This is a genomic window from Meridianimarinicoccus zhengii, from assembly GCF_003254465.1.
In the GTDB taxonomy this organism is placed as follows: domain Bacteria; phylum Pseudomonadota; class Alphaproteobacteria; order Rhodobacterales; family Rhodobacteraceae; genus Meridianimarinicoccus; species Meridianimarinicoccus zhengii.
Map to the genome: position 1 here is coordinate 1 of NZ_QDFI01000031.1, position 47,623 is coordinate 47,623.

Annotated in this window: 54 protein-coding genes and 1 tRNA gene; 21 read left to right on the plus strand and 34 right to left on the minus strand. The window is 67.5% G+C overall.

Annotated features, from left to right (window positions below; genetic code table 11):
* Positions 1–957 (minus strand): L-threonylcarbamoyladenylate synthase (locus DDE13_RS11360; RefSeq protein WP_111404324.1); only part of this gene is annotated, 957 nt, incomplete at its 3' end.
* 87 nt (positions 958–1,044) lie between these two features.
* Between DDE13_RS11360 and DDE13_RS11365 the strand changes: the two genes are divergently transcribed.
* The 4 genes from DDE13_RS11365 to DDE13_RS11380 all read left to right on the plus strand — a co-directional run bounded on the left by DDE13_RS11365 (position 1,045) and on the right by DDE13_RS11380 (position 4,696).
* Complete coding sequence (locus DDE13_RS11365) at positions 1,045–2,751, plus strand: acyl-CoA dehydrogenase (RefSeq protein WP_111404227.1); 1,707 nt, start codon at positions 1,045–1,047, stop codon at positions 2,749–2,751.
* A gap of 59 nt (positions 2,752–2,810) precedes the next feature.
* Positions 2,811–3,842 (plus strand): MBL fold metallo-hydrolase, encoded by a 1,032-nt coding sequence (locus DDE13_RS11370; RefSeq protein WP_111404229.1) that lies wholly within the window; start codon positions 2,811–2,813, stop codon positions 3,840–3,842.
* Between the two features lie 82 nt (positions 3,843–3,924).
* Complete coding sequence (locus DDE13_RS11375; RefSeq protein WP_111404231.1) at positions 3,925–4,059, plus strand: aa3-type cytochrome c oxidase subunit IV; 135 nt, start codon at positions 3,925–3,927, stop codon at positions 4,057–4,059.
* Between the two features lie 4 nt (positions 4,060–4,063).
* Complete coding sequence (locus DDE13_RS11380; RefSeq protein ID WP_111404233.1) at positions 4,064–4,696, plus strand: hypothetical protein; 633 nt, start codon at positions 4,064–4,066, stop codon at positions 4,694–4,696.
* Between the two features lie 51 nt (positions 4,697–4,747).
* Here DDE13_RS11380 and DDE13_RS11385 read toward each other — a convergent pair whose 3' ends face one another.
* Together DDE13_RS11385 and DDE13_RS11390 are read right to left on the minus strand one after the other, a co-directional pair.
* Positions 4,748–5,077, minus strand: coding sequence for an AzlD domain-containing protein (locus DDE13_RS11385; RefSeq protein WP_111404235.1), 330 nt, complete (start codon positions 5,075–5,077; stop codon positions 4,748–4,750).
* Positions 5,074–5,805 (minus strand): AzlC family ABC transporter permease, encoded by a 732-nt coding sequence (locus tag DDE13_RS11390; protein WP_235868677.1) that lies wholly within the window; start codon positions 5,803–5,805, stop codon positions 5,074–5,076. The genes DDE13_RS11385 and DDE13_RS11390 overlap by 4 nt, the downstream gene beginning before the upstream one ends.
* 291 nt (positions 5,806–6,096) lie before the next feature.
* Between DDE13_RS11390 and DDE13_RS11395 the strand changes: the two genes are divergently transcribed.
* Positions 6,097–7,782, plus strand: coding sequence for a chloride channel protein (locus tag DDE13_RS11395; protein ID WP_111404237.1), 1,686 nt, complete (start codon positions 6,097–6,099; stop codon positions 7,780–7,782).
* Between the two features lie 19 nt (positions 7,783–7,801).
* Here DDE13_RS11395 and DDE13_RS11400 read toward each other — a convergent pair whose 3' ends face one another.
* The 4 genes from DDE13_RS11400 to DDE13_RS11415 form a co-directional block, all read right to left on the minus strand.
* The gene (locus DDE13_RS11400) at positions 7,802–8,140 is read right to left on the minus strand and encodes a DUF427 domain-containing protein (protein WP_111404239.1); all 339 of its coding nucleotides are present in this window, start codon (positions 8,138–8,140) and stop codon (positions 7,802–7,804) included.
* A gap of 43 nt (positions 8,141–8,183) precedes the next feature.
* The gene (locus DDE13_RS11405; protein ID WP_111404241.1) at positions 8,184–10,004 is read right to left on the minus strand and encodes an aminopeptidase P family protein; all 1,821 of its coding nucleotides are present in this window, start codon (positions 10,002–10,004) and stop codon (positions 8,184–8,186) included.
* Positions 10,004–11,872, minus strand: a complete 1,869-nt coding sequence (cobT, locus tag DDE13_RS11410) for a cobaltochelatase subunit CobT (RefSeq protein ID WP_111404243.1) — start codon at positions 11,870–11,872, stop codon at positions 10,004–10,006. The genes DDE13_RS11405 and cobT overlap by 1 nt, the downstream gene beginning before the upstream one ends.
* 104 nt (positions 11,873–11,976) lie before the next feature.
* Positions 11,977–13,533, minus strand: coding sequence for a CYTH and CHAD domain-containing protein (locus tag DDE13_RS11415; RefSeq protein WP_111404245.1), 1,557 nt, complete (start codon positions 13,531–13,533; stop codon positions 11,977–11,979).
* A gap of 119 nt (positions 13,534–13,652) precedes the next feature.
* Here DDE13_RS11415 and DDE13_RS11420 point away from each other — a divergent pair, with 119 nt between their 5' ends.
* Positions 13,653–14,012: a DUF1428 domain-containing protein gene (locus DDE13_RS11420; RefSeq protein WP_111404247.1), complete on the plus strand. Its 360-nt coding sequence runs from the start codon at positions 13,653–13,655 to the stop codon at positions 14,010–14,012.
* Positions 14,013–14,037: 25 nt separating this feature from the next.
* On the opposite strand, the gene cobS is transcribed toward DDE13_RS11420, so the two are convergent.
* From cobS to DDE13_RS11440, 4 genes are all read right to left on the minus strand, one after another.
* The gene (gene cobS / locus DDE13_RS11425) at positions 14,038–15,024 is read right to left on the minus strand and encodes a cobaltochelatase subunit CobS (RefSeq protein WP_111404329.1); all 987 of its coding nucleotides are present in this window, start codon (positions 15,022–15,024) and stop codon (positions 14,038–14,040) included.
* A gap of 71 nt (positions 15,025–15,095) precedes the next feature.
* Entirely contained in the window at positions 15,096–16,292 is a 1,197-nt protein-coding gene (locus DDE13_RS11430; protein WP_111404249.1) for a BaiN/RdsA family NAD(P)/FAD-dependent oxidoreductase, read from the minus strand.
* Positions 16,289–16,696, minus strand: coding sequence for a hypothetical protein (locus DDE13_RS11435; protein ID WP_162630961.1), 408 nt, complete (start codon positions 16,694–16,696; stop codon positions 16,289–16,291). Before DDE13_RS11435 ends, DDE13_RS11430 begins: the two co-directional genes overlap by 4 nt.
* Positions 16,697–16,755: 59 nt before the next feature.
* Positions 16,756–17,388 (minus strand): DnaJ domain-containing protein, encoded by a 633-nt coding sequence (locus DDE13_RS11440; RefSeq protein WP_111404253.1) that lies wholly within the window; start codon positions 17,386–17,388, stop codon positions 16,756–16,758.
* 95 nt (positions 17,389–17,483) lie between these two features.
* On the opposite strand from DDE13_RS11440, the gene DDE13_RS11445 reads away from it, so the two are divergent.
* Positions 17,484–17,741, plus strand: coding sequence for a BolA family protein (locus tag DDE13_RS11445; protein WP_111404255.1), 258 nt, complete (start codon positions 17,484–17,486; stop codon positions 17,739–17,741).
* Positions 17,742–17,748: 7 nt separating this feature from the next.
* Here DDE13_RS11445 and DDE13_RS11450 read toward each other — a convergent pair whose 3' ends face one another.
* Positions 17,749–18,042, minus strand: a complete 294-nt coding sequence (locus DDE13_RS11450; protein ID WP_111404257.1) for a DUF4177 domain-containing protein — start codon at positions 18,040–18,042, stop codon at positions 17,749–17,751.
* A gap of 257 nt (positions 18,043–18,299) precedes the next feature.
* Between DDE13_RS11450 and DDE13_RS11455 the strand changes: the two genes are divergently transcribed.
* Positions 18,300–18,635, plus strand: a complete 336-nt coding sequence (locus DDE13_RS11455; RefSeq protein ID WP_162630962.1) for a hypothetical protein — start codon at positions 18,300–18,302, stop codon at positions 18,633–18,635.
* A 104-nt stretch (positions 18,636–18,739) separates the two neighbouring features.
* Here DDE13_RS11455 and DDE13_RS23575 read toward each other — a convergent pair whose 3' ends face one another.
* The 3 genes from DDE13_RS23575 to gatB are packed head-to-tail and all read right to left on the minus strand — an operon-like array spanning position 18,740 to position 20,611.
* On the minus strand, positions 18,740–18,865 hold the full coding sequence (locus tag DDE13_RS23575; protein ID WP_268951239.1) for a hypothetical protein: 126 nt from the start codon (positions 18,863–18,865) through the stop codon (positions 18,740–18,742).
* Positions 18,862–19,092 (minus strand): hypothetical protein, encoded by a 231-nt coding sequence (locus DDE13_RS11460; RefSeq protein WP_111404261.1) that lies wholly within the window; start codon positions 19,090–19,092, stop codon positions 18,862–18,864. The genes DDE13_RS23575 and DDE13_RS11460 overlap by 4 nt, the downstream gene beginning before the upstream one ends.
* 4 nt (positions 19,093–19,096) lie before the next feature.
* Entirely contained in the window at positions 19,097–20,611 is a 1,515-nt protein-coding gene (gatB, locus tag DDE13_RS11465) for an Asp-tRNA(Asn)/Glu-tRNA(Gln) amidotransferase subunit GatB (RefSeq protein ID WP_111404263.1), read from the minus strand.
* 157 nt (positions 20,612–20,768) lie between these two features.
* On the opposite strand from gatB, the gene DDE13_RS11470 reads away from it, so the two are divergent.
* Entirely contained in the window at positions 20,769–21,269 is a 501-nt protein-coding gene (locus DDE13_RS11470) for a YHS domain-containing (seleno)protein (RefSeq protein ID WP_111404265.1), read from the plus strand.
* Between the two features lie 67 nt (positions 21,270–21,336).
* On the opposite strand, the gene rplI is transcribed toward DDE13_RS11470, so the two are convergent.
* Genes rplI through rpsF form a run of 3 tightly spaced genes read right to left on the minus strand, consistent with a single transcriptional unit; the run spans position 21,337 to position 22,660 of the window.
* Positions 21,337–21,951 (minus strand): 50S ribosomal protein L9, encoded by a 615-nt coding sequence (gene rplI, locus DDE13_RS11475; protein ID WP_111404267.1) that lies wholly within the window; start codon positions 21,949–21,951, stop codon positions 21,337–21,339.
* An 11-nt stretch (positions 21,952–21,962) separates the two neighbouring features.
* Positions 21,963–22,190 carry a 30S ribosomal protein S18 gene (gene rpsR / locus DDE13_RS11480; RefSeq protein WP_068292848.1) on the minus strand — a complete coding sequence of 76 codons (228 nt, stop codon included), beginning with the start codon at positions 22,188–22,190 and terminating at the stop codon, positions 21,963–21,965.
* Positions 22,191–22,216: 26 nt separating this feature from the next.
* Complete coding sequence (gene rpsF / locus DDE13_RS11485; RefSeq protein WP_111404269.1) at positions 22,217–22,660, minus strand: 30S ribosomal protein S6; 444 nt, start codon at positions 22,658–22,660, stop codon at positions 22,217–22,219.
* 298 nt (positions 22,661–22,958) lie between these two features.
* Between rpsF and DDE13_RS11490 the strand changes: the two genes are divergently transcribed.
* A complete protein-coding gene (locus tag DDE13_RS11490) occupies positions 22,959–23,549 on the plus strand; it encodes a YceI family protein (RefSeq protein WP_111404271.1) in 591 nt (196 codons plus the stop codon).
* Positions 23,550–23,588: 39 nt separating this feature from the next.
* Here DDE13_RS11490 and DDE13_RS11495 read toward each other — a convergent pair whose 3' ends face one another.
* Positions 23,589–24,188 carry a LysE family translocator gene (locus tag DDE13_RS11495; RefSeq protein ID WP_111404273.1) on the minus strand — a complete coding sequence of 200 codons (600 nt, stop codon included), beginning with the start codon at positions 24,186–24,188 and terminating at the stop codon, positions 23,589–23,591.
* 134 nt (positions 24,189–24,322) lie between these two features.
* Here DDE13_RS11495 and DDE13_RS11500 point away from each other — a divergent pair, with 134 nt between their 5' ends.
* The gene (locus tag DDE13_RS11500; protein WP_111404275.1) at positions 24,323–24,775 is read left to right on the plus strand and encodes an Lrp/AsnC family transcriptional regulator; all 453 of its coding nucleotides are present in this window, start codon (positions 24,323–24,325) and stop codon (positions 24,773–24,775) included.
* A gap of 109 nt (positions 24,776–24,884) precedes the next feature.
* Positions 24,885–25,451, plus strand: coding sequence for a VPLPA-CTERM sorting domain-containing protein (locus DDE13_RS11505; RefSeq protein WP_162630963.1), 567 nt, complete (start codon positions 24,885–24,887; stop codon positions 25,449–25,451).
* A 71-nt stretch (positions 25,452–25,522) separates the two neighbouring features.
* Here DDE13_RS11505 and DDE13_RS11510 read toward each other — a convergent pair whose 3' ends face one another.
* On the minus strand, positions 25,523–26,746 hold the full coding sequence (locus DDE13_RS11510; RefSeq protein ID WP_111404279.1) for a cytochrome b/b6 domain-containing protein: 1,224 nt from the start codon (positions 26,744–26,746) through the stop codon (positions 25,523–25,525).
* 236 nt (positions 26,747–26,982) lie between these two features.
* Between DDE13_RS11510 and fabD the strand changes: the two genes are divergently transcribed.
* The 4 genes from fabD (at position 26,983) to DDE13_RS11530 (ending at position 29,832) form a co-directional block, all read left to right on the plus strand.
* The gene (gene fabD, locus DDE13_RS11515; protein WP_111404281.1) at positions 26,983–27,924 is read left to right on the plus strand and encodes an ACP S-malonyltransferase; all 942 of its coding nucleotides are present in this window, start codon (positions 26,983–26,985) and stop codon (positions 27,922–27,924) included.
* A 6-nt stretch (positions 27,925–27,930) separates the two neighbouring features.
* Positions 27,931–28,668 (plus strand): 3-oxoacyl-[acyl-carrier-protein] reductase, encoded by a 738-nt coding sequence (gene fabG, locus DDE13_RS11520; RefSeq protein WP_111404283.1) that lies wholly within the window; start codon positions 27,931–27,933, stop codon positions 28,666–28,668.
* Positions 28,669–28,864: 196 nt separating this feature from the next.
* Complete coding sequence (locus tag DDE13_RS11525) at positions 28,865–29,098, plus strand: acyl carrier protein (RefSeq protein WP_111404284.1); 234 nt, start codon at positions 28,865–28,867, stop codon at positions 29,096–29,098.
* 131 nt (positions 29,099–29,229) lie between these two features.
* The gene (locus tag DDE13_RS11530) at positions 29,230–29,832 is read left to right on the plus strand and encodes an MSMEG_1061 family FMN-dependent PPOX-type flavoprotein (RefSeq protein ID WP_111404286.1); all 603 of its coding nucleotides are present in this window, start codon (positions 29,230–29,232) and stop codon (positions 29,830–29,832) included.
* Between the two features lie 9 nt (positions 29,833–29,841).
* Here the strand turns inward: DDE13_RS11530 and DDE13_RS11535 are convergent, their stop codons facing one another.
* The 8 genes from DDE13_RS11535 to DDE13_RS11570 form a co-directional block, all read right to left on the minus strand.
* On the minus strand, positions 29,842–30,948 hold the full coding sequence (locus DDE13_RS11535; protein ID WP_111404288.1) for a 2'-deoxycytidine 5'-triphosphate deaminase: 1,107 nt from the start codon (positions 30,946–30,948) through the stop codon (positions 29,842–29,844).
* Between the two features lie 144 nt (positions 30,949–31,092).
* Positions 31,093–31,169, minus strand: a tRNA-Pro gene (locus DDE13_RS11540).
* An 89-nt stretch (positions 31,170–31,258) separates the two neighbouring features.
* Complete coding sequence (locus tag DDE13_RS11545; RefSeq protein ID WP_111404290.1) at positions 31,259–32,014, minus strand: MerR family transcriptional regulator; 756 nt, start codon at positions 32,012–32,014, stop codon at positions 31,259–31,261.
* A gap of 16 nt (positions 32,015–32,030) precedes the next feature.
* On the minus strand, positions 32,031–32,333 hold the full coding sequence (gene ihfA, locus DDE13_RS11550; protein WP_111404292.1) for an integration host factor subunit alpha: 303 nt from the start codon (positions 32,331–32,333) through the stop codon (positions 32,031–32,033).
* Between the two features lie 95 nt (positions 32,334–32,428).
* Positions 32,429–33,400, minus strand: a complete 972-nt coding sequence (locus DDE13_RS11555) for a beta-ketoacyl-ACP synthase III (protein ID WP_111404294.1) — start codon at positions 33,398–33,400, stop codon at positions 32,429–32,431.
* Positions 33,397–34,515: a phosphate acyltransferase PlsX gene (plsX, locus tag DDE13_RS11560; RefSeq protein WP_111404296.1), complete on the minus strand. Its 1,119-nt coding sequence runs from the start codon at positions 34,513–34,515 to the stop codon at positions 33,397–33,399. Before plsX ends, DDE13_RS11555 begins: the two co-directional genes overlap by 4 nt.
* Positions 34,516–34,537: 22 nt before the next feature.
* Entirely contained in the window at positions 34,538–34,744 is a 207-nt protein-coding gene (gene rpmF / locus DDE13_RS11565; RefSeq protein ID WP_111404299.1) for a 50S ribosomal protein L32, read from the minus strand.
* A 122-nt stretch (positions 34,745–34,866) separates the two neighbouring features.
* On the minus strand, positions 34,867–35,532 hold the full coding sequence (locus DDE13_RS11570; protein ID WP_222626082.1) for a YceD family protein: 666 nt from the start codon (positions 35,530–35,532) through the stop codon (positions 34,867–34,869).
* Between the two features lie 81 nt (positions 35,533–35,613).
* Here DDE13_RS11570 and DDE13_RS11575 point away from each other — a divergent pair, with 81 nt between their 5' ends.
* Complete coding sequence (locus DDE13_RS11575) at positions 35,614–36,102, plus strand: outer membrane protein assembly factor BamE (RefSeq protein WP_162630964.1); 489 nt, start codon at positions 35,614–35,616, stop codon at positions 36,100–36,102.
* Positions 36,103–36,107: 5 nt separating this feature from the next.
* Here DDE13_RS11575 and msrB read toward each other — a convergent pair whose 3' ends face one another.
* Positions 36,108–36,512, minus strand: a complete 405-nt coding sequence (gene msrB / locus DDE13_RS11580) for a peptide-methionine (R)-S-oxide reductase MsrB (protein WP_111404303.1) — start codon at positions 36,510–36,512, stop codon at positions 36,108–36,110.
* A 106-nt stretch (positions 36,513–36,618) separates the two neighbouring features.
* Here msrB and DDE13_RS11585 point away from each other — a divergent pair, with 106 nt between their 5' ends.
* Entirely contained in the window at positions 36,619–38,466 is a 1,848-nt protein-coding gene (locus tag DDE13_RS11585) for an ABC-F family ATP-binding cassette domain-containing protein (RefSeq protein ID WP_111404306.1), read from the plus strand.
* Between the two features lie 103 nt (positions 38,467–38,569).
* On the opposite strand, the gene DDE13_RS11590 is transcribed toward DDE13_RS11585, so the two are convergent.
* Entirely contained in the window at positions 38,570–39,556 is a 987-nt protein-coding gene (locus tag DDE13_RS11590; protein ID WP_111404308.1) for a quinone oxidoreductase family protein, read from the minus strand.
* Between the two features lie 78 nt (positions 39,557–39,634).
* On the minus strand, positions 39,635–39,871 hold the full coding sequence (locus tag DDE13_RS11595) for an Lrp/AsnC ligand binding domain-containing protein (protein ID WP_111404310.1): 237 nt from the start codon (positions 39,869–39,871) through the stop codon (positions 39,635–39,637).
* A 231-nt stretch (positions 39,872–40,102) separates the two neighbouring features.
* Here DDE13_RS11595 and DDE13_RS11600 point away from each other — a divergent pair, with 231 nt between their 5' ends.
* Entirely contained in the window at positions 40,103–41,497 is a 1,395-nt protein-coding gene (locus DDE13_RS11600) for an aspartate aminotransferase family protein (RefSeq protein ID WP_111404312.1), read from the plus strand.
* 4 nt (positions 41,498–41,501) lie between these two features.
* Here DDE13_RS11600 and DDE13_RS11605 read toward each other — a convergent pair whose 3' ends face one another.
* From DDE13_RS11605 to DDE13_RS11620, 3 genes are all read right to left on the minus strand, one after another.
* Entirely contained in the window at positions 41,502–42,761 is a 1,260-nt protein-coding gene (locus DDE13_RS11605) for a multidrug effflux MFS transporter (protein ID WP_111404314.1), read from the minus strand.
* Between the two features lie 28 nt (positions 42,762–42,789).
* Positions 42,790–43,431 (minus strand): DsbA family oxidoreductase, encoded by a 642-nt coding sequence (locus tag DDE13_RS11610; RefSeq protein ID WP_111404316.1) that lies wholly within the window; start codon positions 43,429–43,431, stop codon positions 42,790–42,792.
* 191 nt (positions 43,432–43,622) lie between these two features.
* A complete protein-coding gene (locus tag DDE13_RS11620; protein ID WP_111404320.1) occupies positions 43,623–45,452 on the minus strand; it encodes an extracellular solute-binding protein in 1,830 nt (609 codons plus the stop codon).
* Between the two features lie 283 nt (positions 45,453–45,735).
* On the opposite strand from DDE13_RS11620, the gene DDE13_RS11625 reads away from it, so the two are divergent.
* On the plus strand, positions 45,736–46,509 hold the full coding sequence (locus DDE13_RS11625) for a 3-hydroxybutyrate dehydrogenase (protein ID WP_111404333.1): 774 nt from the start codon (positions 45,736–45,738) through the stop codon (positions 46,507–46,509).
* Between the two features lie 3 nt (positions 46,510–46,512).
* Positions 46,513–47,565, plus strand: a complete 1,053-nt coding sequence (locus DDE13_RS11630) for a patatin-like phospholipase family protein (protein ID WP_111404322.1) — start codon at positions 46,513–46,515, stop codon at positions 47,563–47,565.
* The last annotated feature ends 58 nt before the right edge of the window (positions 47,566–47,623 follow it).

Consider the following 47,623-nt stretch of genomic DNA (forward strand, 5'->3'; position numbering starts at 1 on the left):
CGGCCCGTCGGGGCGCGGGGCCGCGGCGCGGCGCAGCCGGTCGTTGATCGCGCGGCCCAGCCCCGTATCCGGGATCGGCGACACCGCGATGGCCGTGGCGCCGCCCGTGTCCAGCCGGTGCAGCGCGGCAAAGAGCCCCGCCGCGGCCTCGGCCAGATCGCCCGTCTCGGACAGGTTCAGCGCCGCCCCCTGCACCGGGCCGAAGCCCAGAAGCACCTCGTCGGTGCCGGGCGTTTCCGCATTCAGCCGGACCCGCGCGCGCGGCGCGTAATGGGAGGCCATCAATCCCGGGGCCGCCGGGGCCGTGTCGTCGGTGACCCTGCGCAGATCGAGCGGCATGTCCAGCACGCGGGCCAGCGCTTCGGCCGGGATGCCGCCGGGACGCAGCAGGCGCGGACTGCCGGTCAGATCGAGGATCGTCGATTCCAGCCCGACCGCACAGGGGCCGCCATCGACCACCGCCGCGATGCGCCCCGCCAACCCGGCGAGGACATGGTCCGCCGTGGTCGGGCTGATCCGCCCCGACGGGTTGGCCGAAGGTGCGGCCAGCGGAAGGCCGGATCGCGCCAGCAGCCGACGCGCCACGGGTGCGGCGGGCACCCGCAGCGCCACGCTGTCCAGCCCCGCCGTGACCAGGCGCGACAGGCCCGCCCCGCGTTTCAGCGGCAGCACCAGCGTCAGCGGCCCGGGCCAGAACGCGGCCGCCAGAACGCGCGCGGCGTCGGGCAACTCGGCAAGGTCCGCCGCGGCGGCAAGATCGGGCAGATGGACGATCAACGGGTTGTGCGCCGGCCGCCCCTTGGCGGCATAGATCCCCGCCACGGCGTCGTCGTGCCGCGCGTCGGCACCCAGCCCATACACCGTTTCGGTCGGGAAGGCGACGCAGGTCCCCTTTCCAAGAAGCTCCGCCGCACGCGCGAGCCCGGCATCGTCCGGGGCCAGCCGTTCCGTCTTCATGTCCATCGGGCACATCCGTGACGCGGCGTTCAGGTTGTCCGGCGCGGTGCCTCGGCTAGTGTCCCGCCACCTGCCGGAGGAGTCGCCATGACCTACACCGCCCCTGTCTCGGAGTTCAAGTTCCTGCTCGCCCATGTGGTGGAGCTTGCACGCGTGGCCGCGACCGACCGCTTCGCGGACGCGACGCCCGATACGGTCGATGCGATCCTGACCGAGACGGGCCGGATCTGCGATGATGTGCTCGCCCCGCTGCAACGCGCGGGCGACCTGCACCCCGCCACGCTGGAGAACGGCGTCGTGCGCACGTCGCCCGGCTTCGCGGATGCCTACCGCGCCCTTGCAGAAGGCGGTTGGATCGGGCTTGCGGCCGACCCGGCCCGCGGCGGGATGGGCCTTCCCGGCACGCTGAACACGGCGATCAACGACATGATGTCGGGGGCTTGCCTGTCGCTGCAGCTTTGTCCGCTTCTGAGCCAGGGCCAGATCGACGCGCTGGAGGCTCATGCCGATCCCGCGCTTGCCGACCTGTATCTGCCGCGGCTCGTGTCGGGCGACTGGTCCGGCACCATGAACCTGACCGAACCGCAGGCCGGGTCCGACGTGGGCGCCGTGCAGACGCGCGCCGTGCCGCAGGGCGACGGGCGTTACGCGGTCACCGGGCAGAAGATCTACATCACTTATGGCGACCACGACATGGCCGCGAATGTCTGCCATCTCGTGCTGGCGCGGCTTCCCGATGCACCGGCGGGCACCAGGGGGCTGAGCCTGTTTCTGGTGCCCAAGTTCCTGCCCGACGCGGATGGGACCCCAGGCCAGCGCAACGCGGTGAGCGTGGTTTCGCTGGAACACAAGGTCGGCCTGCATGGAAGCCCGACCTGTGTCATGCAGTATGACGGCGCGACGGGCTGGATCGTGGGTGCGCCCGGCGGCGGCATGGCGGCGATGTTCACCATGATGAACAACGCGCGCCTCGGTGTGGGCACGCAGGGTATCGGCGTGGCCGAGGCGGCGTATCAGCACGCAAGCGCCTTCGCCCATGACCGGGTGCAGGGCCGCACGGCCCGCGGGCAGGGTTCGATCCTCGGGCATGCCGATGTGCGCCGGATGCTGGCCGCGATGCGGGCCGACATCATGGCCGCGCGGTCCATCGCTCTGGATTGCGGCGTATCGATCGACATGGCCCGCGCCACGGGCGGTGCCGACTGGACGGCGCGCGCCGCGTTCCTGACGCCCATTGCCAAGGCTTTCGGGACCGACACGGGCATCGCGGTGGCCGATCTCGGCATCCAGGTCCATGGCGGCATGGGCGTGATCGAGGAAACCGGGGCGGCGCAGTTCTGGCGCGACGTGCGCGTGACCGCGATCTACGAAGGGACCAACGGGATCCAGGCGCTCGATCTTGTCGGGCGCAAGCTGGCCGATGGCGGGGACGCCGCGTTCCGCCTGCTGAAGGAGGTGGAAGACAGCGCGGCCGCCGCGCGCGACCGCTTCGCCCCGCAGGCAGAGGCCGTGTGGGACGCCGCGCAGGCCCTGCGCGATGCGACCGAATGGATGCTCGCGGAGCCGGACATGTCCGAACGCGGGGCCGGGGCCGCGGCCTATCTGCGGGCCTTCGCGCTGGTGCTGGGCGGCATGTATCACCTGCGCGCCGCACTGGCGGGTGACGCGGACCGCGCGGCCATGATGCGGGTCTTCGCGGCGCGGCAATTGCCGCAGGTCGCCGCCCTTCTGGCCGAGGCGCGCGCGGGTGCGGCGGATCTCTATGCCGTCGATCTGGGGGATGACGCGGCCTGAGCGGCGCGGGGCGGCATGCGTGCCTTGACACTGCCCGGCCCGGCTGCTGTCACCCCGCCATGACAGCGCCGATCCGCTACCCGTTCGACTCGGCCCCAGCCGCCGGAACCGCGACCGAGGTGGCGGAGGGTATCCTGTGGATGCGCGTGCCGCTGCCCATGGTGCTCGATCATGTGAACATTTACGCTATCGACGGGGCGGACGGCTGGACGCTGATCGATACGGGACTCGGCACGCGGCGCGGGCAGGCAGAGATGCAAAGGCTGCTCGACGGGCCGCTGGCGGGCAAGCCCGTGGCGCGGGTGCTGGTGACCCATCACCACCCGGACCACGTGGGGCTGGCGGGCTGGTTCCAGGCCGACCACGGCGCCCAACTGATCGCCACGCGCACTGCGTGGCTGTTCGCCCGGATGCTGCGGCTGGACGAACAGGACCGCCCGACACCCGAGACGGTCGCGTTCTGGCGCGCGGCGGGGATGGACCCCGATGTCCTGGCCGACCGCATGGACAGCCGCCCGTTCAACTACGCCGATTGTGTGGCGGCCATGCCGCTCGGGTTCCGGGGCATCAGGGACGGGCAGGGGATCACGCTGGGGCACCGGCCTTTCACCGTGCGGCTGGGCCAAGGACATGCGCCCGACCATGTCACGCTCTGGTCCGACGACGATGCGCTGGTGATCGGCGGGGACCAGTTCCTGCCCACGATCTCGTCCAATATCGGGGTCTATGCGACGGAGCCCGAGGCCGACCCGCTGAGCGACTGGCTGGACAGCATCGCGCGCTTCGCACCGCTGGCCCATGACGACCTGCTTGTGCTGCCGGGCCATACGCGGCCGTTTACCGGTCTGCCGCGGCGGCTGTCGGAACTGGCGGACGAACATGCCGCGGCGCTGGACCGGTTGCGCGCACATCTGGCGGTTCCGCATGTCGCTTGCGCCTGTTTCGTGCCGATCTTCGGGCGCGAGATCACCGGTGGAGCCTATGGTCACGCACTGGTGGAGGCGATGGCCCATCTCAACCACCTGCACGCGCGGGGGCAGGTGCGGCGCTGGCGGCGTGACGACGGGGCATGGCTGTGGCAGTCAATTTGACGCCCCGCCACGATGCGCGAGGGTCGTGACAGGCCCGCCGATTTGTCTTAGGTCCGGAACAGACACATCAAGGGAGCGCCCGATGGCCAAGCATGAACACGGCAAGATGGATATCGAAGTACAGGAAAAGACCTTCGCGGGCTTCGTCAGGGCATCCGCCTATGTCGCGGGCGCGGCCATCCTGCTGATCGTCTTCATCGGTCTCGTGAACGGCTGACGGCGTGATCGGTCCCATCCGGCAGGGCGCGCGGCGTGGGCTGTGCGCCCTTCTCGTCTGCGCGGGCCTGTCCGGCTGCGCGGTCCTGTTCGAGGACAAGACACCACAAGCAACCGACGCCGACATGGCGGCGCTGTCCTTTGTCAGCACCGATCCGCCATCGCTGACGCTGGTCACCAGCATATCCAACCGCGACAACAGCGGGGCGCATTCCGCGCTTATCATCAACGGGCCGGAACGCGTGGTGTTCAACCCCGCGGGGTCATGGCGGCATCCGCTGGCGCCCGAGCAGGGCGATTTTCACCGGAATTTCTCGCCCGCGATGGAAAAGTGGTTCTTCGACTATCACGCGCGCTCGACCTATCGTATCCGCGCGCAGACGGTAGAGGTGCCGATGGCGGTGGCCGCGCAAGCGCTGGAGGCGGCCCGCAACAGCGGGTCGGTGCCGCCCGCGCAATGCACCCGCGCGATCACGGAAATCCTGGACGATCTGCCGGGCTTCGAAGGGTTCGGCGTGACGTGGTGGCCGCTGCGCGCCTCGGCGCGGTTCGCGGACCTGCCCGGGGTGACGACGGTGCTTTACACCGATGACAGTCCGGACGACTGGTCGGATCTCGATCTCGAATTCAACGACTGAACTGGCGCGGCGAGAGCCGAACAGGTTCGGGCCGTGCACCGTCGGCAAGCCTTAGCCGAGCCACCAGAGCACCGTGTAGAGCGTCACCAGCCCGGCGCCGATGGCTGCCAGCACGTTGCGTGTTGCCAGCCCTGCCGCAAGCGTCGCGAAGGCCGCGGCAAGCCGGGCCGGATCGGGGTCGCCGCCGGTCGCCGCGGGCCACAGCACGAGCGGCGCCACCAGCCCCGGCAGCACCGCCACGGGCGTGTAGCGCAGGAAGCGCAGCAGCCATTCCGGCAAGGGACGGTCGCCCACGAGCCCGAGGAACGAGAACCGGATCAGGAAAGTCCCGATCCCGAGGGCCGCGATGATCGGCCAGACAGGTGCGGTTTCGGGGATCATGTGCGGCGCGCCATCATGCTTTCGACCCCGGCACCGGTCGCCATGGCCAGCACCGCAGCCACCAGCAGCCCCGTGCCATAAGGCATGCCCGCAAGCAGCAGCGTCGCCGAGATAGACACCACCGCTGCCGCGACATGGGCCAGTGTGCGCAGCGCAGGTGCAATCATGGCGAGGAACGTAATCGGGATGGCGAAATCCAGTGCGAAGGCGGGCGGGATCGCTGTGCCCACAAGTGCCCCCGCCAGTGTCGCGCCGTACCAGAAGGGCGACACGATCAGGAAGCAGCCCGCGAAATAGGCCATGCGCGCAGGCACGGACAGGCTTGGGTCGCGGTCGTATTCGAGGATGCTGGCGGCATAGGTCTGGTCCACCAGCCCGTAGGCCGCAAAGGCCCGCTGCCACAGCGGTGCCGCCCCGAGATGCGGCACGAGTGACGCGGAATACATCGCCATGCGCAGGTTGACCGCAAGCGCCGTGGCGAGAACGATGACCGTGGGGGCGTTATCGGCCATCAGCTGCACGGCGGTGAATTGCGCCGCCCCGGCGATCACCAGAACGGTGAATCCCATCACCTCCGCCAGGTTCAGCCCCGCCTCGGTCCCCACGACACCGAAGAGAAGCCCGAAGGGCGCGATCACGAGGATGAAGGGCGCCCCCGCCCGGACCCCGCGCAGGAAGGCGCGGCGCGGCGTGGCCGTGGTGGGGAAATCGGGTGTGGAGCTTGGCACGGCTTCGTCCTATCGTTCGTGCGCCGGTGCTAGTCCATGCCCTTGCGAGGTTCAATTGTCTTTCCCGATGATCCGTCCGCCGTCCTGCCCGCCATGGTGCGGCAAGACAGCGGATGAGGCGGTCATGCCGTCCCGGTGCCGCCTCGTGCCACCTGCCGTGTTGGCGCGGGGCGGGGGGCGACCCCGGCACAAGGCCGGGGCATGGCGTCGCAGGACGGCCGCAGCGGGGCGTCCGGCGCTGGCGGAACGTGCGGATGATGCAGCGCGGTCGTGCCGCCAAGGGCGCCGGGCATGAGCGACGCATCCACCGGCTGGCTTCGGGGACAGATCGCCGACCTGCAGGCGATCCTGCGCGGCGCGCTGCAGGCGGTACGCCGCAACGGTCCCGGCAACGTGCAGTTCTGGTTCCTCGCCCTCGTGATCGGGACCGGGGCGGGGGCAGCGGCATTGTTCTTCCGCAAGGGGATCGAGGCGCTCCAAACCGCGCTTTACGGCACGTCGGACGTGTCGCTGGCCACGGTGGCGGGCGAGCTTCCCTGGTGGTGGGTCCTGCTCCTGCCCATCGCGGGCGGGCTCGTGGTCGGCGCGATCCTGCACCATTTCACGCCCGACGGGCGCGTGCGCGCGGTGGCGGACGTGATCGAGGGAGCGGCAATGCATGACGGGCGCGTGGAAATGCGCGCCGGTCTTGCCTCCGCCTTCGCATCGCTGGTGACGCTGTCGAGCGGCGGATCGAGCGGGCGCGAGGGACCGGTGGTGCACCTTGCCGGCGTGATTTCCACATGGATCAGCGCGCGGCTCTATGCCGACGGGATCACTGGGCGGGACCTTCTGGGCTGTGCCGTGGCGGGGGCGGTGTCGGCGTCGTTCAACGCGCCCATCGCCGGGGCGCTTTTCGCGCTGGAGGTCGTGCTGCGGCATTTCGCGGTGCACGCCTTTGCGCCCATCGCCATCGCCGCCGTGGCGGGCACGGTCATCAACCGGCTCGAATACGGCGGCGTGACCGAATTCATCCTGCCCGAACCCGGATCGCTCGACTTCTTCGTGGAACTGCCGGCCTTCCTGCTGCTGGGGCTGATCTGCGGGCTGGTGGCGGCGGCGCTGATGCGCCTGACCTTCTGGTCCGAGGACGTGGCGGGGCTGGTCGCGGCGCGCACGCGGATGCCGCGATGGCTGCGTCCGGCGGTGTCGGGCGCGATGCTGGGCGTGATCGCCATCTGGTTCCCGCACATCATCGGCGTCGGCTACGAAACGACGGCCGCGGCGCTGACCGGGCAGCTCGCCTTCGGGGCGGCCGTCATGTTCGCCGTTGTCAAATGCGTGGCGGTCGCCATCACCTTTGCCGGGCGCATGGGGGGCGGCATCTTCTCGCCCGCGCTGATGATGGGGGCGCTGACGGGGCTTGCCTTCGGTTTGGTTGCGACGGCGATCTTCCCGACCGTGTCGGGGTCCGAGACGCTTTACGCGCTCGCAGGGATGGGTGCGGTCGCGGCGGCCGTGCTCGGGGCACCGATATCCACCACGATGATCGTGTTCGAGCTGACCGGCGACTGGCAGACCGGGATCGCTGTGATGACCGCGGTGTCGCTGTCCACGGCCCTGGGCAGCCGGCTCGTGGACCGGTCGTTCTTCCTGACGCAGCTGGAACGGAGGGGCGTGCACCTGGCCAAGGGGCCGCAGCAATACCTTCTTGCGCTGCACCGGGTCGGCAGCGTGATGGCGCAGCCCGGCCACCCGGACTATCCCGACGAAGACGCCATAGCCGACGCGCTGGAGGACGGGCTTGCAGTGGGGCGCAAGGCCACGCTGGCCGAGGCGATGCCGATGTTCGACCGCGCCGCGGACCATTTCCTGGTGATCACGGACTGGCCCGAAGAGAGCGGCCCGCCCGTAGTCGTGGGCGTGCTTTTCGAACTGGAAGCTCTGCGTGCCTATACCCGTGCCATGGCGGCGACCGCGGCCGAGGAGCACTCCTGACCGCCGTGCCGCGCAGGGATCAGATCTGTTCGACCGTGACCGCGTCGCCTTCGAAGGCAAGGTGCCCGGCGATGCTCTCCAGCCCGTCATACGGCGTCTCGTAAGACCACGCGACGTTTTCGAGCACGGTGGATTTCGTGTCGATGGAATAGAAGGTCGCGGTGCCCAAGGCCGTGTCTGCGGTCTTTTCGGTGCGGTCGAAGAAGGCCATCGCCACGTCGGCGCGCGGGATGTAGATTACCGGTGCGCGGTTTCCTTCTGTCATCTCCATCGCGTTCTCGGTTTCGCCGTAGACCGCCCCACGGGCATAGACCACCCATTTGCCGGGCAGCTTGCGCAAGGTGATGTCGTTGGTCATGGGAACGTCCTCGTGTTGCCGCGGTCCGGAGGTGGCCCGCATGTCAGGATTGAAGGGCCCGCGTCGCGGTCGTCAGCCAGTCGCGCGCGGCAGTGCTGACCAGCGGCGCAAGCCTGCGGCGCGTTTCCGCGTGATAGGCATCGAGCCAGGCAATCTCCTCGGGCGACAGCATGGCAGGGTCGAGCGCGCTGCGGTCGATTGGGACATGGGTCAGCGTGCGGAGGGCCAGCCAGTCGCGGTCCGCGTCGCCGCCGGGCAGGGCGCGCGCAGGTTCCACGACGACCAAGTTCTCGATCCGGATGCCGAACGCGCCTTCGCGGTAGTAGCCGGGTTCGTTCGACAGGATCATGCCGGGTAAAAGCGGTTCGGCCCCGGACCGGGCCAGCCGCTGCGGCCCTTCGTGAACCGACAGGTAGCTGCCCACGCCGTGCCCGGTGCCATGGTCGTAATCCTGCCCGGCCAGCCACAGCGGAAAGCGCGCCAGCGCATCGATATCGCGGCCCGCCACGCCACGGGGAAACCGCGCGCGGCTGATGGCGATCATGCCCTGCACCACGCGGGTAAAGGCCGCCCGAGCGTCCGAGGCCACGTCGCCCATGGCGATCGTGCGGGTGATGTCGGTCGTGCCGTCGTCGTACTGCCCGCCGCTGTCGATCAGGAGCAGGTCGCCCGGTACGACGGCTCGGTTCGTCGCGCGCGTGACGCGGTAATGCACGATGGCGCCGTGCGGCCCGGTGCCCGCGATCGTGTCGAAGCTGATGTCGCGCAGCGCGCCGGTGGCGGCACGGCAGCGTTCCAGTTCCGTCACGCAGTCGATCTCGGTCAGCGGGTCGCTGGACAGCGCCGCCTTGCGCCCGTCGAGCCAGCACAGGAATTCGACCATCGCCGCGCCGTCGCGCAGATGCGCGGCCTCGGCCCCCGCCAGTTCGGCTTCGGTCTTTGTCGCCTTGGGCAGCAGGCACGGGTCAGCGCCCGCAATGGCTGTTCCCGGTGCGGAGTCGAGTGCCAGTTGCACAGCCAGCGGTGCACTGTCGCGGTCGATGCGCACCTGACCGGACAGATCCCGCAGGGACGCGGCGAAATCTCCAGCGGGGTGGACGGCGACGGCTGGCCCAAGGTGCTCGTCCAGCCCTGAGAGCTTTGCCGCATCGGTGAACAGATCGACGCGGCCATCGGCATGGAGGATCGCGAAGCCCTGCATGATCGGGATGCGCGGGATGTCGCTGCCGCGGATGTTCAGCAGCCAGCAGATGCTGTCGGGCTGGGTGAGCACGGCACAGTCATGGCCTGCCGCGGTGAGGTCGGCGGCGAGGGCCGCACGCTTGTCGGCAGCGCTGCGCCCGGCCAGTTCGTCGGGATGCGCGCGCGTCGGTGCCGCAGGCGGCGCGGGGCGGTCAAGCCAGACCGCATCCACGAGGTTGTCGTGTTCGAACAGTTCGATCCCGCTGCCGTCGAGACCCCGCCGCAAGGCTTCGATGTCCCGCACAGTGTGCAGCCACGGATCGAACCCGATCCGGGCCCCTTCGGGTGCGCTGTCCCGCAGCCATGCTGCCAGCTTCGTGTCGGGCCATGGCACGACCGTGAAGGCCGCGCCATCGGTCTGCGCGCGTGCCTGCACCCGGTAGCGGCCATCGACGAACAGGCCCGCGCGGTCGGGCAGCACGGCGCAGAACCCGGCCGAGCCGGTGAAACCCGTCAGCCAGACCAGCCGCGCATCGCAATCGGCCACGTATTCGCCCTGATGGGCGTCGGCGCGGGGCACAAGGAACCCGTGCAGCCCGGCATCAGCCATGGCGGCGCGCAGGGCGGCAAGCCGGGGCGGCCCGGCTTCGGGCCGGGTCGTGGCGTCGAAATCCTGGAACATCACCCGGCCTTTCGCATCCCAAGCACCCGCGCGCGTTTGCGCGGATCGCTGTCGAACAGCCCGGCCAGTTGTTCTGTCATGGCCCCCGCAAGCTGCTCGACATCTGTGATCGTGACGGCCCGTTCGTAATAGCGCGTCACGTCATGGCCGATGCCGATGGCGATCAGTTCCACCTGCCGCCGCCGCTGGACCATGGCGATCACGTCGCGCAGGTGCTTTTCCAGATAGTTTGCCGGGTTCACCGACAGGGTGCTGTCATCCACCGGGGCACCGTCGGAAATCACCATCAGGATCTTGCGCGCCTCGGGGCGGCCCAGCATCCGCCGATGCGCCCATTCCAGCGCCTCCCCGTCGATGTTTTCCTTCAGAAGCCCTTCCTTCATCATCAGGCCAAGGTTGGGCCGGGTCCGCCGCCACGGCGCATCGGCGGACTTGTAGACGATGTGGCGCAGGTCGTTCAGCCGCCCCGGTTGTTGCGGGCGGCCCGCGTTCAGCCATGCCTCGCGCGCTTGCCCGCCCTTCCACGCGCGGGTGGTGAAGCCGAGGATTTCGACCTTCACGTCGCAGCGTTCCAGCGTGCGGGCCAGCACATCGGCGCAGATCGCCGCGATGGAGATGGGCCGCCCGCGCATGGAGCCCGAATTGTCCAGTAGCAGCGTGACCACCGTGTCGCGGAATTCCATGTCCTTCTCGACCTTGAAGCTCAGCGGCGTGGTGGGGTTGGCCACCACGCGCGCCAGCCGCCCGGCATCGAGGATGCCTTCCTCCCGGTCGAATTCCCAGCTGCGGTTCTGCTTGGCCTGCAACCGCCGCTGCAACTTGTTCGCCAGCCGGGACACCGCGCCCTTCAGCGGTTCGAGTTGCTGGTCGAGATAGGCGCGCAGGCGTTCCAGTTCGATCGGCTCGGCCAGATCCTCCGCCCCGATCTCCTCGTCATGGGTGTTGTCGTAGACGGTGTAGTTGACATCGGCCTCGGACACTGGCGGGGGCGGCGGCGGGTCGAGCGGCGCATCCCCGTCGGGCATGTCCTGCTCGTCGCCGTCGGCGTCCTCGGCCATCTCGTCCATGCTGACCTGCGCGTCGGCGGCCTCCTGCGTGTCCTCCTGCGAGCGTTCGGGGGCGGCCTCGTCGTTCTGGTCGCTGTCCTCGGGCGGCGAGGTGTCGGCGGTCTCGTCATCCTCGGCCGAGGATGCCTCGTCGTCCGGGTCCTCGTCCTCGGCATCCGGGTCGTCGCCCAACTGGTCGCCATACCCGAGATCCTCGATCACGCGGCGGGCGAGCTTGGCAAAGGCCGTCTGGTCGCCGAGCGCGTCGTTCAGGCCCGACAGCGTGCCGCCCGCCTCGCGCTCGATATGCTCGCGCCACAACCGCATGACGTTGTCGGCCCCTTCGGGAAGCGTGCGGCCGGTGGCGAGATGGCGAATGAGATAGCCTGCGGCGATGGCCAGCGGGGCGCCCGACGCCTCCTCAATCTCGGCATAGCCGCGCCGGTTGGCCTCGACGCCGATCTTGGCGTCGATATTTCCTGCCGTGCCCGGCATGGCGCGGGCGCCCACGGCTTCGCACCGGGCGGTTTCCAGCGCGTCGTAGATGTCGCGCGCCATCTGCCCCTGCGGGACATAGCGCGCATGGGTGCCTTCGTTGTGAAACCGCCGCCGCAGCGCATAGGCATCGGCGGTGCCCCGGGCCAGCAGCACCTCCGCGGCGGTCATGCGGCGGCTGATCTGGGGCAGGCGCATCTGGTCGCCGGTCATGCCCGGCGGGTCCACGGAATAGCTGACGCCCAGTTCCGGGTCGTTGGCGAGCACGCGGGTCGCTTCTGCCAACGCCTTCTTGAACGGTTCCGACGGGTTGTCCGGCTTTGCCATGGGGCCTCTTCGTGACGATAACGGGGGCGCGCGGGCGGCAACGCCTCGGTCTTGGGGAGGTTATGGAGCCTTTTGGCCCGCCTGACCAGTCCTCAGCCCGGTCTTCAACCCATGTCCCAGGGGCGCGGCGCGTCGCGCAGATCGTGCCAGAGAGCGCGGGCATGGCTCCAGGCCGCTTCGGCGCGCACGGTGCGGGCACCGAGGATCCAGCCCACCGCGCGCTGCACCTGCGGGTCGTCCGCGCCCGGTGCCTGCGGGCCGCTCAGCAGGGTTTGTGCCATCGCAAGGTCGTTGAGATCGCCGAACACGTCCTGTAGTGTCCGAAGGCGCTTCACGAAAGCGCGCGTGGGCTTTTCGTCCAGCACGGGGCCAAGGAACTCCACCGCGTAGCGCAGGGATTTCAGCGTCTTGCGCAGGTCGTGGCGCGCCTCGATCGACAGGGTGTCGATGCCCCGCGCGCGCTTGGTCGCCCGTGACCAGTGCCGCGCCAGCGCATCCTTTGCCAGCCCCGACAGGGGCTGCGCTAGCCGTGCTGACTGGTCGATATCGCCCGGATCGAGCCAGCCGCGGGCCTCGATGAACTGTGCGAGATCGAGCAGGAAACCTTGCGCCCGCGTGCCCGCCAGTGTCGTGCGCATGCCGCTGCGCTGCGCCGTTGCCGCGTCGGCCAGCAGATCGGCCAGCCGCGCGAAGCCGGGTTCTGTCGGGTGCGACTCGGCCTCCGGGCGCAAAAGATCATGCACCGCCACGTCGAGATCGCGGAGATGCCCGGTTTCGCGCCCCAGCCAGCGTGCCTCGGCCTTCAGGTGGTCGAGCGCGGGGCCGGCCAGCACGGGGCCGAAGATGTCGAGCGCGGCGCGCATTCGGCGCAGCCCGATACGCAACTGGTGCGGGCCTTCGACCGCGTCGCTGTTGCGCACGGCGTCCGCATTCGCCGCGATCTGGTCAAGACATTCGCGCAGCACGTCGCGCGCCGCGGTCTCGGCGGTCTGGTCGGCTGTCAGCGCCACGGTACGGGCCTTGCGCGGCGCCGGGTTCGGGATCGCATCACCACCGTCGGCCAGCGCGAAGGCGCGCGCCGCCTTGGACATCCGCGACAGGCGCAGCCCGCCTTCGGGCATCAACTCGCGTGCAAGGTCGAAGAGTGCCGTGACATGCCCGGATTTCAGCTCCAGCTCCAGCTCGTGCAGATCGGCCGTGCGGTCGCCGCCTCGCAGGGTACCGGTATCCAGCGCGACTTCGGCCCGGGTCCAGCCGCCCATGGCGACGGTCGCTGCGTGGCGCGTGATCGCCGTTTCGACGCGCGGGACCAGCGGAGTGTCGCCCACCAGCGAGATCACCCGGTCGCGCATGGCTTCGTCAGGGATGGCCGCAAGGTCGATCTCGCCGCCGGCCAAAGGGGCTTCGCTTTCCTGCGTGGTCTGCAGACCGGCATGGTTGCTCAGCCGTCCCTTGCAGGTCTGTACCCAGCCCGCCCCGTCATGACGCACCCTGAGCGCGAAGCCTGACTGCCGCAGCGCATCGTCTTCCGTGTCGTGGTAGACGCTGCGCAGATCGAGCGTCTGCACCGGCCCCGTCAGTCCGCGCAAGGTGCGCAGCCGCGCCAGTACGGATGAAACCTGTCCGCCGGTCAGAAGAAACTTGAGTTCGATTTCGGTCATGGCTGTGCTCTAGTCATTTTGGTGGAAATCGCAACCGACGACGTGGCGCCGCTTTGTCCTGCGCATTGATGTTGTCCGGCATCGGCGTAGGCTGTCCACAGGCGATTCGGGGGGGCGGCGTGGCGTATGTGGATGGTTTCGTCGCGGCGGTGCCGGTGGCCAACAAGGCCGCCTACATCGCCCATGCGAAGGCCGCGGCAGAAGTGTTCATCGCGCATGGGGCGCTGTCGGTCAACGAGTGCTGGGCGGATGACGTGCCGCCGGGCAAGGTGACATCCTTCCCGATGGCGGTTCAGTGCGGCGAGGACGAGGCCGTCGTCTTTTCCTGGGTGTCCTGGGCGGATCGTGCGGCCCGCGATACGGGGTGGGCCGCCGTTATGGCCGACCCGCGCATGAGTCCGGAGGCCAACCCGATGCCCTTTGACGGCAAACGCCTCATCTATGGTGGGTTCGAACAGATCTTGCAGGCCGAGGGCTAAGCCCCTCGCGTGCCGATCGCGCAAGTCAGCCCAGCGACAGGCTGACCGCGCTTTCCGGCAGTTCCTCGGCAAAGCAGCGCTGGTAGAACTCGGCCACCGTCTGGCGTTCCAGCTCGTCGCATTTGTTGAGGAAGGACAGCCGGAAGGCGTAGCCCACATCCTTGAAGATGAACGCGTTCTGCGCCCAGGCGATGACTGTCCGCGGGCTCATGACCGTGCTCAGCTCGCCGTTCATGAAGGCCGTGCGCGTCAGGTCGGCAACCGTCACCATCTGGCTGACGGTCTGGCGCCCGTCCTTGTTGTTGTAGTGCGGGCACTTCGACAGCACGATCGCGGCTTCCGCGTCATGGGAGAGATAGTTGAGCGTCGCCACGAGGCTCCAGCGGTCCATCTGGCCCTGGTTGATCTGCTGTGTGCCATGATACAGCCCCGTCGTGTCGCCCAGACCCACGGTGTTCGCGGTGGCGAAGATGCGGAAATAGGGATTCGGCGTCAGCACCTTGTTCTGGTCAAGAAGCGTCAGCTTGCCGTCCGCTTCCAGCACCCGCTGGATCACGAACATCACGTCGGCGCGCCCCGCGTCGTATTCGTCGAAGACGATCGCGGTGTTCGTCCGCAGCGCCCAAGGCAGGATGCCTTCCTGGAACTCGGTATACTGCTTGCCGTCCTTCAGCTTGATCGCGTCCTTGCCGATCAGGTCGATCCGGCTGATATGGCTGTCGAGATTGACGCGCACGAGCGGCCAGTTCAACCGGGCCGCGACCTGTTCGATATGGGTGGACTTGCCGGTGCCGTGGTACCCTTGGATCATCACGCGGCGGTTGAAGGCAAAACCCGCAAGGATCGCCAGCGTCGTGTCGCGGTCGAACTTGTAGGTCGGATCGATGTCGGGCACGCGATCCGAGCGGTCCGCGAACCCCTTCACCGTCATGTCGCTGTCGATGCCGAACACCTCGCGGACCGAGATGTCCTCGGTGGGTTTCGTGTTCACGTCCATGCTGCCGTCCGCCATGTGATCTGCCCTTTTCGCCGCGTCGGTGGTGCAACATATCACGCGGGGGTGCAAGGGGAAGGGCCGGGCGTTCAGCCACGCCGCGCCGCGGCGATGGCCTGTCCCGCGGCCCAGCCCGACGCCCATGCCCATTGAAAATTGTAGCCGCCCAGCCAGCCTGTCACGTCCACGACCTCGCCCACGAAATGGAGACCCGGCACGCGGCTTTCCATGCTGCGGGCGTTCAGTGCATCCGTCCCGACGCCGCCCGCCGTGACCTCGGCCTTGCGATAGCCCTCGGTGCCGGTGGGGCGCAGCCGCCACGCGGTCAGCAGATCCGCAAGCGGCGCAAGCCGCGTGTCGGACAGATCCGCCAGCCGCCCTCTGACATCGGCCATGTTGCACAGATGATCGGCCAGCCGCTTCGGGATCAGCCCGCCCAGCACCCCGCCCACGTCGCGCCGCCCCGCGCGGGCCCGTTCTGCCCGCAGCCGCCCCGGAAGATCGTCGCCGGGGCAAAGGGCCACGGCGATGTCGTCCCCCTCCTGCCAGTAGCTTGACGCTTGCAGCACCGCCGGGCCGGACAGGCCGCGATGGGTGAACAGAAGCGCCTCTTCGAAGGACGCCGCGCCCGCGGTCAGCCGTGCGGGTACTGCCACACCGGACAGGGCGGCGAATTCGTCCCCGAAGGTCAGCGGCACCAGCGCGGGGCGCGTGGGCACAAGCGGCAGGCCGAACTGGTCCGCGATGCGGTAGCCGAGCCCGCTCGCCCCGATCTTGGGGATCGACTTGCCGCCCGTGGCCACCACCAGCCGCGGCGTGCGCAGCGTGCAGGGGCTTCCGTCGCGGATCAGGTCAACCGTGAAGCGGCCTTCGGCATGGGAGATTTCGCCCACCTGCGTGTTGAGCCACAACGCCGCGCCCGCCTGCGCGATCTCGGCCACCAGCAGGTCGATGATCTGGCGCGCGCTGTCGTCGCAGAAAAGCTGCCCCAGCGTCTTTTCGTGCCATCCGATACCGTGGCGGTCCACGAGGTCGATGAAATCCCACTGGGTATACCGGCTTAGCGCGGATTTGGCGAAATGGGGGTTCTCGGACAGGAAATTGTCCGGGCCGGTGTGCAGGTTGGTGAAGTTGCAGCGCCCGCCGCCCGAAATGCGGATCTTCTCCCCCGGCACCGGCATGTGGTCCACCACGACGGCACCGGGACCGGCATGGGCGGCGCACATCATGCCGGCGGCTCCGGCCCCGAGGATCAAAGCCGGGCAATCGATGACGCGGCCGGTCATCGCCGGGGCACGCGCCGGTAGCCGAGCACGGCGCCGTCCTCGGGGCGGAACACGACGCGCAGGGTGGACAGCGCGCCGCCGCGGGCGGGATCGGCGGCGGCGAAGGTCACGATCACGGGGCTTGGGCCGCGTGCGGGCCACAGGATCTCGTCGCGGCGCGGGTCGAACCGGGGCGGTGCCAGACCCAGCGCCTGCGTCGTGGCTTCAAGCGCTGGTTGCCCGCTGATGCCGCCGTCGAAGACAGGCCAACTGCCCGATACCCCGCGCACGACCCGCACCGGATCGCCCGGACCGCGGGGTGTGCAGACCTGCGTATCGCGCCCCGACGCGTCGCGCGGCCCGTCGCGGCATATGCCCGGCACAAGGTCAGGGCTGCTCCCGCAGCCCGCGAGTAGAAAGGTCACGCCAATGCCGCCACACAGCCGGACCAGTCCGTTTCCACCACCGGGGGCCATTCCCCCGGTCAGTCCTTGAAGCTGCGGCTGTCCTTGATCTGGTCCCAGGCCCAGACGACCTCCTGCAACCGCTCCTCGTCGCTGCGGTCGCCGCCATTCATGTCGGGGTGCAGGATCTTGATGAGGCTGCGATACTGCTTGCGGATTTCCACCTTGGTCCAGTGGTCCCTCGCCTCGAGGATTTCCAGCGCGCGGCGTTCGGTCGGCGGCAGGCGGCGCGTGCCGGTGATCGATTTGCCGGGATTCTGCGTCGCCTTCTCGCCCAGCACCTGGTGCGGGTCGTCGATGCCCAAGCGCCGCCAGGCGCGCTGTTCGTCGCTCTGCTTGCCGAAGGGCTTGGTGCCGCGCCCCCAGACGCGGTCCTTTTCGATCTGCTCTTCCATCTCTGCCTCGGTGGCGCCCGAGAAGAAGTTCCACTTAAGATTGTACTCGCGCACGTGGTCCTTGCAGAACCACAGGTAGTCATCGAGGCTGTCTGGCGAGCGCGGTGCGCGATACTGCCCGATCAGGTCGCAGCCGGGATGTTCGCAGACCCGGTTGGAAGTTTCGAACGCGCCGGACATGCCACGCTTGCCGCGGGTCTTCTTCTTCTTGGCGGAGGATACCGACAGGTCAAATCCGAAGGGATCGTTCTTCGACATGCAAAAACCTTTCCGACTCGCACGGGCGGCATTCCAACCGCGGGCGCCAGAGTCTAACCTTTCCCCACCGAAGCGAAAGGGGGCATGACGTAAAAATGGGGATTGCACAGGAGATCGAGGCCCGGCTCGAATCGGCGTTGAAGCCGGAGCGGCTTGTCGTCACCGATGACAGCGAGGCCCATCGCGGCCATGGCGGGTGGCGCGAGGGCGGCGAAACCCATTTCCGTATCGACATCGCGGCCGAGGCGTTGCGGCCCATGTCCCGGATCGCGCGGCACCGGGCGATCCACGATGCGTTGGGCAAGGATCTCGTGGGGCGCATCCACGCGCTGGAAATCCACATCGCTGCCTGAATTCAGGTCACGCCGGGCTGCTGTCGCCCCGGTTCTCCAGCAGTTTCAGCGCTGCGCGCGTCCCGTCCTGGCCGTCGCGCGGACGGCGGAACACCAGCAGCGTCCGGAAGCCCATGCGCGTGCCGGTCAGCCCGGTGCGTTCCTTCATGGGCAGGGTTTCGGCGCGCACGAATTCCCAGCCTTGCTGCGCCTCGGCGTTCAGGACATCGGCCAGTGCGCGGGCATAGGCGTCCTCGCCCTCGTCGCGGGTCTTGGCGGCGCGATCCGGGGCGGGCAGAACGCGATATTCGTGGTCGGGCATGGGGTCACCGGATCTGTCAGCGTCCCAAGGGGCTTACTGCGCGGCAGCGGATTTGGCAAAGCCTGCCTCTCCGCCCGCAGCCGCACCGCAAGCCGCGTCGCAGCGGTGCAACAGGGTGGGCATGAGTGGAACGTTAACCTTTTGCTTCGAATGTGCGTCGGATCGGGACGGAAAGCGTTATGGTGACGCTTGGGCAGGGGGCCGTCCTTCGGGTTCGGGGTTCGGTGACGATGCGAAACGTGTTCACTGTGCTGAGTATGATTTGGCTGCTCTCTGCCTGCGCCTCCCCCGACTTCGCCAGCACGGACGCTGTGCGCGACGATGCCGACAGCCTTGAACGGCGGCGTGCCTTCGAACGCGCCGTGGTCGGCCATAATCTTCAGGGTGACGGCGTCGACGTGACGGTGCTGGAGGGCGGCGCGCTGGTGGGTACCCATCTGGGCGTGCCGTTCGTGGGCGCCTGGGAATACCGCCGCGGGGAGTTCTGCACGTCGCTGGCGGGGGACGATGTGCGCGATGCGCCGGATCGTGCCTGCTATCGTGCGGCGGTCGATGGGCGGCAGGTGACGCTGGTGCCGATTGCCGCGGATTGACGGTACCGGAAATTCGCCAAATAGGGTTGCGATGTACGGACCACTACCAGTCAGGGTGTCGGCGTGGTATCGGCATCCGTGCCGCGATGCACGGCAAGGGTGGCCTATTCGGCGGGATGCGCGCCGCGCTTGCGCGCATCGATACGGGCAGCTTCGCGCCTGAGCAGCACCGCGCCCAGCAGGGCCACGGATACGGCGATCACGGGAATGGCGATTTCAAAGGCAGTCATGTTCTGTCCTCCGTTCGGAGCATGGCCAATATATAGTGGGAAATGGCGTGCAGGAAAAGCCCCGCCAGCCCCCAGACTGCCGTGATCGCGCCGATGGCCGTCATGTCCTCGGTCAGCGGGCGCAGCACGGCGAAACCGATCAGCCCCAGCCCGATGGCGTTCACGAAGCCGGAAAACAGCTTCACGCGCTCGTTATGGACCGCGACAGCCCGGCGCAGGCTCGCCATGGGGCTAAAGCCCCAGCTTCGCCGCCACGAGGTCGTTCACCGCCTTCGGGTTGGCCTTGCCGCCCGTCGCCTTCATCACCTGCCCCACGAACCAGCCTGCCAGCTTGGGATTGGCTTGCGCCTTTTCCACCTGCGCGGGGTTTTCCGCGATGACCTTGTCCACCGCGGCCTCGATCGCGCCGGTGTCCGTGACCTGCTTCATGCCTCGATCCGCGACGATCCGCGCGGGATCGCCGCCTTCGGTATAGACGATCTCGAACAGGTCCTTGGCGATCTTGCCCGAGATGTCACCCGCCGCGATCAGGTCGAGGATGCCGCCCAACTGCGCGGGGCTGACGGGGCTTTCGGTGATGTGCCGGTCGCCGTCCTTCTTCAGCCGCCCGAACAGGTCGTTGATCACCCAGTTCGCGGCCTGCTTGCCGTCGCGGCCGTCGGCCACGATTTCGAAATAGGCGGCGGCCTCCACCTCGGCGGTCAGAACAGACGCATCGTACTCGCTCAGCCCGAAATCGCGCACGAAACGCGCCTTCTTGGCGTCGGGCAGTTCCGGCAGTGACGCCGCGATGTCATCGACCCAGGCCTGTTCGATCTCCAGCGGCAGCAGGTCGGGGCAGGGAAAATAGCGGTAATCATGCGCTTCTTCCTTGGACCGCATCGACCGGGTCTCGTTCTTGTCCGGGTCGTAGAGCCGGGTTTCCTGCACGACGCTGCCGCCGTCCTCCAGGATCGCGATCTGGCGGCGCGCCTCGTAATCGATCGCCTGCTGGATGAACCGCAGGGAGTTCATGTTCTTGATCTCGCAGCGCGTGCCGAGATGGCCGAAATCCTGCGTCTCCTGATAGCGTTCGTAATCCCCCGGATGGCAGACGGACACGTTCACGTCCGCGCGCAGGTTGCCGTTCTGCATGTTGCCGTCGCAGGTGCCCAGGTACCGCAGGATCTGGCGGAGCTTGGTGACATAGGCCGCCGCTTCTTCCGGCCCGCGAATGTCCGGGCGGCTGACGATCTCCATCAACGCGACGCCCGTGCGGTTAAGATCCACGAAGCTCATCGCCGGGTCCATGTCGTGGATCGACTTGCCCGCGTCCTGTTCCAGGTGGATGCGTTCGATCCGCACGCGGCGCGCGATGCCGGGGGCCATGTCAACGATCACCTCGCCTTCGCCGACGATGGGGTGATACAACTGGCTGATCTGGTAGCCCTGCGGCAGGTCCGGGTAGAAATAGTTCTTCCGGTCAAAGGCCGACATCAGGTTGATCTGTGCTTTCAGCCCCAGCCCGGTCTTGACCGCCAGCGCGACGCAGCCCTCGTTGATCACCGGCAGCATTCCCGGCATGCCCGCATCCACGAAGGCGACGTTGGAATTCGGCTCCGCCCCGAATTGCGTGGAGGCGCCGGAGAACAGCTTCGCCTTCGACGCGACCTGCGCGTGTACTTCCATCCCGATCACGAGTTCCCAGTCGTGCTTCGCCCCGGCGATGACCTTGGGTGTCGGCGTGTCGAAGGCGAGATCGAGCATGGGTACGGTTCCTGTCCGGGGATGGGAGCGGTTCTAGACCCGCGCGCCGGTGCCATCAAGGGGCGTGGACACGGGCGATCACCTTGGCGGGACCGGGGAGCGCGGGGGCCGCGATTCTGCGGTACGGTTTGCGCGTCACAGCCCTGGAGGTTTCCGCATGATCCGAAGACTTGCCCTTGCGACGGTCCTGACCCTGCTGCCGGCGGGCGTGCTGGCCGGGCCGCAATACGTGGACACGACCGGTTTCGCCGTGTCGGGCCATGACGTGGTGGCCTATTTCGACCTCGCACCCGGCAGCGATCCCGTTCGCGGCCATGCCGATATCACCGCCGAACACAACGGCGCCACCTTCGCCTTCGCGTCCGCGGCGAACCGCGACCGTTTCCTTGCCGATCCGGACCGCTATGCCCCGCAATATGACGGGCATTGCGCCTATGGCGTGGCGGGCGGATACAAGGTGCCTGCCAACCCGACCAACTGGCATATCGAGAACGGCAAGCTGTTCCTGAACATCAATGACCGCATCGCGCGGCGCTGGGTGGCCGAAATCCCGAAATACGAATCGCAGGCTGCGAGCGAATGGCCCGCGCTGGAAACTGCCCCTGCGTCGAGCGACCCGGTCCCGTGGTTCCGCGCCGACGGTCCCGTGCAGGACTGAGACCCGACATGCGAAAGGGCCGCGGCATGTGCCGCGGCCCCCCCGTCTTTCCGTGCCGATCGTCGCCTCAGCGGTCGTCGTCGAGGCTCGGCTGGGGCGTGTCGTCGCCGCTTTCGTCGTCGAAGCTCGCGCTCCCGATATCGTCGAACAGTTCCGCGATCTCGAATTCGGCGGCTGCTTCTTCTTCGGCGGCCAGTTCCTGGATCGACTTGCCCGATGCCTGCAACTCGGCCTCTTCGGGCGAGCGTGCGACGTTGAGCGTGATCGTCACCTCGACTTCGGGGTGCAGTGTCACGGACAAGTCGTGCAGGCCCAGTTCCTTGATCGGACGGTTCATGACGACCTGCTTGCGATCCACCGAGAACCCGGCCTCGGTCGCGGCATCCGCTGCATCACGCGTGCTGACGGACCCGTAAAGCGCGCCGGCATCCGAAGCGGAACGGATCACGACGAAGGTCTGCCCGTCGAGTTGCTTGCCCAGTGCCTCGGCTTCCTTGCGGGTTTCCAGGTTGCGGGCTTCAAGCTGTGCCTTCTGCTCTTCGAAACGGGCGAGGTTCTGGGGATTGACCCGCATCGCCTTGCCCTGGGGCAGCAGGAAGTTGCGCGCGTAGCCTTCCTTGACGGACACGACCTCGCCCATCTGGCCCAGCTTGGCCACGCGTTCGAGAAGAATGATCTCCATGGGGATGTTCCTTACTTCACGGCGTAGGGCAGAAGGGCGAGGAACCGCGCGCGCTTGATGGCGCGGGACAGTTCACGCTGCTTCTTGGCGGACACGGCGGTGATGCGCGACGGCACGATCTTGCCGCGCTCGGAAATATACCGCTGCAGCAGGCGCGTGTCCTTGTAGTCGATGGCGGGTGCATTGTCGCCCGAGAAGGGGCAGACCTTGCGGCGGCGGAAGAACGGTTTCGTTGCCATGATCTATTTTCCTTTCCCGGTTCAGATCAACGGTCGCGCGCGGGGCGGTCACCCCGGTCGCCACGGTCGCCACGATCACCGCGGTCGCCACGATCCCCACGGTCAGGGCGCGGGCCCCGGTCGCCACGATCACCGCGGTCACGCTCGTCGCGCTTCTGCATCTGGACCGACGGGCCTTCGGCGTGTTCGTCCACCTTCACGGTCAGGACGCGCATCACGTCGTCATGCAGGCGCATCAGGCGTTCCATTTCCTGCACGGCCGACGACGGCGCGTCGGTCTTCAGGAAGGCGTAATGGCCCTTGCGGTTCTTGTTGATCTTGTAGGCCATCGTCTTGACGCCCCAGTACTCGCTTTCGACGACGCTGCCGCCGTTATCCGCGAGAATCGTGGAGAAGTGTTCGACAAGGCCCTCGGCCTGCGTGTTCGACAGGTCCTGGCGGGAAATGAAGACATGCTCGTAAAGCGGCATATCGGCTCCTGATTTCGGGCGCATTTCATAGGGCGGGCCAACACTTCCGCGCCCGTCCACGAGAGACTGCGCCGGTTTGCGGTTTGCGGAAGATGGCGCCTTATACAGGCCCGCGCGCGAATGGCAAGCGGCGCGCGGAGCGCGGCCGAACAAGGGCGCAGGGCGTTGTTCGCTGGTGAACCGACCCTGTTGGCTTTCGCGGAGTTGCCGCAGCGCAGCTTGACACGACATCTGACCCCAAGGCGCGGCACATCCGCCGCGGCCGGTTCGACACCGCACCAACAGGAGTGACACTACAATGACCCGCACCCTCATCGCCGCAGCCCTGGGCCTTGGGCTCGTCGCCGCCCCCGCACTGGCAGAGCCGCGCGAATACGTTCTGGACAGCAGCCACAGCCAGGTCCTGTTCAGCTACAACCATCTCGGCTTCTCGACGACCTATGGCATGTTCTCGGGTTTCGCCGGCACGATCCAGTTCGACGAGACCGACCCGGCCAATTCGTCGGTAGAAGTGTCCATGCCGGTCACCAGCATGTTCACCGGTTGGGAAGCCCGCGACGAACACTTCATGTCCGGTGATTTCTTCGACGCCGCCGGTACGGACGAACAGGTGACCTTCGTGTCGACGGGCATCGAGGTGACGGGCGAGAATACCGCGCTCATCACCGGTGACCTGACAATGAACGGCGTCACCAAGTCGGTCGTGCTGGATACGGTCCTGAACAAGGCGGACACCCATCCGATGGAAAACGCGCCGTGGCTTGGCTTCAACGCCACGACGACGCTGCTGCGCAGCGATTTCGGCGTGGACATGTTCGCGCCCTTCGTGTCGGACGAGGTCGAGGTGATGATCTCGATCGAGGCACAGGACGCGGCCAGCGCATCCTGACCGGGGCAGGGGGGCCGCCATGCCGGCGGCCCCGTTCCGTCACCCCATCTGCAGGATCATCGGCAGCACGCTGACCACCAGCAGTGCGGCCGTGGCCGCGTTGAAGATGCGCCGCCGCCGCGCATCCGTCAGAAATGCGCGCAGCCGCTTGCCAAGCGCCGCCCAGACCACGATGGACGGCAGGCTCACGATGGCGAAGACAACTGCCACCGTGCCGACGGCGGGCAGGCTGCGATCCGGTGCAAAGGCCGCGATTGCCGTCAGCGCCATGGCCCACGCCTTCGGATTGATCCACTGGAACCCCGCTGCCTGGATAAATGTCATCGGGGCGCTCTTCGCGGGGGCGCCGTCCGGCGCTTCGGCCCGCAGCAGCGACCATGTCATCCACATGATGAACGCAAGACATCCCGCCCGCAGCGCAAGTTCGAGCAGCGGGATTGATTCCATCGCGCGCGCGGCACCCAGCCCCACCAGAACGATCATCGTCGCCAGTCCGAGCGAGATGCCCAGCAGATGGGGCATGGTCCGGCGCAGACCGAAATTCACGCCCGACGCCATCAGCATCAGGTTGTTCGGTCCCGGCGTGATCGACGTGACGAAGGCAAAGCCCGCGAGGGCCAGAAGAAATTCGGCGGTCATGATCGGCTCTCCCGTTCGGCAAGGCCGGGACGAATCGCGCCCGTGCCCTTGCAACCATCAGCGCGGCATGATTGACACAAATCCGGCGCAATGTGCTGCATAGTTTGTGGGAAAACGGGAGATGATCGGCGGAAATGACGAAGCGAGACCCAATCAACGAAAATATATTGCGAGAGCTTCAGGCCAATGGCCGGATCAGCAATACCGAGCTTGCCGCGCGGGTCGGGCTGTCGGCGTCCGCCTGTCTGCGCAGGGTACAGGATCTCGAACGCAGCGGGGTGATCGCGGGCTATCGCGCGGTGCTCGACCCTGTGGCGATGGGGCGTGGGTTCCTCGCCTATATCGGGGTCGGTCTGTCGAACCATTCCAAGGCCGCGCAGTCCGCGTTCGAACAGGCCATGGATGCCGCCCCCGAAGTCGTCGAATTCCACAATGTCACCGGCATCATCGAATACCTGCTGCGGGTGGAAGTACCCGACCTTGCCGCCTACAAGGCGTTCCACACCGATGTTCTGGGCGTCGTTCCCAATGTCAGCGCGATCACCACCTGGGTGGTGATGGGGTCGCCGAAGGACGGGCGCAAATAGGCGCCCGTTAACTCAAATGCCCATCACTTCGAGCATTTCAGCGTATCCTGCTCTAGAAGTGGTCGACGGAAACTCATCGAAGGTGAGTTGCGTGGTCAGGAGTAGTGTCATGCGTTACAAATCATTCGTCGCCGCCGCGGCGGCAGCCCTTCTTCTAGGTTCCGCCGCGCAGGCGGCGACCATCTATGCGACAGGGGTCGACTGGACCAACAACGGCACTGTCGGGTCGTCCAACGACCGCGACAATCCGCTGAATGCGCTCGGTGAGCCCGACGACAAGTTCCTGTCGCTGGGTCTGGGGGGTCAGGCCGATTTCACATTCGGCGAGACCTTCACCGGTCCCGGTGCCAGCTATGAGATCACCTTCGGCAACCGCGCGGGCTATTTCGAAAGCGCCGACGTGTTCGCCGGCATCGGTGGCAGCTTCTCCAAGATTGGCGAGGTCGACAACGCATCGGCTGCCGGCTTCGTGTTCAGCTTCGCGGGCATCTTCGACACGCTGCGGCTTGTCGACACCTCGCCCTTCGTTGCCGGGCGCGACGGCTATGACGTGGATGCCGTTGGCGTGACCGCGCTGCCCAACACCGGCACGACGCCCGTGCCGCTTCCGGCATCGGCGCTGCTGCTTGGGGCGGGGGTCGCCGGGATGGGGGCATTGCGCCGCCGCAAAGGCTGATCCCGCGCGGAACGTCTGACTGAATTGGAGGGGCGTGGGGAGAGATCCCCGCGCCCCTTTCGCGTGTCGATCTATTCGCCCTGATCGCGTTCGGCCACGAGCGACACGGACACGGTGACGTCATGGGCCACCGTCTCTTCGTCGGCGTAGCTGTTCGTGCCGATGCCATAGTCGCGCCGGTCGATGACGGTCTGCCCGGACATGCGCGCCGTATCGCCGTCGAGTGTCAGCTCGAACGGCAGCGACAGCGGCACGGTCGCACCTTTCAGGGTCAGCGTTCCTTCGGCGACATATGCGTTTTCGCCCTCGGCGGTCATGATCTGCGCGTCGAACGTTGCCGTGGGATGCGCCTCAGCGTCGAAGAATTCGGGCTTGAGCGCCTCGCTCGTCACCGAGCCGAGCGTGACGCTGGGAATGGAGATCTGCACGGTCACGGTGCCCATGTCCGGCCCGGGCGCGTCGGGGTCGAATTCTATCGCGGCGGTCCAGTCGTCGAACTGTCCCTCGACGGGCGACCCGAACTGCGTCGCCGTGATGGCCAGCGTGCCCTCCTGGACGACCCAGCCCGATGGCTGCGCCTGAAGCTGCGGAACCGCGGGCGCGTCGGTCTGCCCGGCCAGCCCCAATGCCGATCCGCCGGCCATCAGCACCGCCCAGATGGCGACCGCTGCCGCCACGGGGCCGCGCGGATGCGCCGCTGCGCCATCGCCCGCCGCGACATGCCCCGGCAGCATCCGCCGCAGCGTGTCGTCCCGGTCGATCAGGTGATGTTTCAACGCGCCCGCGATGTGCAGGATAAGCGACGCGATGAGCACCTTGGTGAACAGCCAGTGCCACGCCGCGAAGAAATGTGCCACGCCGTCGTTGACCGGAATAAGCGGTAGCGTCTGCCCGAACGGCCACAGGATCGGCGCGAAGCCCTGCGTGGCGGCATGGTGCAGCCAGCCGGACAGGGGCACGATCACCAGCGACGCGTAAAGCATCCAGTGCACGGTTTCCGCAGCCCAGCTTTCCAGCCGCCGGTCGGGATGCAGCAGCGCCGGTTTCGGTTGTGACGCGGCCCACAGGATGCGCAGCACCGCGACGGTGAAGGCCGCGATCCCCACGGTTTTGTGCAGCGAGAACAGCCAGCCTTTCGTCGCCAGTTGCGCCGATGTGTCATAAGGCAGGTTGTTGGCCACGACCCCCAGCGGGATCGCGGTCAGGATCAGAAGGGCGGTCAGCCAATGCAGGGTCTTGGCGACGCTGCCATAGCTGCGGGGCGAATTGCCCAGTGTCGGTTCGGCAAGGGACATGGATGTCTCCGTTCGCTGCGTTCGGGCAAAGAGGTAATGCAAGTGCCGTGCGCCGCAAATGGCCCGCATGCGCACAGTCCGCGTGCGGCTTCGCCACCCGGGCGAAGCGGTGCCAAATGGGGCGCAGGCCGGGCCGCGGGGCCATGCTTGCTGCAATTGCGTGCGCGCGCGGGCTGGGCTAGACCCGTCCAACATCGGACAAGGACACGCCCGCCGGGCGAATATGAGGAGCGAGTATGACACGCGCATATGTTTTCCCCGGACAGGGCGCGCAGACGATCGGCATGGGCCAGGCGCTGGCGGATGCCTATCCCGCTGCCCGCGCGGTGTTCGACGAGGTGGATGCGGCGCTGGGTGAAAACCTGTCGGCACTGGTCTGGGACGGCGATGCCGACACGCTCACGCTGACCGCCAATGCCCAGCCCGCGCTGATGGCGTGTTCTTTGGCCGCCGTGCGCGCGCTGGACGCCGAAGGCATCCGCATCGCCGATGGCGCCTTTGTCGCGGGCCATTCCTTGGGCGAGTATTCGGCCCTCGCAGCAGCAGGAGCGATCAGTGTCGGCGATGCCGCGCGGCTCCTGCGGTTGCGCGGTCAGGCGATGCAGACCGCCGTGCCGGTGGGCGAGGGCGCGATGGCCGCGATCCTCGGGCTGGACCTGGCCGCCGTGACCGCGCTCGCGGCGGATGCGGCGCAGGGCGAGGTCTGCGAAGCGGCCAATGACAACGACCCCGCGCAGGTGGTCGTTTCCGGCCACACGGCCGCGGTGGAACGTGCCGCGGCACTGGCGAAGGAAAGGGGCGCCAAGCGCGCGCTGATGCTGCCCGTTTCCGCCCCGTTCCATTGCGCGCTGATGCAGCCTGCCGCCGATGCGATGGCGGCGGCGCTGGCCGATGTCACGATCCACGCTCCGGCTGTCCCGCTGGTGGCCAATGTCACCGCCAGCGCCGTGCAGGACCCGGACACGATCCGCGACCTGCTGGTGCGGCAGGTGACCGGCGCGGTGCGCTGGCGCGAAAGCGTGCAGGTCATGGCCGCGCAGGGGGTCACCGAGATCTGGGAACTGGGCGCGGGCAAGGCGCTGTCGGGCATGATCCGGCGCATCGCGCGCGACGTGGCCACGGCCAATGTCGCCACGCCCGAAGATATCGCCGCGCTCAGGGCGGCGGCAGAGGAGTAAACACGCATGTTCGATCTGACGGGAAAGACGGCGCTGGTCACCGGGGCCTCGGGCGGGATCGGCGCGGCCATTGCCACGGCGCTGCACGAAGCCGGGGCGACGGTGGGGCTGAGCGGTACGCGCACCGCGCCGCTCGAAGACCTCGCGGCACGGTTGGGCGATCGTGCCCATGTGCTGCCCTGCAACCTGTCCGATGGCGACGCGGTGGCGGCTCTGCCCAAGGATGCCGCAGGGGCCATGGGCGGCGTCGATATCCTTGTGAACAATGCGGGCATCACCCGCGACAACCTGTTCATGCGCATGTCCGACGACGAATGGGCCAGCGTCATCGACGTGAACCTGACCGCCGCCATGAAGCTGTCGCGCGGCGTGCTGCGCGGCATGATGAAGGCGCGCTGGGGCCGGATCGTGAACATCACTTCGGTCGTGGGGGCCACGGGCAATCCCGGGCAGGGCAATTATGCCGCCGCCAAGGCAGGACTGGTGGGCATGTCCAAATCGCTCGCCTATGAGGTCGCCAGCCGGGGCATCACCGTGAACGCCGTGGCGCCGGGCTTCGTGGCGACGGCGATGACCGACAAGCTGACGGATGACCAGAAAGCCGCGATCCTCGGCAACGTGCCCGCGGGGCGGATGGGCGATCCGGCCGAAATCGCCGCCGCCGTGCTGTATCTTTCAAGCCCCGAGGCAGGGTACACGACCGGCACGGTGCTGCACGTCAACGGCGGTCTGGCGATGATCTGACAGGCCTGCGGGACGGGTTTCCACCCCTTGGCGAAAGCGTTTGCCTTCACAGGACCATATGCTATAGGCCACCGAGATTGCCCGGGGGCAGGGCTGGACCCCGCTGAGAGGCAGGTTTCACAGGCTTTCAGCCGCAACGGGCCGCAAGGCCATCACCAAAGCGGGCAAGACCCCGAAGACTGAATGAGGAAATGACATGAGCGACATCGCAGATCGCGTGAAGAAGATCGTTGTCGAACATCTGGGCGTCGAAGAAGGCAAGATCACCGAAAGCGCGTCCTTCATCGACGATCTGGGCGCTGACAGCCTCGACACGGTCGAGCTGGTGATGGCCTTCGAAGAAGAGTTCGGCATCGAGATTCCCGACGATGCGGCCGAGACGATCCAGACCTTCGGCGACGCGGTCAAGTTCATCACCGACGCGGCCTGATCCGCGCCAAGGTGCACCAGCAGAATTCGAACGGCGTCCCAGGCGGACGCCGTTTTCGTTTTCGGTGCCGCTGCTTGGCCCCGCGCGGCCGTGGCGATAAGGTCGCCGTGACATTACAGCGGAGACAGACCATGCAGCCGATTGCCACGATTGCCGATCTCGATGCCATCTATGGCGATCCCGTCCCGGCGGCGCTGGCAAAGGTCGTGGACCGGATCACCCCGATCTATCGGGCCTGGATCGGCGCGGCGCGGTTTGTCGTGCTCGGGACGGTCGGGCCGGACGGCACCGATACCAGCCCGCGCGGCGATGACGGCGCGGTCGTGCAGGTGGCCGACGACCGCACGCTGCTACTGCCGGACTGGATGGGCAACAATCGCATCGACAGCCTGCGAAACATCGTCGCCGACGGGCGGGTGAGCCTGATGTTCATGGTCCCCGGCAGCCCGAACGTGGTGCGGGTGAACGGCACGGCAATCGTCACCGCCGATGCCGCGGCCCGCGCGCGGTTTGACCGCGATGGCAAACAGCCCCGCACCGTGATCGCGATAACGGTGGCCGAGGCGTATTTCCAGTGCGCCAAGGCCGTGATGCGGTCAGGGCTGTGGCGTTCGGGCGACGAAAGTGCCGCCGTCCCCAGTGCGGGCGATTTTCTGGCCGAAGTGCGCGCAATCGCGGATGCCGGCGCATATGATGCGGCCTATTCCGAACAAGCCGTGCCGCGCATGTGGTAGACGCCCGGCTCAGTCCGCCCGGAAATGCTTGGACAGCTTGAGCCCCTGACCCTGGTAGTTCGATGCGAAATCTGCGCCGTACAGCCGGTCTGGCCGCGCGGCCATGCGTTCATAGACCAGCCGCCCCACCCGTTGCCCGTGGTCGAGCACGAAGGGCGCTTCGTGGCAGCGCACTTCAAGAACGCCGCGCGCGCCCGTGCCACCGGCCGCGGCATGGCCGAAGCCCGGATCGAAGAAACCAGCGTAGTGCACCCGGAATTCGCCTGCCAGGGCCATGTAGGGGGCCATCTCGGCGGCATAGTCGGGGGGGATGTGGACCGCCTCGCGGCTGACAAGGATGTAGAACGCGCCGGGGTCGAGGATGACGCCGCCGCCATCGCTGGTGATAGGGTCCCAGAAATCCCGCACCGCATAGGCGCCGATCCGGTCCAGGTCGATCACGCCGGCATGCGGACGCGCGCGGTAGCCCACGATCCCGTCGCCCCGCGGGTGCAGGTCCACCGAGAAGCCGAGCCCCCCGTCGATATGGGCCGGTCCGTCCACCAGCCCGGTCGCGTCGTGCAGGGCGGCCAGGGCCGCATCGTCCAGCGTGGTATCGCCCGCCCGGAAGCGCACCTGGTTCAGCCGCATCCCCTGCCGCACCAGCACCGAGAAGCTGCGCGGGCAGATCTCCGCCCAGAGCGGGCCGCGATAGCCCGGCGGGATACGGTCGAACTCGGTGCCGTGGTCGGTGATGAGGCGCGTGAGCAGATCGAGCCGCCCGGTGGAGCTTTTGGCATTGGCGACGGCCTCCAGCCCGGCGGGCAGATCCAACCGTTCCAACAGCGGCACGAGATAGACACAGCCCTTTTCCAGAACTGCCCCGTCGGTCAGATCTATCCGGTGCATGGCGAAGTCCTGCAACCGGGCATCCACGGTCTTGTCGCGGCCCGGCAGGAAAGACGCGCGCACGCGCCATGCCACGCCGCCGAGCCGCAGATCGAGCGAGGCGGGCTGCAACTGCACCGCGTCCACTGGCGGGTCCGCCGCGATCGCGCCCGCGTCGATCAGTCCTGCGATCGTCTGGCGCGGCAGAACGCCGGGGGCATCGGGCAGGTGGTTCGGGACGTCAGTCATGCAAGATCCGCTCGGTCGGCAGGGTTTATCGCTTGTCGCCGAGCATGACGGCGCGTGCAAGCCGGGGAAACGCAATCACGACCCTGCGGCGGCGCTGCCAGGGCGCGAGGAGGCCACTGCCAAAACGATAAGTTTTGCGAAAAATGGTCGGGCTAGCGAGATTCGAACTCACGACCTTCCGTCCCCCAGACGGACGCGCTACCAAGCTGCGCTATAGCCCGACACGTGCGTCTGTTACTCAGCTTTGCGGACCGGGGCAAGGGCGCGCGGCGCAAAAAGTGACGTGCCGGTGACACGGCCAGTGGGCAGGTCAGCGCGGCGCGCACTGCCAGCCGTCGAGCCGCCGATACAAACCGATCAGCGTGTCACGATGACTGGCCGCGATGTCGTCGGGGTGCAGCGCCCGCAGACGGGCAGGCAGGGATAGCGGCGGACTGTGCAACGCGGCGTCATCTTCGGGATCGTCGGGCAGGGGTGGCAAGGTGCCAACGCGCGGACCGGCGGGCGACGGGTCGGGCATCGGTTGCGCGGCAGCGGGTGCGGCATCCTCTGCAACGTTCCCGGGCACGGCATCGGCGGGTGGCGGGGATGGCGCGCGCGCCTGTGCGAACGTGCCGCTTTGGGCTTCGGCTGGCGCGGCATCCTCGCTGTCGTCGAAGAAGAAACCGATGGGCGGTGTCTCGTCATCGGCCAGCGCCTTCTGCCGCGCCACCTCCATTCCGGCGACGGTGAGGGCGTCCGCGTCGGCGGGTGCATGGGGCACGTCGTCTTCGGCGCCGACAGGGGCCGGTGTCAGCGGCGGCGAAAAGGCGGCCACCGCATCGGTGCCATCGGCCTTGATGCGATCCTGCACCGACTTGATCGTGTGACCCTCGGTGTGCAGCAGGTGCTTGATCCCGCCCAGCAGCATCATGTCCTGCGGCCGGTAATACCGGCGCCCGCCCGCCCGCTGCACGGGCTTGAGATCAGGAAAGCGGCTCTCCCAGAAACGCAGGACGTGGGCCGGCGTTTCCAGCCACGCCGCCACTTCGCTGATCGTGCGGAAGGCGTCCGGGGATTTCTTCATGGCCGGGCCATGCGCCTCAGCGCTTGTTGCCCTGGGCCACGCGCTCTTTCATGAGGTGCGAGGGGCGGAAGGTCAGCACGCGCCGCGGCAGGATCGGCACCTCTTCGCCGGTCTTCGGATTGCGCCCCACGCGCGCGGCCTTGTCCCGCACGTTGAAGGTCCCGAATGACGAGATCTTGACCGACTCGCCCGATGCCAGTGAATCGCTGATATGGGCCAGCACGCTTTCGACCAGTTGTGCGGATTCGTTGCGCGACAGACCCACTTCGCGGAACACGGCCTCGCTCAGGTCCATCCGGGTCAAGGTCTTGCCACTCATTGTCTTTTTCTCCCTGTGTTGGGGCGACGATAGAGACAACTGGAAAAACCTGTCAACGCCGGGATTCGTAACGTGCTGATTTCACGCGGGCAACGTCACCAGCGCAACACAACCGAGCCCCATGCGAGCCCACCGCCAATTGCTTCGGCAACCAGAAGCTGACCCGGCCGGATCTGGCCACGCGCCTTGCCGACCGACAGCGCCAGCGGAATCGACGCCGCAGAGGTATTGCCGTGATCCTGCACGGTGACAATCACCCGGTCCATGTCGAGCCCCATCTTCTGGGCCGTGGCCTTGATGATCCGCAGATTGGCCTGGTGCGGAACGATCCAGTCCACATCCGCCGGGGTCAGCCCCGCCTTGCGCAGCGCGCGATGGGCCGTCAGCGCGAGCTTTTCGACCGCGTGGCGGAACACTTCCTTGCCCTGCATCCGCAGGTGTCCGGTGGTCTGGCTCGCCACGCCGCCATCCACGTACAGGATATCGCGGTACCGTCCGTCGGAATTGAGATCGCTGGACAGGATGCCACGATCCGCGGTCGTGCCCTTTCCCTCCGCGCGTTCGAGCACGAGCGCGCCGGCACCGTCGCCGAACAGCACGCAGGTGCCCCGGTCCGTCCAGTCGAGGATGCGCGAGAACGTTTCCGCGCCGATCACGAGCACGCGGTCCGCCTGTCCCGACAGGATCATCCCGTTGGCATTGGCCAGCGCGAAGACGAAACCCGCGCAGACCGCCTGCACGTCGAAGGCGAAGCCGCGTGTCATGCCAAGCGCGTCCTGCACCATCGTGGCGACGGCGGGGAATGTCAGGTCGGCAGTCGACGTGGCGACGATCACGGCATCGATGTCGTTCGGCTCAAGGCCTGCATCCGCAAGCGCGGCGCGCGCTGCGCGTGTCGCCAGGTCGGACGTGCCTTGGCCTTCGGCCGCGAAATGGCGCCGTTCGATACCGGACCGGGTGCGAATCCACTCGTCCGTGGTGTCCAGCGTCTTCGTGAATTCCGCATTTTCGACCACACGCTCGGGCAGGTAGTGCCCGACCCCTCGAATCACGGCGCGTGTGGTCATGTGCTGGTACCGTAAGCCTTCCCGGTGTCTGTCGGCGCACCTTGGACCGCGGGGGAGAGGGATGCAACCCGCGCCGCTAGCCGCTCCGGCAGATCGGCATGCCCCAGTTCGAAGGCAAGTTTCAGTGCGGCCGACACGCCCGTGGCGTCCGCCGATCCGTGCGACTTGATGACCGAACCGTTCAACCCGAGGAACACGCCGCCATTCACCCGGCGCGGGTCGATCCGCTTGCGCAGACGTTGCAGCGAGGTCAGCGCGAGAAGCGCCGCGAAGCGCGACAGGGGCGAATAGTTGAACGCCTCCTGAAGCAACTCGCGGATCAGCTTGGCGGTGCCTTCGCCGGTCTTGAGCGCGACGTTGCCCGTAAATCCGTCGGTGACGATCACGTCCACCTTGTCGGACGGCAGGTCGCCGCCTTCGATATAGCCCACGAAGTCGAAAGGTGCCGTCTTCGCGGCTTCCGTGATCAGGTCATGGGCGAGTTTCAGTTCGGCGCGGCCCTTGTGTTCCTCGGTCCCGACATTGAGCAGCCCGATCCGCGGGCGATCGAGCATCAGGCCGACGCGGGCATAAGAACTGCCCATCAGCGCGTATTGCAGCAGGTCTTCGGCATCGGCCCGGATATCGGCGCCCGCGTCCAGCATGATGTTGAAACCGCCGGGATTGCGCGATGGCCAGAGACACGCGATGGCCGGCCGGTTCACGCCTGGCAGCTTGCGGAGGCGCACCATCGACATCGCCATGAGCGCGCCCGTGTTGCCGCAGGACACGCAGACCTGCGCGTCGCCCGCGCGCACGGCTTCGATCGCTTGCCACATGGACGTGCCCTTGCCGTGCCGCATGGCATGGCTGGGCTTTTCGGTCATGGTCACGACACCGTCGGCATGGCGCACCTCGCAGCGCGCGGCAAGGCCGCGGCGCCGTTCGATCAGCTTTTCAAGCTGCTCGGCATCGCCATGGACGATGAACCGCATGTCCGGGTTCTTGGTCGCGGATTTCGCGATGCCCGCCACGACCGGGGCGGGGCCGTTGTCCCCGCCCATCGCGTCCACGGAGACAGTGACAATCCGCGGCGCTGCGTGCGCTGCACCCTTGTCTGACCGCGGAGGCTTCATGCTGTCGATGGGCGGCCTCGTCTCAGGCCGCGTCTTCGTCCAGGTCGATCTCGTCGGCCATGGCGACAACTTCGCGGTCCGCGTAGTGGCCGCAGGACGGGCACACGTGATGCGGGCGCTTCAGCTCGCCGCAATTGGTACATTCGTTGGGATTCGCAGCGACCAGCGCGTCATGAGCGCGGCGCATGTTCCGGCGCGACCGGGTAACCTTGTTCTGCTGGACAGCCATGTCTCAACCCTTGTTCGTCTGATCTGCACGCCGCACGCGGGCGGCAGGGACGCGGTTCGCGCCCGTCAATGGAAGCCGGACTTCTACGCGTTTTGGCGCGCCGTGCAAGGGGTTTTTTGGGTTCAGTCCCGCCCCGTCCCCTGTTGCGGCGTTCCCGTGGCGGGTGGCGTATCCGGATCGGACTCCTCCGGGCCGTTGCCCGTCTCGCCCTTCCCGGTGTCCCTGCCAAGCTGCCCGCGCAGGCCGGCCAGGGCCGCAAAGGGGCGGGTGTCGGCGTCCGTCATCGGCGTCTGGCCCGGTTCGGCGAACTGTGCCTCAACCGGCGCCGTATCGGCGGCACGCGGATAGGGCGGCAGCGCCAGCGCCAGCGCCTCGGCCAGGATCGCGTCAAGATCGATGGCGTCCGGCAGCCGTTCCAGCGCGTCATCTTCGGGCATCTCGATTTCCGCCGCGTCGTCCGGTTCCGGCAGGTCGGCGCGAAACCGCCGCTCCACCCGCTCCTCGATCCGGGTGGTCACGGGGGCAAGCGTGGCGACGCAGGGCTGTACCACGGTCGCGCCCAGTTGCCCGTTCAGGTCCCAGTTGCGCCGCCCGACCGGGTCGAGCGTGCCTTCGAACCGCACCTTGCGCAGGTCAATCAGGTCGAGCGCCCGCGCCAGCGCAGCGCGGGCGTCTGCGTCGGGCTGGCGCGCGAAGCGGTGGGCGCGGCGTTGCGCCAGATCGGCCAGCCGCAGCACGGCGCCGTCATGCGTCGGTGGGGGGGCGTCTTCATGCCGGTCGGATGCCATAAGCACTATCCCTCCTTGAACAGGTTCGCTGGCTCAGGCTATCGGGGGTGCCAGAAGGTGCAACGGCAAACAAGGCTGAACATGGGCAGAGCATCCCTTGCGCGCGGGTTTCGCGCCGCCGCCATGGCCGGTCTGGTTGCCGCCGCGGGCTGTTCGCCCATCGTGCGCACCCATGGTTACGTGCCCGCTCCGGACCAGCTGGCCGAAGTCGAGGTCGGCCAGGACACCCGTGACACGGTGGCCGAAAAGATCGGTCAGCCCATGACCCGCGGCATGCGCGACGACCGCGCGTGGTATTACGTGGCCTCGGAGCGCGAGACCTTCGGCCCCGCAAAGCCGCGCACCACCCGGCGCGACATCGTGGCGGTGCGTTTCACAGAAGACGGCCAGGTTGAAAACATCGAACGTTTCGATGTGAACGACGGGCGCGTCGTCGTTCTGACGGCCCGCGTCACCGATCCTTCGGTGTCGGAAATGGGCATTCTGCAGCAGATCTTCGGCAATGTCGGCGGCCCGACCGCCGAGGACTTCCTCGGCGGCGGCGGTGGTGGCGGAGATGACGGGATCTGATCCCGTCACGCGTCAGGTTCGAACCTGAGCGCCGCCCCATTGATGCAATAGCGCAGCCCCGTCGGCGCCGGTCCGTCCGGAAAGACGTGCCCCAGATGCGCGTCGCAGCGATTGCAGTGTACTTCCGTGCGGCGCATGAAGAAGCTGCGATCCTCCGTTTCGCCCACCATCTCCGGGTCGGCGGGGCGGGTGAAGCTGGGCCAGCCCGTGCCGCTTTCGAACTTGTCGTCCTGGTCGAACAGCGGCGCGCCACAGCAGATGCACAAGTAGGTGCCGGGATCCTTCGGGAAATCCTCGTGCGTGCCGGCGCGCTCGGTGCCATGCTTGCGCGTGACCTTGTAGGCCATCGGCGACAGCTGCGCGCGCCATTCGGCATCCGTCTTCACGACCTTGTCGAGGGTGCTGTCCATGGGGGTATCCTTTTCACCGTATCACCCCATAGACATAGGGCGCGCCGAACGGCATCGCCAGCCGCCGCCGCTTGACCGCGCATCCAAGCCCACATACGGAACCGGCATGGCGCAACCTCCTCTCCTTCAAGTTTCCGGCATCTCGCTCACCTTCGGGGGGGAGCCGGTCTTCGACGATCTCGGCCTTGTCGTACAGCCGCGCGACCGGGTGGCGCTGGTGGGGCGAAACGGGTCGGGCAAGTCCACGCTGATGAAGGTCATTGCGGGGCTGGTCGAACCCGACCGTGGCAGCGTCACGACCGCGCCGGGCCAGTCCGTCGGCTACATGGAACAGGAGCCTTCGCTGGCGGGCTTCGCCACGCTCGGCGATTTCGCCGCAAGCGGCTTGCCGCCGGGCGAAGCCTACCGGATCGACATGGTATCCGAAGGGCTGAAGTTCGACCCCGGCATCGCCACGGGGGCCGCGTCAGGCGGGGAACGGCGGCGCGCGGCGCTGGCCAAGCTGCTGGCGGAAGACCCCGACCTGATGCTGCTGGACGAGCCGACGAACCATCTCGACGTGCAGGCCATCGGTTGGCTGGAGGAGCGGCTGAAATCCACCCGCGCGGCCTTCGTGCTGATTTCCCACGACCGGGCTTTCCTGACCGCGCTGACGCGCGCGACCCTGTGGATCGACCGGGGCGCCGTGCGCCGGCAGGAACAGGGTTTCGCCGCGTTCGAGGCATGGCGCGACAAGACATGGGCCGAGGAGGACGAGGCCCGCCACAAGCTCAACCGCAAGATCAAGGCGGAGGCCCGCTGGGCCGTCGAAGGCATCAGCGCGCGGCGCAAGCGTAACCAGGGGCGGGTGCGCGCGCTGCAGGCGCTGCGGGCCGAACGCGCGTCGCAGATCAGCCGGGCGGGGACCGCGGACCTTGCGCTGGCCGCGGGGACCAAGTCCGGCAAGCGCGTGATCGAGGCGAAGTGCATTTCCAAACGCTTCGACGACCGGGTGATCCTTGCGCCCTTCGATCTGCGTGTGCTGCGCGGCGACCGCATCGCCTTTGTCGGGCCGAACGGCGCGGGCAAGTCCACGCTGCTGAAGATGCTCACCGGCGAGATTGCACCCGACACCGGGTCGGTCACGCTGGGGTCCAACCTGCAGGTGGCCGTGTTCGACCAGAACCGCGCGCAGCTCGACCCGGAAGCGACGCTGTGGGACAGCCTGACCGGCGATCCGTCGATGCGCGTGTCCGGTCGCGCCGACCAGGTCATGGTGCGCGGCACGCCGAAGCATGTGGTGGGCTATCTCAAGGATTTCCTGTTCGACGAACGACAGGCCCGCGCGCCCGTGAAATCCCTGTCGGGCGGCGAAAAGGCGCGGCTCCTGCTGGCGCGGATCATGGCGCGCGACAGCAACCTTCTGGTGCTGGACGAACCGACCAACGATCTCGACATCGAAACGCTCGACCTGTTGCAGGACGTGCTGGGCGATTACGACGGCACGGTGCTGCTGGTCAGCCACGACCGCGATTTTCTCGACCGCGTCGCGACGGCGACCGTGGCCATGGAAGGCGACGGCAAGGCGACCGTCTATCCCGGCGGCTGGTCCGATTACCGCGCGCAGCGGGGCGGGGAGGGACTGTTCGCCACCCCGGAACCCGCGGGAAAGCCACAGGGCGGACAGGGCAAACCGGCCCCGAAGACCGTCGCGGCATCGGCCACCCCGCATGGCGGCCTGAGCTTTACCGAGCGCCACCGGCTGGAAGAACTGCCCGGCATCATCGCGCGGCTGGAGGCGGAGATCGCCAAGCTGGAAGACTTCCTCGCCGCCGATCCGAACATGTTCACCGACGCGCCTGTGAAGTTCCAGAAAGCCACCGATGCGCTGGTCGAACGCCATGATGCGCTGTCGGATGCGGAGGAAGAATGGATGGCGCTCGCCGAACGGGACGAGGCGGCGAAGACGGGGTAGGGCGGGCATCCCGCGCCCGGTCCCGGCTTTCAGACCGCACACCCGGCGCGGCGCATCCACAATCCCGTCATCCGCCCGTGCGCAGGCGACCGCCCCCCGCAGGTCAGGGCATCAGGATCGTCGCACCCGTGGTCTTGCGGGTCTCCAGCGCGTCATGGGCGGCCGCGACTTCGGCCAGCGGGAATCGCTGGTCGATGCGGATCTTCACCGCACCCCGCGTGACCTTGTCGAACAGGTTCGCCGCCATCTTCTGGCAGGTCGCGTGATCGCTGGTATGGGTGAACAGCGTGGGCCGCGTGAGTTGCAGCGATCCCTTCGCCGCGAGCATCCCCACATCCACCGGCGGCACCTTGCCCGACGCGTTGCCGAAGGTGATCATCATGCCCAGCGGGCGGAGGCTGTTCAGCGAACCTTCGAAAGTGTCTTTCCCCACGCTGTCCATCACCGCATCGACCCCGCGCCCGTCGGTCAGGTCGCGCACGCGGGCGGCGAAGTCTTCCGTTCGGTAATTGATCGCGTGGGTGGCGCCGTGATCCAGCGCAAGCTGGCACTTTTCATCGCTGCCTGCGGTGGCGATCAGGGTAATGCCCTCGTCGCGCGCCCATTGGCAGGCGATCAGGCCCACGCCGCCCGCGGCCGCGTGGAACAGCACCGTGTCCCCGCGTTTCAGCGGCACCGTGCGCTGGAACAGGTACTGGACCGTGAGGCCCTTGAGCATCATGGCCGCCCCTTCTTCGAACCCGATGGCGTCGGGCAGGGGGCAGACCTGCGCGGCGGGCATCACGCGCGCCGAGCAATAGGCCCCCGGCGGCGCCGAGGCATAGGCGGCACGGTCGCCCGGCTTCAGATGCGTCACGCCGTCGCCCACGGCTTCGACGATACCCGCCGCTTCCATCCCCAACGCCGTGGGCAGAGGCAGCGGGTAAAGGCCCGTGCGCTGGTAGACATCGATGAAATTCAGCCCGCAGGCTTCGTGCCGGATCCGGATCTCGCCCGGACCGGGATCGCCTACGGGGCGGTCCTCCAGCCGCAGCTTGTCGGACCCGCCGAATGCGTCGATGACCACGGTCTGTGCCGTTTTGGTGTGCATGTGTAACCTCCCCGATTGCGGCCGCGCAGGCCGCTCGGTCCCGGTTAGACCCCGGCGGGGGGCGATTGTCAAAGCCGCTCAGAACGCCTTGAATGTCAGTGTCGTATGGGTGCGTTCGATCCCCGGAATGTCGAGCAGGTGATCGTTGATGAACTTGCCCACGTCGGCGTCCGCCGGGACATAGAGCTTCAGCAGCAGGTCGTAATCGCCGCTGGTGGAATACAGCTCGGAGTGGATCTCGCGCAGGGTGATCTCGTCGGCCACGCGATAGGCGGTGCCGGGCTTGCAGCGGATTTGCACGAAGACGCAGTTCATTCGGGGCCTCATGGGATGGACTGGCCCAGCCATAGCGCAGGCCCCGCGCGCGGTCCATCGCGCAGGGCCTGCGGGTCCGGACGTCATGCAACACGTGTGGGCAGGGATGTCGCGCAAGATGTGTGCACTGGGATGTCGAGTCACGCCCGCGCCCGGGGGCGCCGCGCAGCGCGGGTCTTGCCGCGCGGCAGGGGCGCGGCTAGACCGTGGCGCAACGCTTGCGAGGCCCCCATGACGCGCATCACCAACCACTTGCCCACTGCCGAATTGCAGGCGCTGGACGCGGCCCACCATGTCCATCCGTTCACCCATGCGGGCGAACTTGCCGCGAAAGGCGCGCGGGTGATCCTGCGCGGCGAGGGCTGCTGGCTGACCGACAGCGAAGGGCATCGCATCCTCGACGGCATGGCCGGGCTGTGGTGCGTCAACGCGGGCTACGGGCGGGCGGAACTGGCCGAGGTGGCGGCGGCGCAGATGAAGGAACTCGCCTTCTACAACACCTTCTTTCAGACGACCCATGTGCCTGCCATCGCCCTTGCCGCGAAACTGGCGGAGCTTGCCCCCGGCGATCTGAACCATGTCTTCTTCGCCGGGTCGGGGTCGGAAGCGAACGACACCAACATCCGTGCGGCGCGGGTGTTCTGGGCAGCACAGGGCAAGCCTGACAAGCAGATCATCATCGCGCGCAAGAACGCCTATCACGGGTCCACCATGGGCGGGGCCAGCCTTGGCGGCATGGCCGGGATGCACGCGCAGGGCGGGTTGCCCATTCCGGGGATCGTCCACATCGACCAGCCGCACTGGTGGGCCGAAGGCGGCGACATGACGCCCCACGATTTCGGCATCGCCCGTGCACGGGAACTGGAAGACACCATCGCGCAACTGGGCGAGGATCGGGTCGCCGCCTTCATCGCGGAACCCGTGCAGGGGGCTGGCGGCGTCATCATCCCGCCCGACAGCTACTGGCCCGAGGTGCAGCACATCTGCGACGCCCATGACATCCTGCTGATCGCGGACGAGGTCATCACCGGTTTCGGGCGGCTGGGCGCGTGGTTCGGCAGCACGACCTATGGCATCCGCCCCGATATCATTACCATCGCGAAGGGTCTGTCCTCGGGCTACCAGCCCATCGGCGGGTCGATCCTCTCGGACCGGGTGGCGGGCGTGCTGGGGTCGATTGAATTCAACCACGGCTATACCTATTCCGGCCACCCGGTCGCGGCGGCGGTCGCGCTGGAAAACCTCCGCGTTCTTGAAGAGGAAGCGCTGCCGCAGCGCGTGGCCGAATGGACAGGCCCCTATCTGGCGCAGGCCTGGGCGCAACTTGCCGATCACCCGCTGGTGGGCGTGGCGGAAACCCGCGGGCTGATGGGCGCGCTGCAACTGACCCCGGACAAGGCCGCGCGCGCGGCCTTCGCGGCACCTGCGGGCAGCGTCGGCCTGCGCGCGCGGGAACGCTGTTTCGCCAATGATCTCGTCATGCGCCATGTGGGCGACCGCATGATCATCGCGCCGCCGCTGGTGATTTCCGAAGACGAGATCGACACACTTGTTGCCCGTGCCCGCGTGGCACTCGACGAAACGCTGGATGGGCTGCGCGCCGACGGGATGATGACCGCCGCCTGAGCTGTCAGAACCGCGCGCGGCCTTCCTTCGGCAGCCGTGCCATCAGCCAGCGCGCCAACACCGCATAGGTCAGGATCACCGCCACCATCGGGATCGGCGTGCCGTTGAACGCGACCCCGACGGGCGCCGCGAGGATCGCCGCCCCGATGGTCCCGAGCGCGCTGATGACCGATGCCGCCGTGCCGGCGATATGGCCCATGGGTTCCAGCGCCAGCGCGTTGATGTTACCCAGCGTAAGCCCCGCCGTGGCGAAGACGCTGGCGGTCCAGGCAAGGAAGATCACGAAGTACGCGTCGCCGGACCACAGCCCGGTGACCGTGCCCGCGAGAAACAGCCCGGACCCGGCGATCTGCGCGAGAAGCGTGCGCTCGATCACCTGCCGCATGCCCATCCGCATCACCAGCCGCGCGTTCAGGAACCCGCCGCCCGCGCCCACCACGGCGATCAGGCCGAACCACAGGTGGAACGAGCCCGCGCGCCCGAAGGTCGTATCGAACACGAGTTGCACCGAGGACAGGCAGGAAAACAGGATTCCGAAGGCCAACACCTGCACCGTGATCGCCCCGCGCACGACCGGATGACGCAGGATCTCGGCCGTGGCGGCGGCCAAGGCGCCGAACCGCGCAGGGCGGCGGCGTTCTGGCGGCAGGGTTTCCGGCTGGCGCAACGTCAGCCAGACCGCGGCCGCCGCGGCGAAGACGACAAAGGCCGGGAAGATGCCCCGCCAACTCCCGCTCAGCGCGATGACCGCAGCCCCGAAGGTGGGCGCGATCGCGGGCACCAGCGTGAACACGATGATCACGAAGGACACCATTTGCGCCATCGCCCGCCCGGAATAGAGATCGCGGATGATCGCCAGCGCCACGACCCGCGGGCCGGCACCGCCGAATCCTTGCACCACCCGTGCCGCGAGCAGCCATTCGAGGCTTTGCGCCTGCCAGGCCATCACGGCACCGGCCGCATAGACCGCGACACCGCCAAGGATCACGGACTTGCGCCCGAAACTGTCCGACAGGGGCCCTGCGACCACCGTGCCGAACCCCAGCCCCAGCACGAAGGCCGAGATGATGAGTGGGGCGCGGTTCGGCGCATCGGGGCTCAGATCGGCGGCGATGCGCGGCATGGCCGGCAGCATGGCGTCGATCGAGAACGCGACGACCGCCATGAGCATCGCCATGAGCGCGACGAATTCCGGCCGCGACAGGGGCGCCTGCGGGGCGCGGGACGGTCGGGCCGGGCCTGTCGCCTCGGGTCGGTCTGTCATGGCTCTGCGCGCTCCTGTCAGCGGCGGGTCAGGCTCGCGCGTCGGCCCCGGTCAGTTCGTCGATGACCTGAAGCCACAGATCGGTGGGTTGCGCGCCCGGCACGGCATGCTGGCCCGCCACGATGAAGCTCGGCACGCTCGTCAGGCCCATCGCCCGCGCTGCGGCGTCGCGCTCGACGATCTCGCGCAGGTCGCTGTCGCTGTCGAGCAGGCGGCGCACGACCGCCGCATCCAGCCCCGCGCCGTCGGCGATATCGGCCAGCACGTCGCGGTCGCCGATATCCCGTCCGTCGAAGAAATAGGCTTGGAAAAGTGCATCGACGACGGCCTGTTGCGCGCCCTCGATCTCGGCCCACAGGATCAGCCGGTGCGCGTCGCGCGTGTTCGGCGTGCGCGTGATGCCGCCCAGGTTCAGCTCCAGCCCCGACTCGCGCGCGACATTGTCGATATGGCCATAGATGCGCGCGGCCTCGGCCTTGCCGCCGAACTTGGCCTCCAGGTATTCGCGCCGGTCGATGCCTTCGGGCGGCATGTCCGGGTTCAGCATGAACGGGTGCCACGTGATCGTGAAGGGATGGCCGGGGCGCTGCGCGAGGGCCGCATCCAGCCATGTCTTGCCGATCAGGCACCATGGACAGATCGGGTCGGAGAAGATGTCAAGCTTGACCATGGTGGTCCTCGAGGTCTTGGCGCAACTGGCGACGCAGGAACTTGCCATTGCCGCCGCGGGCCAGGGCTCGGCGGGGCAGGAACAGTCTGGGTGCCTTGTAGCGGGCCTGCCGGTCGGCTGCAAACGCCCCATCCCTGCGGCGGCACGTCATTCCGTTCCGCCGCGTCTGCCGGCCCGGCGGGCGGGCGAAATCATTCCCGCCACCACCACACGTCTGGCATGAATCCCACCCAGTCGCCATACATCGGCAGCCGGTCCGGATAACGCAATTCCCGCCGGTGGGCGATGCGCGACACGTCCGCATACCACAGCGGGATCACGTAGCGCCCCGTGGTCATCACCCGGTCGAGAGCGCGGGCGGCGGCGATGAAATCCTCGGTCGTCGCGGCGTTCAGAAGCGTTTCGATCATCGCTTCCGCCGCCGGGCTGTCCATGCCCATCCAGTTGCGGCTGCCGGGTTCGGTCACGCCGTCGGAGCCCCAGTAGAGCGTCTGCTCGTTGCCGGGGCTCAGCGACAGGGCGCGCTGGTAGAAGGTCATGTCGAAATCGTAATTGTTGGTGCGCTCGACATACTGCGCGCTGTCGATGGTGGTGATCGCGACCGCGATGCCGAGCCGGTCGAGCGCTTCGGCGAAGATGTTGACGATGGCCTGCTGCTGGGAAGATCCCTGCCGCAGCAGGATTTCGAATTCCATCGGCGCCCCGGCGGCATTGGTCATCACGCCGTTTCGCGGGGTCCAGCCCGCTTCCTCGAGGCGCGGCATGGCGGTGCGCAGGCCCGCGCGGTTGCGCGCCGATCCATCGCCTTCGGGCAGGCTATATCCTTCCAACGCGCCGGGCAGCAGGTCGTCCGCGAAAGGTTCCAGCAATTCGCGGACGCGCCCTTCGGCCGGGCCGGGCTGCATGGCGAGAACCGAGCCGCCGAAATAGCTGGGAATGCGCGGGTCCTGTCCGCCGGTCTGGGTCTGGGCGATAAATTCATAATTGAACGCGTGCAGCAGCGCATCGCGCACCCGCCAGTCGGCGAAGACCGGCTTGCGGGTGTTGAATACCAGGCCGAAGATGCCACTGGGCCGATCATGGGGAATTTCCGATTTCACGATGTCGCCGCGGGTCACGGCATCGAAGTCGTAGCCGTCGACCCAGCGCGCGGCATCGGCGTCGCGCAGCGCAGTGATCGCGCCGGACTTGAACGCCTCGAACAGCACGCCCGCATCGGCGAAGAACTCGTAGCGTATCTCGTCAAGGTTGTGCTGCCCGCGATTGAGTGGCAGATCGCGGCCCCAGTAATCGGGGTTGCGCCGCAGCACGAGGGTCCGGCCCGGCTCCGACTCGGCCACGACATAGGGACCCGTGGCCACGGGCGGTATCATCGAGCTTTCGGCGAAATCGCGCCCGGCCCAATGCGCCTTCTTCAAGATCGGCCGCAGACCCATGATGAGCGGCAATTCACGGTCCGCCGTGTTGAAGGTCAGCCGCACGCTGCGTGGACCGGTGGCTTCGATCGTCTCGACTTTCTGCCATGCGGCATGAAAGCGGGGATGTCCTTCGGCCCCCAGCGTTTCGTAGGACCAGATCACGTCTTCAACCGTGACGGGTGTTCCGTCGGAAAACCGTGCCTCGGGGCGCAGGGTGAATTCGACCCAGCTGCGGTCCGGCGCTGTGGTCACCGATTCGGCCAGAAGCCCGTACAGCGTGAAGGGTTCGTCCCAACTGCGGCCCATCAGGCTCTCGAAGACGTGAACCTGCACACCCCATGGCGCGTTGCCCTTCAGGATGTGAGGATTGAGCGAATCGAACCCGCCTACCTCGCCGAAGACGATTCGTCCGCCCCTGGGCGCATCCGGGTTCGCATAGGGGAGCGACACAAAATCGGGTGGAAGCGCCGGGTCGCCATACATAGCTATGCCATGCTGCGGTGCAGGATCGGCTGTCTGTGCCAAGCTCGCGCCAGGGGCGAGGGCCAGCGCCGCCAGAGCCGCAAGAAGGTACCGCGGGGATCGGGGCATGAGTTGCCGCATGGTCAAGATGTCCTGCTCGTTCGCTGTTTTGCAGGAACCTACCAAAGTTTTGCACGCGCTTAAACTTTTGGGTTGGAGTGGCTTGGCACATTGCCTATATTGAAGTCACTGCTCGATAGGTTTCTTGCCTGTATGAAACCTGCCTCATGACTGGCGCCCGCCTTGTGCGGGCGCTTTTTTTGTCTGCGGTCCCGCCGTCCCGCGCCGCCATTTTCCGGTTTCGCCGCCCCGCCGCCTGTGCACTATGTGCCGATGATGCAGGTGCAGCACGAAAGGAATGCTCATGTCTCTCGCAGGGAAAACCGCCATCGTCACCGGGTCAAATTCGGGGATCGGGCTGGGCGTGGCCGAAGAACTGGCCCGCGCGGGCGCGGATGTCGTGCTGAACTCCTACACCGACACGGACGACGATCACGCGCTAGCCGAACGGATCGCAAAGGACCACGGCGTGACCGCGCGCTACATCCAGGCGGACCTGTCCAAGGGCGATCAGGCCCGCGCGCTGGTGGAAAAGGCGGGACGCTGCGACATCCTCGTGAACAATGCCGGCATCCAGCATGTCGCGTCGATCGAGGAATTCCCGACCGAGAAATGGGATGCGATCATTGCCATCATGCTGACCTCGGCGTTCCACACGACAGCGGCCGCGCTGCCGATGATGCGCGACGCGGGTTGGGGCCGGATCGTCAACATCGCCAGCGCGCATGGCCTGCGCGCGTCACCCTACAAGGGCGCGTATGTGGCCGCGAAGCACGGTGTCGTCGGCTTCACCAAGGTCACGGCGCTGGAAACCGCGAAGGAACCGATCACGGCGAACGCGGTGTGCCCGGGCTACGTGCTGACCCCGCTGGTGGAATCGCAGATCCCGGACACGATGAAGAAATACGACATGGACCGGGAAACCGCGCTGAACGAGGTGATCCTGACGCGCCAGCCCAGCCGCGAATTCGCCACGACCGAACAGCTTGGCGGCACAGTGGTCTTTCTGTGTTCCGACGCCGCGGCTCAGATCACCGGCACCACGATCAGCGTGGATGGCGGCTGGACGGCGATGTAGCCGATGGCGACGCCGAAGCGGATCAACCTCGCCCTGCAGGGTGGCGGCGCGCACGGGGCGTTCACGTGGGGCGCACTGAAGGCGATCCTGCGCGATCCGGATATCGAGATCGCGGCGATCACCGGAACCTCTGCGGGCGCATTGAACGGGGCGGCGGTGAAATCCGGTCTTGCTTCCGCCGAGGGGCAGGCGGGTCGGCAGGCGGCCATCGCCAATCTCGACTGGCTTTGGCGCCAGATCGGGGCCGTCAACGACATGCGCTTCGCCGCGTGGTTGAACGCGATCTTTCCCGACCCCGCCATCGTATCGCGCAGCATCGAATATTCGCTGCCCTTCGCCATCGCGGACGCCGCGAGCCGCATGGTCAGCCCCTATGCTTATGGCCCGTTCTACAGCCATCCGCTGCGGCGGATCGTGGACCGGTTCGATTTCGGGCGTGTCTGCGGCGGTGACGGGCCGATGTTCTTCGTCAACACGACGCGGGTGCGCAACGGCAAGGTGCGCGTGTTCCGGCAGGACGAGGTGACGACCGATGTGATCCTTGCCTCGGCCTGCCTGCCGACGATCTTCCAGGCCGTTCCGATCTACGACACCGAAACACGGCGCGACGAGGAGTTCTGGGATGGCGGCTATACCGGCAACCCGGCGCTGTTCCCGCTGTTCCGGCCCGACCTGCCCGAGGATATCCTTGTGATCAACATCAATCCGCTGGAGCGCGAGGACCCGCCGCGCACGCCGACCGAGATCCAGAACCGGATCAACGAGATCAGTTTCAACTCGTCGCTCCTGCGGGAATTGCGGGCCATCTCCTTCGTCAAGCGGATGCTGGCGGACGGGCGGCTCGATCCCGAACACTTCCGCAACCCGCGGGTGCACATGATCGCCGACGACCCGCTGATGAACGATCTGTCCGTCGCCACCAAGACTGTGCCCGCGCCCTATATCCTTGGCCGGTTGCGCGATGCCGGCGAAGCGGCGGCGGCGCGGTTCCTTGCCGCCCATCGCGCCGATCTGAACGAGCGGGAAACCATCGATCTGGCGGCCATGTTCGCCTAGGCCGTGTCTGCATTCATCTGAGCCAGTCGAGGGCGGAGACGAGGAAGACGAAGCCCAT

Bases quoted from the DNA above. Each gene is read 5' to 3' on its own strand.
- DDE13_RS11365 (WP_111404227.1), top strand. From the start codon at position 1,045: ATGACCTACACCGCCCCTGTCTCGGAGTTCAAGTTCCTGCTCGCCCAT.
- DDE13_RS11370 (WP_111404229.1), top strand. From the start codon at position 2,811: ATGACAGCGCCGATCCGCTACCCGTTCGACTCGGCCCCAGCCGCCGGA.
- DDE13_RS11375 (WP_111404231.1), top strand. From the start codon at position 3,925: ATGGCCAAGCATGAACACGGCAAGATGGATATCGAAGTACAGGAAAAG.
- DDE13_RS11385 (WP_111404235.1), bottom strand. From the start codon at position 5,077: ATGATCCCCGAAACCGCACCTGTCTGGCCGATCATCGCGGCCCTCGGG.
- DDE13_RS11395 (WP_111404237.1), top strand. From the start codon at position 6,097: ATGAGCGACGCATCCACCGGCTGGCTTCGGGGACAGATCGCCGACCTG.
- DDE13_RS11400 (WP_111404239.1), bottom strand. From the start codon at position 8,140: ATGACCAACGACATCACCTTGCGCAAGCTGCCCGGCAAATGGGTGGTC.
- DDE13_RS11405 (WP_111404241.1), bottom strand. From the start codon at position 10,004: ATGTTCCAGGATTTCGACGCCACGACCCGGCCCGAAGCCGGGCCGCCC.
- cobT (WP_111404243.1), bottom strand. From the start codon at position 11,872: ATGGCAAAGCCGGACAACCCGTCGGAACCGTTCAAGAAGGCGTTGGCA.
- DDE13_RS11415 (WP_111404245.1), bottom strand. From the start codon at position 13,533: ATGACCGAAATCGAACTCAAGTTTCTTCTGACCGGCGGACAGGTTTCA.
- cobS (WP_111404329.1), bottom strand. From the start codon at position 15,024: ATGGCGGACGGCAGCATGGACGTGAACACGAAACCCACCGAGGACATC.
- DDE13_RS11430 (WP_111404249.1), bottom strand. From the start codon at position 16,292: ATGACCGGCCGCGTCATCGATTGCCCGGCTTTGATCCTCGGGGCCGGA.
- DDE13_RS11440 (WP_111404253.1), bottom strand. From the start codon at position 17,388: ATGTCGAAGAACGATCCCTTCGGATTTGACCTGTCGGTATCCTCCGCC.
- DDE13_RS11445 (WP_111404255.1), top strand. From the start codon at position 17,484: ATGGGGATTGCACAGGAGATCGAGGCCCGGCTCGAATCGGCGTTGAAG.
- DDE13_RS11450 (WP_111404257.1), bottom strand. From the start codon at position 18,042: ATGCCCGACCACGAATATCGCGTTCTGCCCGCCCCGGATCGCGCCGCC.
- DDE13_RS11455 (WP_162630962.1), top strand. From the start codon at position 18,300: ATGATTTGGCTGCTCTCTGCCTGCGCCTCCCCCGACTTCGCCAGCACG.
- DDE13_RS23575 (WP_268951239.1), bottom strand. From the start codon at position 18,865: ATGACTGCCTTTGAAATCGCCATTCCCGTGATCGCCGTATCCGTGGCC.
- DDE13_RS11460 (WP_111404261.1), bottom strand. From the start codon at position 19,092: ATGGCGAGCCTGCGCCGGGCTGTCGCGGTCCATAACGAGCGCGTGAAG.
- gatB (WP_111404263.1), bottom strand. From the start codon at position 20,611: ATGCTCGATCTCGCCTTCGACACGCCGACACCCAAGGTCATCGCCGGG.
- DDE13_RS11470 (WP_111404265.1), top strand. From the start codon at position 20,769: ATGATCCGAAGACTTGCCCTTGCGACGGTCCTGACCCTGCTGCCGGCG.
- rplI (WP_111404267.1), bottom strand. From the start codon at position 21,951: ATGGAGATCATTCTTCTCGAACGCGTGGCCAAGCTGGGCCAGATGGGC.
- rpsR (WP_068292848.1), bottom strand. From the start codon at position 22,190: ATGGCAACGAAACCGTTCTTCCGCCGCCGCAAGGTCTGCCCCTTCTCG.
- rpsF (WP_111404269.1), bottom strand. From the start codon at position 22,660: ATGCCGCTTTACGAGCATGTCTTCATTTCCCGCCAGGACCTGTCGAAC.
- DDE13_RS11490 (WP_111404271.1), top strand. From the start codon at position 22,959: ATGACCCGCACCCTCATCGCCGCAGCCCTGGGCCTTGGGCTCGTCGCC.
- DDE13_RS11495 (WP_111404273.1), bottom strand. From the start codon at position 24,188: ATGACCGCCGAATTTCTTCTGGCCCTCGCGGGCTTTGCCTTCGTCACG.
- DDE13_RS11500 (WP_111404275.1), top strand. From the start codon at position 24,323: ATGACGAAGCGAGACCCAATCAACGAAAATATATTGCGAGAGCTTCAG.
- DDE13_RS11505 (WP_162630963.1), top strand. From the start codon at position 24,885: ATGCGTTACAAATCATTCGTCGCCGCCGCGGCGGCAGCCCTTCTTCTA.
- DDE13_RS11510 (WP_111404279.1), bottom strand. From the start codon at position 26,746: ATGTCCCTTGCCGAACCGACACTGGGCAATTCGCCCCGCAGCTATGGC.
- fabD (WP_111404281.1), top strand. From the start codon at position 26,983: ATGACACGCGCATATGTTTTCCCCGGACAGGGCGCGCAGACGATCGGC.
- fabG (WP_111404283.1), top strand. From the start codon at position 27,931: ATGTTCGATCTGACGGGAAAGACGGCGCTGGTCACCGGGGCCTCGGGC.
- DDE13_RS11525 (WP_111404284.1), top strand. From the start codon at position 28,865: ATGAGCGACATCGCAGATCGCGTGAAGAAGATCGTTGTCGAACATCTG.
- DDE13_RS11530 (WP_111404286.1), top strand. From the start codon at position 29,230: ATGCAGCCGATTGCCACGATTGCCGATCTCGATGCCATCTATGGCGAT.
- DDE13_RS11535 (WP_111404288.1), bottom strand. From the start codon at position 30,948: ATGACTGACGTCCCGAACCACCTGCCCGATGCCCCCGGCGTTCTGCCG.
- DDE13_RS11545 (WP_111404290.1), bottom strand. From the start codon at position 32,014: ATGAAGAAATCCCCGGACGCCTTCCGCACGATCAGCGAAGTGGCGGCG.
- ihfA (WP_111404292.1), bottom strand. From the start codon at position 32,333: ATGAGTGGCAAGACCTTGACCCGGATGGACCTGAGCGAGGCCGTGTTC.
- DDE13_RS11555 (WP_111404294.1), bottom strand. From the start codon at position 33,400: ATGACCACACGCGCCGTGATTCGAGGGGTCGGGCACTACCTGCCCGAG.
- plsX (WP_111404296.1), bottom strand. From the start codon at position 34,515: ATGAAGCCTCCGCGGTCAGACAAGGGTGCAGCGCACGCAGCGCCGCGG.
- rpmF (WP_111404299.1), bottom strand. From the start codon at position 34,744: ATGGCTGTCCAGCAGAACAAGGTTACCCGGTCGCGCCGGAACATGCGC.
- DDE13_RS11570 (WP_222626082.1), bottom strand. From the start codon at position 35,532: ATGGCATCCGACCGGCATGAAGACGCCCCCCCACCGACGCATGACGGC.
- DDE13_RS11575 (WP_162630964.1), top strand. From the start codon at position 35,614: ATGGGCAGAGCATCCCTTGCGCGCGGGTTTCGCGCCGCCGCCATGGCC.
- msrB (WP_111404303.1), bottom strand. From the start codon at position 36,512: ATGGACAGCACCCTCGACAAGGTCGTGAAGACGGATGCCGAATGGCGC.
- DDE13_RS11585 (WP_111404306.1), top strand. From the start codon at position 36,619: ATGGCGCAACCTCCTCTCCTTCAAGTTTCCGGCATCTCGCTCACCTTC.
- DDE13_RS11590 (WP_111404308.1), bottom strand. From the start codon at position 39,556: ATGCACACCAAAACGGCACAGACCGTGGTCATCGACGCATTCGGCGGG.
- DDE13_RS11595 (WP_111404310.1), bottom strand. From the start codon at position 39,871: ATGAACTGCGTCTTCGTGCAAATCCGCTGCAAGCCCGGCACCGCCTAT.
- DDE13_RS11600 (WP_111404312.1), top strand. From the start codon at position 40,103: ATGACGCGCATCACCAACCACTTGCCCACTGCCGAATTGCAGGCGCTG.
- DDE13_RS11605 (WP_111404314.1), bottom strand. From the start codon at position 42,761: ATGACAGACCGACCCGAGGCGACAGGCCCGGCCCGACCGTCCCGCGCC.
- DDE13_RS11610 (WP_111404316.1), bottom strand. From the start codon at position 43,431: ATGGTCAAGCTTGACATCTTCTCCGACCCGATCTGTCCATGGTGCCTG.
- DDE13_RS11620 (WP_111404320.1), bottom strand. From the start codon at position 45,452: ATGCGGCAACTCATGCCCCGATCCCCGCGGTACCTTCTTGCGGCTCTG.
- DDE13_RS11625 (WP_111404333.1), top strand. From the start codon at position 45,736: ATGTCTCTCGCAGGGAAAACCGCCATCGTCACCGGGTCAAATTCGGGG.
- DDE13_RS11630 (WP_111404322.1), top strand. From the start codon at position 46,513: ATGGCGACGCCGAAGCGGATCAACCTCGCCCTGCAGGGTGGCGGCGCG.